Source organism: Haloarcula salina (genome assembly GCF_010119195.1).
GTDB classification, from domain to species: Archaea; Halobacteriota; Halobacteria; order Halobacteriales; family Haloarculaceae; genus Haloarcula; species Haloarcula salina.
In genome coordinates, this window is record NZ_WRXL01000001.1 from 326,013 (window position 1) to 380,492 (window position 54,480).

The 54,480-nt window shown below is 67.9% G+C and carries 59 protein-coding genes, 1 tRNA gene and 1 pseudogene (2 of these 61 running past the window's edge); 36 read left to right on the plus strand and 25 right to left on the minus strand.

The genetic code is table 11. The features are described 5' to 3' along the window. Both GM656_RS01775 and GM656_RS01780 read right to left on the minus strand, forming a co-directional pair. Positions 1–1,320: the 5' portion of an AMP-binding protein gene (locus GM656_RS01775; protein ID WP_162411934.1), read on the minus strand. 702 nt of this gene lie to the left of the window's left edge; 1,320 of the gene's 2,022 nt are visible here — the first part of the coding sequence; its start codon is at positions 1,318–1,320; the stop codon falls past the left edge of the window. A gap of 103 nt (positions 1,321–1,423) precedes the next feature. Beyond that, positions 1,424–2,293, minus strand: coding sequence for an SDR family oxidoreductase (locus tag GM656_RS01780; RefSeq protein ID WP_162411935.1), 870 nt, complete (start codon positions 2,291–2,293; stop codon positions 1,424–1,426). 235 nt (positions 2,294–2,528) lie between these two features. On the opposite strand from GM656_RS01780, the gene GM656_RS01785 reads away from it, so the two are divergent. The 5 genes from GM656_RS01785 to GM656_RS01805 are packed head-to-tail and all read left to right on the plus strand — an operon-like array spanning position 2,529 to position 7,471. Then, the gene (locus GM656_RS01785) at positions 2,529–3,887 is read left to right on the plus strand and encodes an ABC transporter substrate-binding protein (RefSeq protein ID WP_162411936.1); all 1,359 of its coding nucleotides are present in this window, start codon (positions 2,529–2,531) and stop codon (positions 3,885–3,887) included. Positions 3,888–3,896: 9 nt separating this feature from the next. Beyond that, positions 3,897–4,838 carry a branched-chain amino acid ABC transporter permease gene (locus GM656_RS01790; RefSeq protein ID WP_162411937.1) on the plus strand — a complete coding sequence of 314 codons (942 nt, stop codon included), beginning with the start codon at positions 3,897–3,899 and terminating at the stop codon, positions 4,836–4,838. Further along, the gene (locus GM656_RS01795; protein ID WP_162411938.1) at positions 4,838–5,986 is read left to right on the plus strand and encodes a branched-chain amino acid ABC transporter permease; all 1,149 of its coding nucleotides are present in this window, start codon (positions 4,838–4,840) and stop codon (positions 5,984–5,986) included. The genes GM656_RS01790 and GM656_RS01795 overlap by 1 nt, the downstream gene beginning before the upstream one ends. Position 5,987: 1 nt before the next feature. Then, entirely contained in the window at positions 5,988–6,737 is a 750-nt protein-coding gene (locus tag GM656_RS01800) for an ABC transporter ATP-binding protein (protein ID WP_162411939.1), read from the plus strand. Then, positions 6,734–7,471, plus strand: coding sequence for a branched-chain amino acid ABC transporter ATP-binding protein (locus GM656_RS01805; RefSeq protein WP_162411940.1), 738 nt, complete (start codon positions 6,734–6,736; stop codon positions 7,469–7,471). Before GM656_RS01800 ends, GM656_RS01805 begins: the two co-directional genes overlap by 4 nt. Before the next feature lie 69 nt (positions 7,472–7,540). Here the strand turns inward: GM656_RS01805 and GM656_RS01810 are convergent, their stop codons facing one another. Next, positions 7,541–8,245, minus strand: coding sequence for a helix-turn-helix domain-containing protein (locus tag GM656_RS01810; protein ID WP_162411941.1), 705 nt, complete (start codon positions 8,243–8,245; stop codon positions 7,541–7,543). A gap of 110 nt (positions 8,246–8,355) precedes the next feature. On the opposite strand from GM656_RS01810, the gene GM656_RS01815 reads away from it, so the two are divergent. Beyond that, on the plus strand, positions 8,356–8,943 hold the full coding sequence (locus GM656_RS01815) for a GNAT family N-acetyltransferase (RefSeq protein WP_162411942.1): 588 nt from the start codon (positions 8,356–8,358) through the stop codon (positions 8,941–8,943). Between the two features lie 19 nt (positions 8,944–8,962). On the opposite strand, the gene GM656_RS01820 is transcribed toward GM656_RS01815, so the two are convergent. Next, positions 8,963–9,436 (minus strand): FKBP-type peptidyl-prolyl cis-trans isomerase, encoded by a 474-nt coding sequence (locus tag GM656_RS01820; protein ID WP_162411943.1) that lies wholly within the window; start codon positions 9,434–9,436, stop codon positions 8,963–8,965. 174 nt (positions 9,437–9,610) lie between these two features. Between GM656_RS01820 and GM656_RS01825 the strand changes: the two genes are divergently transcribed. Together GM656_RS01825 and GM656_RS18980 are read left to right on the plus strand one after the other, a co-directional pair. Beyond that, positions 9,611–10,768, plus strand: a complete 1,158-nt coding sequence (locus GM656_RS01825) for a glutathione-independent formaldehyde dehydrogenase (RefSeq protein ID WP_162411944.1) — start codon at positions 9,611–9,613, stop codon at positions 10,766–10,768. A gap of 60 nt (positions 10,769–10,828) precedes the next feature. Then, complete coding sequence (locus GM656_RS18980) at positions 10,829–10,990, plus strand: hypothetical protein (RefSeq protein ID WP_174242917.1); 162 nt, start codon at positions 10,829–10,831, stop codon at positions 10,988–10,990. On the opposite strand, the gene GM656_RS01830 is transcribed toward GM656_RS18980, so the two are convergent. Then, a complete protein-coding gene (locus GM656_RS01830; RefSeq protein ID WP_162411945.1) occupies positions 10,991–12,100 on the minus strand; it encodes a CobW family GTP-binding protein in 1,110 nt (369 codons plus the stop codon). A 159-nt stretch (positions 12,101–12,259) separates the two neighbouring features. On the opposite strand from GM656_RS01830, the gene GM656_RS01835 reads away from it, so the two are divergent. The 3 genes from GM656_RS01835 (at position 12,260) to mce (ending at position 14,901) form a co-directional block, all read left to right on the plus strand. After that, entirely contained in the window at positions 12,260–13,942 is a 1,683-nt protein-coding gene (locus GM656_RS01835; protein WP_162411946.1) for an acyl-CoA mutase large subunit family protein, read from the plus strand. A 120-nt stretch (positions 13,943–14,062) separates the two neighbouring features. Further along, positions 14,063–14,455, plus strand: a complete 393-nt coding sequence (locus GM656_RS01840) for an SHOCT domain-containing protein (RefSeq protein WP_162411947.1) — start codon at positions 14,063–14,065, stop codon at positions 14,453–14,455. A gap of 56 nt (positions 14,456–14,511) precedes the next feature. Next, complete coding sequence (gene mce / locus GM656_RS01845; protein ID WP_162411948.1) at positions 14,512–14,901, plus strand: methylmalonyl-CoA epimerase; 390 nt, start codon at positions 14,512–14,514, stop codon at positions 14,899–14,901. A 26-nt stretch (positions 14,902–14,927) separates the two neighbouring features. Here mce and GM656_RS01850 read toward each other — a convergent pair whose 3' ends face one another. After that, positions 14,928–15,590: an NUDIX domain-containing protein gene (locus GM656_RS01850; RefSeq protein WP_162411949.1), complete on the minus strand. Its 663-nt coding sequence runs from the start codon at positions 15,588–15,590 to the stop codon at positions 14,928–14,930. An 86-nt stretch (positions 15,591–15,676) separates the two neighbouring features. On the opposite strand from GM656_RS01850, the gene GM656_RS01855 reads away from it, so the two are divergent. Beyond that, on the plus strand, positions 15,677–16,645 hold the full coding sequence (locus GM656_RS01855; RefSeq protein ID WP_162411950.1) for a sugar phosphate nucleotidyltransferase: 969 nt from the start codon (positions 15,677–15,679) through the stop codon (positions 16,643–16,645). Positions 16,646–16,684: 39 nt separating this feature from the next. On the opposite strand, the pseudogene GM656_RS01860 reads toward GM656_RS01855, so the two are convergent. Further along, a pseudogene (locus tag GM656_RS01860) lies at positions 16,685–16,810 on the minus strand (Dph6-related ATP pyrophosphatase); the annotation flags it as partial. 246 nt (positions 16,811–17,056) lie between these two features. Here GM656_RS01860 and GM656_RS01865 point away from each other — a divergent pair. Continuing rightward, positions 17,057–17,242: a hypothetical protein gene (locus GM656_RS01865; protein ID WP_162411951.1), complete on the plus strand. Its 186-nt coding sequence runs from the start codon at positions 17,057–17,059 to the stop codon at positions 17,240–17,242. Between the two features lie 56 nt (positions 17,243–17,298). Here the strand turns inward: GM656_RS01865 and GM656_RS01870 are convergent, their stop codons facing one another. From GM656_RS01870 to GM656_RS01885, 4 genes are read right to left on the minus strand one after another with little or no spacing between them, the layout of a single operon-like run. Beyond that, positions 17,299–18,018: a diphthine--ammonia ligase gene (locus GM656_RS01870; protein WP_162411952.1), complete on the minus strand. Its 720-nt coding sequence runs from the start codon at positions 18,016–18,018 to the stop codon at positions 17,299–17,301. Positions 18,019–18,053: 35 nt separating this feature from the next. Continuing rightward, a complete protein-coding gene (locus GM656_RS01875) occupies positions 18,054–19,175 on the minus strand; it encodes a DUF373 family protein (protein WP_162411953.1) in 1,122 nt (373 codons plus the stop codon). 44 nt (positions 19,176–19,219) lie between these two features. Continuing rightward, entirely contained in the window at positions 19,220–20,215 is a 996-nt protein-coding gene (gene sppA / locus GM656_RS01880) for a signal peptide peptidase SppA (RefSeq protein ID WP_162411954.1), read from the minus strand. Then, positions 20,215–20,952: a proteasome assembly chaperone family protein gene (locus tag GM656_RS01885; protein WP_162411955.1), complete on the minus strand. Its 738-nt coding sequence runs from the start codon at positions 20,950–20,952 to the stop codon at positions 20,215–20,217. Before GM656_RS01885 ends, sppA begins: the two co-directional genes overlap by 1 nt. 86 nt (positions 20,953–21,038) lie before the next feature. Here GM656_RS01885 and GM656_RS01890 point away from each other — a divergent pair, with 86 nt between their 5' ends. From GM656_RS01890 to GM656_RS01900, 3 genes are all read left to right on the plus strand, one after another. Continuing rightward, entirely contained in the window at positions 21,039–21,950 is a 912-nt protein-coding gene (locus GM656_RS01890) for an RsmB/NOP family class I SAM-dependent RNA methyltransferase (RefSeq protein ID WP_162411956.1), read from the plus strand. Then, positions 21,947–22,447: a DUF7122 family protein gene (locus GM656_RS01895; protein WP_162411957.1), complete on the plus strand. Its 501-nt coding sequence runs from the start codon at positions 21,947–21,949 to the stop codon at positions 22,445–22,447. Before GM656_RS01890 ends, GM656_RS01895 begins: the two co-directional genes overlap by 4 nt. Before the next feature lie 98 nt (positions 22,448–22,545). Continuing rightward, positions 22,546–23,217, plus strand: a complete 672-nt coding sequence (locus tag GM656_RS01900) for a hypothetical protein (protein ID WP_162411958.1) — start codon at positions 22,546–22,548, stop codon at positions 23,215–23,217. A 53-nt stretch (positions 23,218–23,270) separates the two neighbouring features. Here GM656_RS01900 and GM656_RS01905 read toward each other — a convergent pair whose 3' ends face one another. Beyond that, positions 23,271–25,073, minus strand: a complete 1,803-nt coding sequence (locus tag GM656_RS01905) for an ABC transporter ATP-binding protein (protein ID WP_206673689.1) — start codon at positions 25,071–25,073, stop codon at positions 23,271–23,273. 116 nt (positions 25,074–25,189) lie between these two features. Between GM656_RS01905 and GM656_RS01910 the strand changes: the two genes are divergently transcribed. The 4 genes from GM656_RS01910 to GM656_RS01925 all read left to right on the plus strand — a co-directional run bounded on the left by GM656_RS01910 (position 25,190) and on the right by GM656_RS01925 (position 28,573). Beyond that, a complete protein-coding gene (locus GM656_RS01910) occupies positions 25,190–25,486 on the plus strand; it encodes a PqqD family protein (RefSeq protein ID WP_162411959.1) in 297 nt (98 codons plus the stop codon). Then, complete coding sequence (locus GM656_RS01915; protein ID WP_162411960.1) at positions 25,467–25,907, plus strand: lasso peptide biosynthesis B2 protein; 441 nt, start codon at positions 25,467–25,469, stop codon at positions 25,905–25,907. The genes GM656_RS01910 and GM656_RS01915 overlap by 20 nt, the downstream gene beginning before the upstream one ends. A gap of 534 nt (positions 25,908–26,441) precedes the next feature. Next, positions 26,442–27,356, plus strand: a complete 915-nt coding sequence (locus tag GM656_RS01920; RefSeq protein ID WP_162411961.1) for a phosphoenolpyruvate carboxykinase (ATP) — start codon at positions 26,442–26,444, stop codon at positions 27,354–27,356. Continuing rightward, entirely contained in the window at positions 27,350–28,573 is a 1,224-nt protein-coding gene (locus tag GM656_RS01925) for a nucleotidyltransferase domain-containing protein (RefSeq protein ID WP_162411962.1), read from the plus strand. The genes GM656_RS01920 and GM656_RS01925 overlap by 7 nt, the downstream gene beginning before the upstream one ends. A gap of 10 nt (positions 28,574–28,583) precedes the next feature. Here the strand turns inward: GM656_RS01925 and GM656_RS01930 are convergent, their stop codons facing one another. The 3 genes from GM656_RS01930 to GM656_RS01940 form a co-directional block, all read right to left on the minus strand. Further along, positions 28,584–30,158, minus strand: coding sequence for a DUF790 family protein (locus tag GM656_RS01930; RefSeq protein WP_162411963.1), 1,575 nt, complete (start codon positions 30,156–30,158; stop codon positions 28,584–28,586). A 75-nt stretch (positions 30,159–30,233) separates the two neighbouring features. After that, on the minus strand, positions 30,234–31,508 hold the full coding sequence (locus GM656_RS01935; protein WP_162411964.1) for a TIGR00341 family protein: 1,275 nt from the start codon (positions 31,506–31,508) through the stop codon (positions 30,234–30,236). Positions 31,509–31,637: 129 nt separating this feature from the next. Beyond that, positions 31,638–32,972, minus strand: a complete 1,335-nt coding sequence (locus tag GM656_RS01940; protein ID WP_162411965.1) for a DEAD/DEAH box helicase family protein — start codon at positions 32,970–32,972, stop codon at positions 31,638–31,640. A gap of 145 nt (positions 32,973–33,117) precedes the next feature. Between GM656_RS01940 and GM656_RS01945 the strand changes: the two genes are divergently transcribed. The 3 genes from GM656_RS01945 (at position 33,118) to GM656_RS01955 (ending at position 34,816) form a co-directional block, all read left to right on the plus strand. Further along, positions 33,118–34,218: a right-handed parallel beta-helix repeat-containing protein gene (locus GM656_RS01945; protein ID WP_162411966.1), complete on the plus strand. Its 1,101-nt coding sequence runs from the start codon at positions 33,118–33,120 to the stop codon at positions 34,216–34,218. A gap of 84 nt (positions 34,219–34,302) precedes the next feature. Further along, positions 34,303–34,373: transfer RNA gene (locus GM656_RS01950), tRNA-Pro, on the plus strand. A 257-nt stretch (positions 34,374–34,630) separates the two neighbouring features. Beyond that, positions 34,631–34,816: a hypothetical protein gene (locus GM656_RS01955; protein WP_162411967.1), complete on the plus strand. Its 186-nt coding sequence runs from the start codon at positions 34,631–34,633 to the stop codon at positions 34,814–34,816. Positions 34,817–34,970: 154 nt separating this feature from the next. Here GM656_RS01955 and GM656_RS01960 read toward each other — a convergent pair whose 3' ends face one another. Together GM656_RS01960 and GM656_RS01965 are read right to left on the minus strand one after the other, a co-directional pair. After that, positions 34,971–35,360 (minus strand): DUF7344 domain-containing protein, encoded by a 390-nt coding sequence (locus GM656_RS01960; RefSeq protein ID WP_162411968.1) that lies wholly within the window; start codon positions 35,358–35,360, stop codon positions 34,971–34,973. A gap of 170 nt (positions 35,361–35,530) precedes the next feature. Then, positions 35,531–36,007, minus strand: coding sequence for a YbaK/EbsC family protein (locus GM656_RS01965; protein ID WP_162411969.1), 477 nt, complete (start codon positions 36,005–36,007; stop codon positions 35,531–35,533). Positions 36,008–36,091: 84 nt separating this feature from the next. On the opposite strand from GM656_RS01965, the gene GM656_RS01970 reads away from it, so the two are divergent. Next, positions 36,092–36,334, plus strand: coding sequence for a hypothetical protein (locus GM656_RS01970; protein ID WP_162411970.1), 243 nt, complete (start codon positions 36,092–36,094; stop codon positions 36,332–36,334). 294 nt (positions 36,335–36,628) lie between these two features. Here GM656_RS01970 and ilvD read toward each other — a convergent pair whose 3' ends face one another. Further along, complete coding sequence (gene ilvD, locus GM656_RS01975; RefSeq protein WP_162411971.1) at positions 36,629–38,371, minus strand: dihydroxy-acid dehydratase; 1,743 nt, start codon at positions 38,369–38,371, stop codon at positions 36,629–36,631. Between the two features lie 119 nt (positions 38,372–38,490). Between ilvD and GM656_RS01980 the strand changes: the two genes are divergently transcribed. From GM656_RS01980 to GM656_RS02000, 5 genes are all read left to right on the plus strand, one after another. Next, positions 38,491–39,456: a beta-ribofuranosylaminobenzene 5'-phosphate synthase family protein gene (locus GM656_RS01980; protein WP_162411972.1), complete on the plus strand. Its 966-nt coding sequence runs from the start codon at positions 38,491–38,493 to the stop codon at positions 39,454–39,456. Positions 39,457–39,502: 46 nt separating this feature from the next. Then, a complete protein-coding gene (locus tag GM656_RS01985; RefSeq protein WP_162411973.1) occupies positions 39,503–40,339 on the plus strand; it encodes an RAD55 family ATPase in 837 nt (278 codons plus the stop codon). A 131-nt stretch (positions 40,340–40,470) separates the two neighbouring features. Then, positions 40,471–41,340 carry a hypothetical protein gene (locus GM656_RS01990; protein ID WP_162411974.1) on the plus strand — a complete coding sequence of 290 codons (870 nt, stop codon included), beginning with the start codon at positions 40,471–40,473 and terminating at the stop codon, positions 41,338–41,340. Then, positions 41,333–41,944 (plus strand): hypothetical protein, encoded by a 612-nt coding sequence (locus tag GM656_RS01995; protein ID WP_162411975.1) that lies wholly within the window; start codon positions 41,333–41,335, stop codon positions 41,942–41,944. Before GM656_RS01990 ends, GM656_RS01995 begins: the two co-directional genes overlap by 8 nt. 32 nt (positions 41,945–41,976) lie before the next feature. Further along, entirely contained in the window at positions 41,977–42,300 is a 324-nt protein-coding gene (locus GM656_RS02000) for a transcription factor S (RefSeq protein ID WP_162411976.1), read from the plus strand. Here GM656_RS02000 and GM656_RS02005 read toward each other — a convergent pair. Continuing rightward, the gene (locus GM656_RS02005) at positions 42,297–43,106 is read right to left on the minus strand and encodes a MarR family transcriptional regulator (protein ID WP_162411977.1); all 810 of its coding nucleotides are present in this window, start codon (positions 43,104–43,106) and stop codon (positions 42,297–42,299) included. The genes GM656_RS02000 and GM656_RS02005 overlap by 4 nt on opposite strands. 477 nt (positions 43,107–43,583) lie before the next feature. On the opposite strand from GM656_RS02005, the gene GM656_RS02010 reads away from it, so the two are divergent. Continuing rightward, positions 43,584–44,492 carry a hypothetical protein gene (locus GM656_RS02010; RefSeq protein WP_194242946.1) on the plus strand — a complete coding sequence of 303 codons (909 nt, stop codon included), beginning with the start codon at positions 43,584–43,586 and terminating at the stop codon, positions 44,490–44,492. A 36-nt stretch (positions 44,493–44,528) separates the two neighbouring features. Beyond that, positions 44,529–45,041: a hypothetical protein gene (locus GM656_RS02015; protein WP_162411978.1), complete on the plus strand. Its 513-nt coding sequence runs from the start codon at positions 44,529–44,531 to the stop codon at positions 45,039–45,041. Between the two features lie 83 nt (positions 45,042–45,124). Here GM656_RS02015 and GM656_RS02020 read toward each other — a convergent pair whose 3' ends face one another. Beyond that, the gene (locus GM656_RS02020) at positions 45,125–45,397 is read right to left on the minus strand and encodes a DUF7553 family protein (protein ID WP_162411979.1); all 273 of its coding nucleotides are present in this window, start codon (positions 45,395–45,397) and stop codon (positions 45,125–45,127) included. Between the two features lie 104 nt (positions 45,398–45,501). Here GM656_RS02020 and GM656_RS02025 point away from each other — a divergent pair, with 104 nt between their 5' ends. The 3 genes from GM656_RS02025 (at position 45,502) to GM656_RS02035 (ending at position 48,275) form a co-directional block, all read left to right on the plus strand. Continuing rightward, positions 45,502–46,809 (plus strand): phosphoribosylglycinamide synthetase C domain-containing protein, encoded by a 1,308-nt coding sequence (locus tag GM656_RS02025; protein ID WP_162411980.1) that lies wholly within the window; start codon positions 45,502–45,504, stop codon positions 46,807–46,809. A 91-nt stretch (positions 46,810–46,900) separates the two neighbouring features. Then, positions 46,901–47,152, plus strand: coding sequence for a DUF7127 family protein (locus GM656_RS02030; RefSeq protein WP_162411981.1), 252 nt, complete (start codon positions 46,901–46,903; stop codon positions 47,150–47,152). Between the two features lie 109 nt (positions 47,153–47,261). Then, on the plus strand, positions 47,262–48,275 hold the full coding sequence (locus GM656_RS02035; RefSeq protein WP_162411982.1) for a DUF368 domain-containing protein: 1,014 nt from the start codon (positions 47,262–47,264) through the stop codon (positions 48,273–48,275). A 4-nt stretch (positions 48,276–48,279) separates the two neighbouring features. On the opposite strand, the gene GM656_RS02040 is transcribed toward GM656_RS02035, so the two are convergent. From GM656_RS02040 to crtD, 4 genes are all read right to left on the minus strand, one after another. After that, positions 48,280–49,383 (minus strand): NADH:flavin oxidoreductase/NADH oxidase, encoded by a 1,104-nt coding sequence (locus tag GM656_RS02040; RefSeq protein WP_162411983.1) that lies wholly within the window; start codon positions 49,381–49,383, stop codon positions 48,280–48,282. A gap of 96 nt (positions 49,384–49,479) precedes the next feature. Continuing rightward, the gene (cruF, locus tag GM656_RS02045) at positions 49,480–50,361 is read right to left on the minus strand and encodes a bisanhydrobacterioruberin hydratase (protein WP_241692683.1); all 882 of its coding nucleotides are present in this window, start codon (positions 50,359–50,361) and stop codon (positions 49,480–49,482) included. Further along, complete coding sequence (locus GM656_RS02050) at positions 50,354–51,238, minus strand: prenyltransferase (protein ID WP_162411984.1); 885 nt, start codon at positions 51,236–51,238, stop codon at positions 50,354–50,356. Before GM656_RS02050 ends, cruF begins: the two co-directional genes overlap by 8 nt. 1 nt (position 51,239) lies before the next feature. Next, entirely contained in the window at positions 51,240–52,727 is a 1,488-nt protein-coding gene (crtD, locus tag GM656_RS02055; RefSeq protein ID WP_162411985.1) for a carotenoid 3,4-desaturase, read from the minus strand. Positions 52,728–52,853: 126 nt separating this feature from the next. Here crtD and GM656_RS02060 point away from each other — a divergent pair, with 126 nt between their 5' ends. Beyond that, the gene (locus tag GM656_RS02060) at positions 52,854–53,555 is read left to right on the plus strand and encodes an SDR family NAD(P)-dependent oxidoreductase (protein ID WP_162411986.1); all 702 of its coding nucleotides are present in this window, start codon (positions 52,854–52,856) and stop codon (positions 53,553–53,555) included. A 38-nt stretch (positions 53,556–53,593) separates the two neighbouring features. Here the strand turns inward: GM656_RS02060 and GM656_RS02065 are convergent, their stop codons facing one another. After that, positions 53,594–53,893: a hypothetical protein gene (locus tag GM656_RS02065; protein WP_162411987.1), complete on the minus strand. Its 300-nt coding sequence runs from the start codon at positions 53,891–53,893 to the stop codon at positions 53,594–53,596. Between the two features lie 203 nt (positions 53,894–54,096). Here GM656_RS02065 and GM656_RS02070 point away from each other — a divergent pair, with 203 nt between their 5' ends. Continuing rightward, positions 54,097–54,480, plus strand: partial view of a ZIP family metal transporter gene (locus GM656_RS02070; RefSeq protein ID WP_162411988.1) — the beginning only. 483 nt of this gene lie beyond the right edge of the window; 384 of the gene's 867 nt are visible here — the first part of the coding sequence; the start codon lies at positions 54,097–54,099; its stop codon lies off the right edge, out of view.

Here is a 54,480-nt window from a genome sequence, read left to right on the forward strand (position 1 = left end):
GACGATCGGGCACTCGCCGCCCCCGACGTGCTCGTAGAACCACATCCAGCTCTCGGGATCCCAGGGCTCGCCGGTCGATCCGAGCAGGCGGAGACTGGAGAGGTCGTGGCCGTCGAGCCACTCGTCTCCCTTCTTGCGCAGCGCCCGAATCGCGGTCGGTGAGACGCCGAACGTCGTGATGTCGTGACGGTCGATCATCGACCAGAAGCGGTCCGGGTCGGGGTGGTCCGGCGCGCCCTCGTACATGAACACCGTGCCGCCGAAGGCGTGGTTCCCGAGCAGGGTCCACGGGCCCATCATCCAGCCGATGTCGCTCACCCAGAAGAAGCGGTCGCCGGGCTTGTGATCGAAGCCGAAGTGGATCTCCTTCGCCGCCTGCAGCAGCGACCCGGCGTGCGTGTGGACGATGCCTTTCGGTTTCCCCGTCGTCCCCGACGAGTACAGCAGCATCGACTCCTGGTCGCTGGGGAGTTCCTTCGCGGCGTACTCGTCGTCGGCCTCGCCGACGGTCTCGTCCCACCAGTCGTCGCGGCGCGTCCAGCGGATGGACTCGTCGGGGTCGTCAGCCAGTCCGAGGCGGTCGTAGACGACGGTGTGTTCGACCGGGACCTCGCCGAGTTCCTCGCCGGCCTGCTCGATGGCCTCGTCCGCGGTGCCTTTGAGGTGGACGCCGGACCCGCGCCGATAGAAGCCGTCGCCCGTGAACAGCACGGAGCACTCGGCGTCGGCGATGCGCGTCGCCGTCGCGTCCACGCCGAACCCGGAGAAGATGGGGACCGCGATCGCGCCGACCTTGAGACAGCCGTACAGTATCGACGCCACCTCGGGGACCATCGGCATGTAGAGGCCGACGGTGTCGCCGGTGTCGACGCCGACCGACTCCAGGTAGTTCGCCACCCGACTGGCCTGCCGGTCGAGGTCGTGATACGTGATCTGGCGCACGTCGCCGGGCTCGCCCTCCCAGATGAGCGCGACCGCGTTCCGGGTCCCGCTGTCGCGGCGCGCGTGGCGGTCGAGGACGTTGTGCGCGGCGTTGATCGTCCCGCCGGGGTACCAGTCGGTGAACTGCGGGCCCCGGCTGTCATCTCGAACGCGGTCGTACTCCTCGAAGAACTCGACGCCGAGGTACTCCGGCAGCAGGTCCCAGAACCACTCGACGCCGGAGGCCGGTTCGCCCGGCACGTCCGTCGTCGTCCGTTCGATCAGTTCCTCGTAGTCGTCGATGTCGTAGTCCTGCATGAACGCCCAGACGTTCGTGGACTCGACGAACTCCCGGGACGGTTCGTGGACGACGGTGTCCGCGTACTCGTGGTCGCTCATGGCCGCCCCTCCGCGTGGATTCGTGGGCACCTATCGCCGCATCTCCGCAGAGCGGTCGCGACTGGCCGGCCGCGTCTGTCAGCGTTGTCCATGTGTGTTCTTCTCACGCGTAGGTCTTTGTCATTCCGCCGTCGAACAGGAGGTCGCCGCCGTTGAGGTGACGGGCGTGTCGGGAGAACCCGAGGACGAAGAGGTTCGCCACGTCGATCGGGTCCATCATCTCCTTGACGCGGGACTGGCCGAGCATCACGTCGTCGATGACCTCGTCGACGCTGATGCCGCGCTGGTCGGCGGTGTCCGGAATCTGGTCGACGACGAGTGGCGTCTTGACGTAGCCGGTGCTGATCGAGAACGACCGGAGGCCGTCCCCACCCTCGGCGGCGATGGACTGCGTCAGGCCGCGCAGGCCGAATTTCGAGACGTTATATGCGACCTTGTCGGAGGTGACGTAGTGGCCGTGGACCGACGCCATGTTGCCGATCGCGCCGACGCCGTCGTCCGTCCCGCGGATATGCGGGATGACCCGCTTCGAGAGGGCGAGCGGGGCGCGGAGCATCACGTCGTGCATCTGGTCGTATTTCTCCATCGGGAAGTCCTCGATGGCGTCGATGTGCTGGAGACCGGCGACGTTCGCGAGATAGCGGACCGTGCCGTGGGAGGCGGCGACCTCGACGACGTCGTCGAGGTCCGCGTCGCTCGCGAGGTCGCCCGTCACCGTCTCGACCGCGCCGTCGAGACCGAGGTCGGCCGCGCGGTCCGCGACTTCGGCCAGTCCGTCTTCGTCGATGTCCGTCGCGACGGCCGTGGCCCCGTTTGCCGCCATCGCGAGCGCCGTCGCCCGACCGATGCCCGACGCGCCACCGGTCACGAGGCAGACGGTCTCGGTCGCGTAGTGGTCGTCCTCGACGAACAGGATCGACTCCTCGTCGACGGGCGGCACTTCGAGCCGTTCGTGGGAGTTACTGGATGCCATTCGGTACCACGTTGTGCGTACACACCCGAATAGCGTCGGGTTGACATGTATACCAAGCCCCCGCCTTGGCCGGCCTCCGTGCGCACCGCCCGGTCGAGTAGCAACGCCGGGTTCGCGACTGGTTTACGTGTAAACCTCTCGTTATTCCCCGGGTTGGACGGTAGCTTCACTCATCCCTGTCAACGCGACGCACGCCGCGACGCGGAGCGTCCGAGCGACGGGAGCGGAGATACCTATGAAACGAACGGAGCCAACGGAGCGCGACACTGGTGGAATCGGCAGACGGCGACTGCTCTCGGCGATCGGCGGCTCGGCCGTCGCCGCGGCCCTCGCGGGCTGTTCGACGCTGTTGAGCGACGGCGGCGGCCAGCAGTCCGGCGACGGCGGCGACTCCGGTGGTTCGATCCCCGAGGAGCCGATCCAGGCCGGGCTGTTGACCTTCACGAAAGGTGCCCCTGGGGTCCTCGGCATCCAGGCCCAGCGCGGGGCCGAACTGGCCGTCCAGCGGATCAACGAGGCCGGCGGGATCGGCGGGCAGCGCCGGATCGAACTCGACGTAGTCGACGAGGGATCGAACCCGCTCGACAGCTACAACCAGTTCATCGAGGAGGGCAAGGAGGTCACCTTCGGTCCCATCTCCAGCGGCACGCACAGCCAGATCGCGCCGGAGGTCGAGAAGAACGAGGTCGTCAACGTCGGGACGGACGGGACGGTGACGACGCTGTACGAGGAGACGGTCCCCGACCCGACGTACTCGTTTCGCTTCCAGAACTACGACATCATGGAGGTGGTGACGATGGCCCGGGAGGCCGTCGAGCGCATCGGCGCGGACGAGATCGAGACGGTGGCCGGCGTCAACCCCGGGTACTCCTTCGGCGAGGACGAGATGCGCGTGTTCAAGCAGGCGATCACCAAGCTGACCGGGGCGGAGGTCGTCTACGAGGGGTTCCCCGAACTCGGGGCCAGCGACATGTCGAACCACATCACGTCGATCAACAGCGAGCAGCCGGACGTGACCTTCTCCAGTCTGTGGGGCGGCGACGTGACCACGTTCGTCCGCCAGGCCAGCGCAAACGACATGTTCGACAACACGACCGTCTTCGGGACGACGCTGTACAGCGCCGCCGGCGACGTGCCCGCCGACGCGCTGGCCGGCACGGACATCTACTCCGGGTCGCGCAACTACTACTGGGGCCACCCCGCGCTGGGGAACTGGCAGCCCGGCCGCGAACTGTTCGACGCCGCGACCGCACAGGACGGCGTGACCGTCCCGACGGCCCACTACATGAGCGGCTACGGGGCGGTGACGGCCTGGGCGACCGCCGTCGAGAAGGCCATCGACCTCCTCGGGACCTACCCCAGCCAGGGTCAGATCGCACAGATGCTGGAGGGTCACGGCTTCTTCACGCCGGCCGGCTACCACAACATGGCCGAGGACCACCAGGGGTCGTCGAACTCCTTCGCCGGGGCGATGGTGTACGACGACGACCTCGGCGCGGCCAGGCTCGACGACGTGAACATCTATTCGGCGGCGGAGACCGCGCCCCCGCCCGGCGTCGCCGGCAGCGCGTGGTTAGACAGCTGGAGCAGCTGAAACCCACCAATGGCAGGCACACTTGAAACCGCGCTGGTCCAGACGCTCAACGGCGTCCAGTTCGGGTTCATCCTGTTCATGATCGCCTCGGGGCTGACCGTCATCCTCGGCATCCTCGACGTGCTGAACCTGGCCCACGGGGAGCTGTTCTCCATCGGCGCGTACGCCGGCATCGGCGTGTTCGGCTTCGTCATCGGCGTCGTCGGCCCGCCCAGCGGCGTCCTCGGCGGGGTCGTGTTCGTCCTCGCGGTCCTCGTCTCGGTGCTGCTGACCGCGGCCCTCCTGTTGCCCGTCGGCACGGTGTTCGAGGCGCTGTTCCTCCGGGCGATCTACGACCGCGACCAGGTGTACCAACTGGTGTTGACCTTCGCGCTGCTGTTGATCCTGCTCGACGTGAAGAAGTTCGTCTGGGGGAACACCTCCCTGCGGACCGACGCCGTCTACAGCGCCATCAACAGCATCCCGACGAGCGAACTGGTCGGGCTGAACTACCCGACGTACAACGTCTTCGTCATCCTCGTCGGCATCGCCGTCGTCGCCGGCCTGTTCTGGTTCTTCGACCGCACGAAGACCGGGCGCATCGTCCGGGCGACGGCCATCGACCGCGAGATGGCGACGGCCATCGGCGTCAGCACCGACCGGGTGTTCACGCTCGTGTTCGCGCTCGGGGCCTTCCTCGCGGGCTTCGCCGGCGCGATGGCCGTCCCGCCGACGGCGGCCACGCTCGGCATGGGGACCAACCCGCTCGTCCTCTCGTTCGTCGTCATCGTCATCGGCGGCCTCGGCAGCCTCCGCGGGGCGTTCGTCGGCGCGCTGCTCGTCGGCGTCATCCGGTCGTGGATGATCACGCTGTACCCGCCCGGCGAGATCGCGGCCCCGTTCGCCATCATGGCGCTCATCCTGCTCGTCAAGCCCGAGGGCCTGTTCGGAACGTGGGGTGAGACGGCGTGATGCCCGAACGCGTCGAGACGGACGGGGAGACCCGCTACCGCTTCCTCGGCGTCGAAGCGACCCGCCGGGAGGCGGTCGCGCTGGCGCTCGGCGTCGTCGCGCTGTTCGCGATTCCGGACGTGACGAGGCTCTCCGACAGCCTCCAACTCAGCGTCATCCATCAGGGGCTGCTCTTCGGCTTCGCGGCGGTCGGGCTGAACCTGCTCCTCCGCCACACGAAGCTCACGTCGTTCGGGCACGCGGCGTTCTTCGGGACCGGGGCGTACGCGACGGCGGTGCTCGCGAAGTACGCAGGCCTCCAGAGCGTCGGCCTCCTGTTGCTCGGTGCCATCGCCGCGGCGACGGTGATGGCGGCGCTCGTCGGCGCGCTGTCGCTTCGCCACACCGGTCTGTACTTCGCCCTGCTGACGCTCGCGTTCGGCCAACTGCTGTACGCCATCGCGCTCGGGCAGAGCGCCCTCGGCGGTAGCGACGGGATGCCGATTCGGCCGGGTCCGGCGAACCAGCCGCTCCTGCTCGGCACGACCTTCGAGCCGGCGGTGTACCAGATACTGACGTACTACCTGACCGTCGTGGTCATCCTCGTCGGGCTGTTCGTGATGTACCGCATCACCCAGTCGCCGTTCCGGAACGCGCTCGACGCCATCGGGCAGGAGCGGACCCGAGCGCGGTTCATCGGCCTGCCGGTCCGCCGGTACGTCTGGGCGGCGTTCGTCATCTCCGGCGTCTACGGTGGCGTCGCGGGCGGCCTGTACGCCGTCGTCCGCCAGTACGTCCGCCCGGAGGGGACGCTGTTCTTCCTCCGATCCGGTGACATCCTGTTCATGGCGATCCTGGGCGGCTTCCGGACGCTGGTCGGGCCGCTCATCGGCGGTGTCGTCCTGATCTTCCTGCAGGACGTGGGCCAGGACGTGACCCAGTACTACGAGTTCCTGACCGGCGTCGTCCTGCTGGTCCTCGTCTACGGGTTCCCGCGGGGCATCGTCGGCTCGCTCAGGTCGGGCGGCGTCGTCAGCACCCGGCTGAGACAGCTCCGTCGGGAGCCCTCGGCCGTCGCCGACTGGGCGCGGTCCGCGGGACGGACGGCGGAACGGAAGGCGGTCGAATCGCTGTCGAGTCTGCGAATCATCCTCTTCGGAGTGGACTGACATGCTCGAAGCACGCAATTTGCACAAGTCGTTCGGCGAACTGGTCGCGACAGACGACGTGAGCCTGGAGTTCGGGCAGGAAGACGGCGAACTCGTCTTCATCGTCGGTCCGAACGGGGCGGGCAAGACGACGTTCATCAATCTCCTGACCGGCTTCCTCTCGCCGGACGAGGGCTCCATCGTCCTCGACGGCGACGACATCACGGCGATGTCGGCCGACGAACGGGTCGACGCCGGCATCGCCCGGAGCTTCCAGGTCGTCAAGGTGTTCGAGGAGATGACCGTCCGCGAGAACCTCCGGACGGTGGTGCTCACCGAGCGGGGCAAGACGTGGAGCCTCTTCTCGATGGCCGACGGCCACGCCGACGTGGAGCGGACCGTCGACGACCTGCTGTCGAAGTTCCGCCTGGACGACGCCGCCAACACCGTCGCCGAGGAACTGCCCCACGGCGACCGGAAACTGCTCGACGTGGCGATGTCGTTCGGGCTCGACCCCGACTACCTCCTGCTCGACGAGCCCACCTCGGGCGTCTCGACCCGCGAGAAGGAGTACGTCATCGAGACGGTCGTCGAGGTCGGACGGGAGGCGGGCGTCACGACGGTCACCATCGAGCACGACATGGACATCGTCACCGAGTACGCCGACCGCGTCGTCGCCCTCCATCAGGGGGCCGTCCACGGCGTCGGCCCGCCGACGATGCTCGAGACCGACGACGAACTCAGACGGCTCCTCCTCGGGGTGGGCGAATGAGCGCCGACACCCTGCTGTCGGTCCGCGGGCTGAACGCCGCCGTCGAGGGGTTCCGGGTGACCGAGGACGTCGACCTCGACGTGAACGCCGGCGAGGCGGTCGGCCTGGTCGGCCGCAACGGGGCCGGCAAGACGACCACCTTCCGGGGGATCATGGGCCTGACGCCCGTCTGGAGCGGCTCGGTCCGCTTCCGCGGCGAGGAACTGACCGACATCCGCTCGGAGCTCGTCCCGAAGCGCGGCATCGGCTACCAGCCCGAAGACCGGAAGCTCTTCACCGGCATGACCGTCGACGAGAACTTCCGGCTCCCAATCTGGACGAGCGGGTCCGCCCGCGGCATCGACGACGAGGACGGCGTGATCGAACAGGTCTACGACGTGCTGACCGAACTCGACGACCGCCGCGACGCCAAGGTCCAGAACCTGAGCGGGGGGCAGGCGAAGATGGTCGCCATCGGTCGAGCGCTGGCGCTCCAGCCCGACCTGCTCATCCTCGACGAACCGCTGGAGGGGCTGGCTCCCGTCGTCGTCGAGAACCTCAAGCGACACATCGAGGCGATCAACGACCGCGGAATCGCGGTGCTGATCGCGGAGTCGAACGTCACGCACGTCCCCGACGTGGTCGACCGGCTCTACGTCATCGAGCGCGGCGACGTGGTCGCGAGCGGCGACCCCGACGACCTGGCGTCGGACGAGGAGATACAGAAGCTGATGCAGGGGAGCGGGACGGAGTGACCGCGGCAGAGAAGTGCGGGAAGCCGGCAGCGAGAAGACAGTAGACGGCAGTGAGGAACCGACTGGCGCTCACTCGGTGACCTCGTTCATCGCCGTCGTGACGCGGTCGAGAATCTTCCGCTGCCCGCGCCGGAGATTCTTCGAGATGGCCATCTTCGAGACGTCGAACTCATCGGCCAGCGACGAGAGCGTGGCGTCCCGCGGCGTGTCGAAGTAGCCGCCCTCGACGGCGCGTTCCAGCGTCGCCCGTTCCACGTCCGAGAGCTCCCGACAGCCGTCGACCAGCCGCTTGGCCGAGTCGATGTTCTGCAGGAGGTCGTAGTAGTCCTCCAGGTCGACCGACTCGCGCGAGCGGACGGTGTAGTCGTTGTTGCGCTCCAGTTCCGAGAGCGTCCCCTCGGCGATCCGTTCTGTGTCGAACCCGACGTGCCATATCTCCGAGCCGTCGCGGATCCTGAACGGGCCGGTGATGTAGCCGCTGTTGTCGCGGATGACGTTCATCGCGTTCGTCTCCGCGATGCGCGACCGTATCAGCGCCATGTCGCCCTTCCGGCGGAGAAGCCGGTAGGACGCCATGTTGTCGTGGGCCGACAGCGCCTCCAGGCCGCAGTCGAGGGCCTCGCGGTCCGCGCCGCTGACCATGATGCGCGTCTCCAACTCCCGCTCGTCGGGGTAGAAGTCCCACTGCTTGGCGAGGAACGACACCTCGTGGTCCCGCGTCGTGTCGATGTACGGGCAGTCGTACTGTACCATGTCCATCTCGACAGATAACATGGCAAAACGTTCATGATGAATTGTAATAGCTATTTTCACTACGATGACTGATAGGTCCCCGCTGGGGCGACCAGCAAACCCTTTTGACCGGGGCCGGCCAACTTCAGGCCATGTACGTCCGGGATGCGAAAAACCGCGAGGAGGTCTGGCTGCTTGACCGCATCGAGGAGATGGGGCTCGACGAGACGGCCTTCAGGTCCCGGGACTACGTCGTCGCCATCGACGAGGAGAGCCACGAGAAGGCCGGATTCGGCCGCATCCGGATTCACAAGGGTGAGGACGAGACGGTCTGTGAGCTGACGAGCATCGGCGTTCTGCCCGAGTGGCGCGGCCAGGGCGTCGGCGCGCACGTCATCGAGCGACTGGTCGAGTACGCGGGCGACGAGGGGTTCGACGTCGTCTACTCGCTGACCAACGCCGCCGACTACCTCTCGCAGTTCGGCTTCGAGCGCATCGAGCCGGCACAGCTCCCCGAGGCGCTCCGGGACCGACTCGCGACCAAACAGGAGAACATCCAGCCGGACGCGGTCCCGCTCCGGGTGGCGGTCGACCGCTTCCGGGTGCCGACGCGGCACCGGAGGCGGTTCAAACGGGCCGCCGCCGAGGACGAGGAGGGCGAGCCCGAACCCGAGGAAGGCCCCGAGGACTTCGGTATCGACCCCGACGAGGCCACCTACAAGTACGACACCGGCGGCTGAGCGGCGGCGGGCAGTCCGGTCACCGGGCGTCGACGATCTCGACCTCGAACACCAGCGTCTTGCCGGACAGTTCGTGGTTGAAGTCCACCTCGACGGCGTCGTCGCTGACGGCGGTCACGTCGCCGTGGAGGCCGTTTTGCGCCTCGACGTGGAGGCCGACCTCGGGCGGCTTCCCCACCATTCCCTCGAACGTCTCCGGGTCGTACTCGCGGACGCGCTCGGGTTCGACCGCGCCGTAGGCCTTCTCTGGCGGGACCGTCACGGTGGCCTCCTCGCCGGCGTCCATGCCGACGACGGCCTCGTCGAGGCCCTCGATTATCTCGCCCGCTCCGACGGTGAACGACAGCGGCGCGTAGTCGGCCGCCTCGACGCCCTGTGCCTCCATCAGCCCGTGCTCTCGGGCCACCTCGGGCCGAGAAGTATCGAAGACGGACCCGTCCTCGAAGCGCCCGACGTACTCGATGGTGACGTCGTCGCCCGGTTCGATCGGCATACCCGAGTGTTCGCAGCCTGCCGTATAAACCCCGGTATCCGCGCGGAACGATCGCGACTGCGCGCGGCAGTGACGGGCCCTGCCGTCGATCCGCCCCGTCGTTCATTATAAATATCCAACAATTATAAGTGGCGACGGTCCGAGAGTGATTACGGAGTTGTCAATTATATGTCCATGGACGCTGTCGTGTACAAGGGACCGCACGAAGTGGCCGTCGAGGAAGTCGACGAACCGGAGATAGAGCATCCGAACGACGTGATAATCGACATCACGACGTCGTGCATCTGCGGCTCCGACCTCCACATGTACGAGGGACGGACGGCCGCCGAGCCGGGGATCGTATTCGGACACGAAAATATGGGGATCGTTACCGAGGTCGGCGATGCGGTCAGTGACCTCGAAGAGGGAGACCGCGTCGTCGCGCCGTTCAACGTGGCCTGTGGGTTCTGCGAGAACTGCGAGGACGGATACACAGGATTCTGTACGAACGTCAACCCGGGGTTCGCCGGCGGCGCGTACGGCTACGTCGCGATGGGACCGTACACCGGCGGGCAGGCGGAGCAGCTCCGCATCCCGTACGCGGACTTCAACGCGCTCAAACTTCCCGAGGGCGACGAGCACGAGGACGCTTTCGCCCTGCTCGCGGACATCTTCCCGACGGGGTGGCACGGCACGGAACTCGCGAACCTCGAAGCCGGTGACTCGGTCGCTATCTACGGGGCCGGTCCGGTCGGGCTGATGGCCGCCTACAGCGCGAAGATCAAGGGCGCGGCCGAGATCTACTCCATCGACCGGGTGCCGAGTCGACTGGACTTGGCCGAACAGCACTGCGACGCGACGCCGATCAACTTCGAGGAGGCTGATCCGGTCGAGCAGATCAAAGACGAGCACGGCGGCGGCGTCGACAAGGGCGTCGACGCGGTGGGCTACCAGGCCATCGACCCGGAGAAGGAGGCCGACGAGGCCTACGACCCGGCCCGCGAGAACCCCGCCGTGGTCCTCAACAACCTCATTCGGACGGTCAAGCCGACCGGGGAACTCGGGATTCCGGGGCTGTACGTCCCCGAAGACCCCGGCGCGCCAGACGAGATAGCGGCACAGGGACGGCTGGGTATCGACTTCGGACTCCTCTTCGAGAAGGGCCAGAAGCTCGGTACCGGCCAGTGTAACGTCAAGTCCTACAACCGCGAGCTCCGCGACCTCATCATCGAGGGACGGGCCGACCCGAGCTGGGTCGTCTCGCACCGCGTCTCACTGGAGGAGGCCCCGGAGATGTATCAGAAGTTCGACAACCGCGAGGAGGGCGTGACGAAGGTGCTCTTAGAGCCCTGACCGCGTCCCGCAAATTTTTTCGGCGGTAGCTATACCACCGCACCCGTCGTATCCCCGGGCATGTGCCAGTACTGTAGCTACCGGTTCCACGACGGGTGGGCGCAACTGCTGGAGTACGACGAGGTGTACCAGTCGACGACGGTGGGGGAGTCGGCGTCGACCTACGGCTTTCACGAGGACTGGGACGACCTGCGCGACGAGGTCGGCTACGGCGCGGACTGATCAGGCCTCACGGGGGAAGGGGTCCTCTTTGGCCGGGGGGTGCTCGTCGCCGTCGGTCGCCAGACAGTCGTCGAGTTCGGCGACGATTGCCTCGCGGTCCATCGACCGTCCGATGAAGACGAGGCGGGTCGAGGGCTCGTCTGAACCCCACTCGCCGATTGGACCGGCCTGGACGGCCGGGCCCGCCTGACTCACCCCGAGGACCTGGTCGGGGCGACTCGTCACCCACGCGAACCCCTTCGCTCGGACGACCGAGCCGCGCCAGTCGTCGAGCCAGGCGTCGAACCGGCCGGGATCGAAGGGGGCGTCGCGGCGGTAGACGAACGACTCGACGCCGTGTGCGGCCGCCGCACCCTGTTCGTGATCGTCGTGCTCGTGGTCGCCGTCAGCGGATCCCGCCAGCGTTCGCTTCCATCCTTGCTGTCGTTTCGCCGTCTCGAAGTCGAACAGCCCGGTTCCGAGGACCTCGTCGGGGTCGACCTCACTGTAGGTGGTCCGGTGGATTCGCGCCCGCGGCTGGAGTTCCCGAATCGCGGCCTCGACCGCACTCAGCGCCTCGTCGGGGACCATGTCGCACTTGTTCAACAGGAGCACGTCGCAGAACTCGATCTGGTCCACCAGCACCGACGTGAGCGGCCGCTCGGGGTCCGGTGCGGCATCGGGCAGCGACGTCTCGGGGTCGAAGGCCTTCCAGAAGCCGTAGGCGTCGACCACGGACACCGTCGTATCCAGCCTGAAGCGGTCGGGGAGGGTCCCGGCGTCCGTCCCCTCCGTGAGCGTGCGGGCGATGGGGATCGGTTCGCTGATCCCCGACGCCTCGACGACGAGGTAGTCGAACGACCGCTCCGCGGCGAGGCGTGTCAGTTCCGTGACGAGGTCGTCCTGGAGCCGACAGCAGATGCACCCGTTCGAGAGGTCCACGACGCCCTCCTCGCTCTCTTCCGCGAGCAGTTCCGCGTCGACGTTGATCTCCCCCATATCGTTGACGACGACGGCGATTCGCCTGTCGCCGGGGTCCTCGAGGAGTCGGTTGACGAGCGTGGTCTTGCCTGCGCCGAGGGGCCCGCTGACGACGGTTATCGGAACGTCGGTCCGTGACTCAGCTGACATTTGTATGCTACCACGGCACACGACACCATCAAACTACGTGGAGATCGGCGCCCACACGTCGCGACGACACGGTCCTCTGAACGCCGCCCTACCGCGCCGTGATTAACAACCGTGAAGGATTTGCGAACGCTTAAGCCACCGCCCTCCGACGGTTCCCCCATGTTCGACCCCGACGAGCTGGACCAAATTCGCGAGGGGAAGGCTCAGTGGGAGGAAGAGGACGTCCAGCCGACCGTCGACCGCTTCGGCGAGCGCAAGGAAACGTTCACGACGGATACGGAAGGCCACGAGGTAGACCGCCTGTACACGCCCGCCGACGTGTCGGACCTCGATTACGAGGAGGATCTTGGGTTCCCCGGCCAGGAGCCCTACACCCGCGGCGTGTATCCGACGGGCTACCGCGGCCGCCTCTGGACGATGCGCCAGTACGCCGGGATGGGGACCGCCGAGGAGACCAACGAGCGGTTCAATTACCTGCTCGACCAGGGTCAGACCGGGCTCTCGATGGCGTTCGACCTCCCGACGCAGATGGGCTACGACTCCGACCACGCGATGGCCGCCGGCGAGGTCGGCAAGACCGGCGTCGCCATCGACTCGCTGGACGACATGGAGACGGTCTTCGACGGCATCCCGCTGGACGAAGTCTCGACGAGCATGACCATCAACGCGCCCGCCTCCGTCCTGCTCGCGATGTACATCGCCGTCGGCGACCGGCAGGGCGTCGACCGCGAGGAACTGCGCGGGACCATCCAGAACGACGTGCTCAAGGAGTACATCGCACGCAACACGTTCATCTACCCGCCGGAGCCGTCGATGCGACTCATCACCGACATCTTCGAGTTCTGCGCCGCCGAGACGCCGAAGTTCAACACCATCTCCATCTCGGGCTATCACATCCGCGAGGCCGGGTCGACCGCCGCCCAGGAGATCGCGTTCACGCTCGGCGACGGTATCGAGTACGTCCAGGCGGCCATCGAGGCGGGGCTGGACGTGGACGAGTTCGCGCCGCAGCTCTCCTTCTTCTTCGCCTCCTACAACAACATCCTCGAAGAGGTGGCGAAGTTCCGGGCGGCGCGCCGCCTCTGGGCGAAGATCATGGAGGAGCGCTTCGACGCCGAGAACCCCAAGTCCAAGCAACTGAAGTTCCACACCCAGACCGCCGGGTCGACGCTGACCGCCCAGCAGATCGAGAACAACGTCGTCCGCGTCGCCTATCAGGCGCTCGCGGCCGTCCTCGGGGGAACCCAGAGCCTCCACACCAACGGGAAAGACGAGGCCATCGGCCTGCCGACCGAGGAGTCCGTGCGGACGGCCCTGCGGACCCAGCAGATCCTCGCCCACGAGTCCGGCGCGGCGGACACGATCGATCCGCTGGCCGGGAGCTACTACGTCGAGTCGCTGACCGACGAACTCGAAGCCGAGGCCCGCTCGCTCATCGAGGAGGTCGACGAGCGCGGCGGAATGCGCCGGTCGATCGAGGAACAGTGGGTCCAGCGTCAGATCCAGGACGTTGCCTTCGAGCGCCAGCGCGAGCAGGAGGCGGGCGAGCGCGTCATCGTCGGCGTCAACGAGTACCAGGTCGAAGAGGAGGGCGAACAGGACATCGAGGAGGTCGACGAGGCCGTCGAGCAGGCCCAGCAGGAGAACGTCGCGGCCGTCCGCGAGGACCGCGACGACGAGGAAGTCGAGGCGAAACTCGACGCGCTCCGCCGCGCCGCCGAGCGCGACGAGAACGTCATGCCCTACATCATCGACGCCGTCAAGGTCTACGCGACCACCGGTGAGGTCTGTGACGTCTTCCGGGACGTGTTCGGCGAGTACCAGCCCGGCTCGTCGCTGTGAGGCCGCTTTCGAATCCGAAGTGAGACGCCGTTCTGGCCTTCGTTTCCCAGTGACAATCGGCATGAACGATGGACGAGTAGTTTCGAGTATGGTTCGCTACCGTGACCGGGAGGGGTCGTCGTGAGCGCACAGTCGTCCGACCGCCGGCTCGTCGTGGTCCTGCTCGCACTCCTCGGCGCGCTCGTCGTGCTGCCGCTCCTCGCGATGGGACTCGGCATGCTGGGCGGTGGGATGTACGGCGGGGGCATGTGGGGCGGCGGCCACATGTGGGACGGCCAGATGGGGCCCGGCGGCGGGACCGCTTCGGGCTGGATGTTCCTGGTCGGCGTCCTGATGCAGGTGCTGTTCCTCGCCGTCCTCGTCGGCGTGGGATACCTCCTCTACAGAGGCGTGACCGGGGCCGCGAACGGCGGCCGCGACGACGCGATCGCGGAATTGCGTCGGGCCTACGCGAGAGGGGAACTAGACGACGAGGAGTTCGAGCGGCGGCGCGAGCGACTGGAGCGAGAGTAGGGACCACCACCGACGCTGTCACAGAGTTATATACCGCACGGTCGAAGCCTCCCGATATGCGCTTCGACCACGCCGGCATCGCCACCGACGACGCCGATCCGCTCGCGGAACTGTTCGCCGAAGCCTTCGGGACCCCGGTCGCCCACGAGGAGACCTTCGACGGCCTCCGGGTGACGTTTCTGGACATGGGGAACGGCTACTTCGAACTGCTGGAGCCCGTGCCAGATGCGGAGGGAGCCATCCCCCGCTACCTCGATTCGAACGGCCCCGGCATCCACCACGTCGCACTAGAGACCGACGACATCGAACGGGCGCTAGAGACCGTCAGGGACTGTGGCATCGATCTGATCGACGAGGAACCGCGCCCCGGCGCGTGGGGCCACGACGTGGCGTTCCTCCATCCGAAGTCGACCGGCGGCGTGCTCGTCGAACTGGTCGAGCACTGACGGAGGAGTCGGACACTCGCGCCCGCTCAGTCGTCTGAAGACTCGTCCAGGAACGCCTCGAACACCTTCTCCGCGCCCTCGGTGAGCCGCTCGGGCGGCTCGGCGAACCACGCCGCGCCGGTGAGTTCCGACTCGTCGATGTCGATGGAGCCCTTCGCGTACTCCCCGCGGAAGTACACGTCGAGCGTGTGGACCGAGCCCTCGGCGTCGGTGTCGGGGTAGTACTTGCTGTGGACGACCTCGGCGACGCCGCTGATCGTGCTACGGACCCCCGTCTGTTCGTTGAGGCGTCGGAGCGCCGTCCCCTGCATGGACTCGAACTCGACCCCCTGCCCGCCGCCGGGCAGCGCCCAGAGGTCGGCCCCGCGGCCGAGCACCAGCAGCGCTCGGTCCCGGGCGTCGGCCGCCGCCTGCTCGGGCAGGTTCTCGCTGATCTCGGGAAACTCGTCGGCAGACCTGACGGGGAAGACGACGCTGTTCTCGGCGAAGCCGGTCCCCTGCGTGGCCGCGAACACGTCGGTGTACTCCTCCGCCGAGAGGTGGAACGTCCGCTCCGTGACCGGGACCTCGTCGAAGGCGGCTTCGAGGTCGGCGATCCGCCGTTCGACGGAGGTCTGGTTGACCATCTCGATGTAGTTCTCCGCCGGCACGGTCGACTCGTCGCTCTCCGGTGCGTCCTCCTCAGTCATACAGGAACGTTCACGGGGGAACCGATAAATGGCGCGATGGCGAGGGCATGAAAAAGAACTTGTATTCCGCTTGTCTCTAATCGAACATGAAAGCGATCGTTCTCGCGGGAGGGTACGCGACGCGGCTCTGGCCCGTCACCAAGCACCGACCGAAGATGCTGCTTCCGGTGGGCGACACGACGGTCATCGACCGCGTCCTCGGCGAACTGGAGGCCGACGACCGGATCTCGGACGTGTTCGTCAGCACGAACCAGCGCTTCGCCGACGACTTCCGCGAGCACATCGCTGCCAGCAGCTTCGAGAAACCGATCCTCACCGTCGAGGAGACCGCCGAGGAGGACGAGAAGTTCGGCGTCGTCGGCGCGCTGGCCCAGCTCGTCGACCGCGAGGACCTCGGCGACGAGGACCTGCTCGTCGTCGCCGGCGACAACCTCATCAGTTTCGACATCGCCGAGTTCATCGACTACTTCGAGCAGTACGACGACCCGACGCTCGCCGCCTACGACGTGGGCTCTCGCGAGAAGGCGAAGTCCTACGGCCTCATCGAACTGGACGGCGACGAGGTCGTCGACTTCCAGGAGAAGCCCGAGGACCCCAACAGCACGCTCGTCTCCATCGCCTGCTACGCCTTCCCGGCCGATTCGATCCGCTTCGACGAGTACCTCGAGGCCGGGAACAACCCCGACGAGCCCGGCTGGTTCATCCAGTGGCTCGTCGACGACGGTCCCGTCCGCGCCTTTACCTTCGACGACGCGTGGTACGACATCGGCACGCCCGAGAGCTACCTCGAAGCCGTCGCCTGGGAACTCGACGGCGACAACGTCGTCGCCGAGGACGCAACCATCGAGAACACCACCCTCGGCGAGAACGTCCACGTCCTCCCGGGGAGCGAGATCGTCAACTCAAGCCTCGACCGGACCATCGTCTTCCCGGACACGACCATCGTCGACTCGGACATCCGTCAGTCGATCATCGACCGCGACACGCAGGTCGAGAGCCTCGACCTGGCCGGCGCGCTCATCGGCGCGCACACGCAACTGACCAACGGGAACTGACGGCAGACCGCGTCTTCGGAATCCGTTTTGTTCTCTGTCTCAGGCCAGCCAGGCGTCCTCGACGCGGATCGTGCCCCGAGTCCCGTCCCACTCCGTCTCGTACGCCAGTTCGATCCGGCGGTCCATGTGCGGCCCGTCGGTCACCAGCGTCTCGAATTCCCCGCCGTACCTTTTTCATCGTCGGGTTTCCTCGCGCCGTTGGCGCTGCGGGAATCACTCGATGTAAAATCTACGCTAAAAAGCCCGCCCTCACTTCGTTCGGCCGGGTGAATCGGCTCGCCGCGCTCGCCGAATGCGATCAGTCGTTGTGAATACGGTTTTTATTCATCAGAGGAGTGAAATGACTGCTCGGTAAGTGTGCTTATTTACTGAATCAGAAGTTTATAATGGAATGAAATGATCATATTGTGTATGGATAGAACCGATTGGTTCCTCGCATTCATCACTTTTTTATTGGCTGTAATCACTCTTGAAACCGTCTCAAATGCTACGAACGAACTCTTTCGAGAGATTGGAGGTGGTGCCTCAATAGTGGTAATCTACTTCTTGCCACTCTATCTTCTTGGCCACGCTGTGATGAACCGAAGTGATGATTGAATCTCCTGTACTGACCACTACGATCGTGTATAGATTCGCTGTATTCACAACAACTGCTATGCCAGCCACGCGTCGGTGACGCGGATCGTGCCCCGAGTCCCGTCCCACTCCGTCTCGTACGCCAGTTCGATCCGGCGGTCCATGTGCGGCCCGTCGGTCACCAGCGTCTCGAATTCCCCGCCTTCGCCGAGGATGTGAACCCCGTACTCATCGTGGAGGGCTTCGAGTTCGTCGAGGGCGTCGGCGTCCAGCGTCCGGCCGAGCCAGGACTCGTCGAGGCCGTAGGCGGCGACGCGGACGATGCGGATCTCGAACCCGGCGTCGAGCATCGCGTCGGCGAGGTCGCGGGGGTTCTCCTGCCAGAGCGGGGCGAAGACGTTCGCTTCGAGGCGCTCGGCCATCGCCTCGATGCGGGTCGTCTGGTACTCGCTCTCGACCGCGCCGGCGGTGACGCCGCCGATGCCGCCGTCCAGTTCCGCATCGAGGTCCCGCAGCGCGGCCTCCAGCGGTTCGAGTTCGGCGTCGCCCTGCGCACCCGAATCGGGCACGTCGTCGGCGTCGAAGTCGTCGGGTTCGACCTCGACGAGCGGGACGCCGACGCTCTCGGCGGCGAGCGAGGCCAGCCGCGTCGCCGGGACGTGGTACATGTAGGAGTCGCCGTCGGGGTGGACCGTCACCAGCCGCTCGACCGGATAGCCGCGTTCGAGGGCCCGGTACAGCGCCCACGAGGAGTCTTTCCCCCCGGAGAACAGCGAGACCCACGCGCCGTCTGTCATGCGCGCCGGTAGCCGCCGGCCGCCTAAATCGCTGTCTATTCCACCAGTTCTTCCTCGATGTCGGTGTGGCTGACGTACGTCGCGACGCGGACGCCGACGAGGCTGATGAGGATGCCGGCGAGGATGAACAGCGCGAGACGCGTCCCGGGATCGAGGGAGAACCCCTGAATCTGAACGACACCGAGGTCCGTCGGGGTGACGCGAAACGGGGCGAAGACGCCGCCGCGTTCGAGGAAGTACGCCGAGAAGCCGCGGACGACGAGGCCGACGGCGACCGCACCGAAAGGGAGGTTCACGTACGCGCTCCGAACGCCCTCCCGCTTGAGGAGTTCGTCGAGGAGGCGGCCGAGCGAGGCGACGAGCGCCGCCCCGGTCAGCCACGGGACCGAGCCGAAGGCGAATCGGTTCGCCAGCAGGAACGGGCTGATGTCGCCCGTCGCCGAGACGCCGAGGACGCCGGCGAAGATTCCCACCAGCGAGAGGCCGGCCGCGACGACGTAGGTCACGAGCGACACCTGCCCGGAGTACAGCGCCTCGCGGATCTGTCCGGGGAGCCGGGAGAGGTACGTGTCGATCCCGAGGCCCTTGTAGATGAGGAACACGCCGATGGCGGCCGCGATCGCGCCGACGGCCAGCGTCAGGCTGGTGACGACGAGGAGGATCGGGAACGCGAGCATGACGATTCCGACGGGGACCAGCACGGTCTTTCGGAGTTCCTCGTCGGCGAGGAACTGCTTCAGCAGGTAGTACGTGGACTCGATGTCGCGGGCCTGGCGCACGACGACGCGGTCGACGGCGTCAACGTCGACGCGGCTCTCGACGATGGGGACGAGCCGCTCGTCTTCGGCGCTGTCGACGACGACGACGGCCGAGTCGGGATCGTACTCCGCCACGAGCGCGTCGATCTGGGCCGCGATCTCCCGGTCAGAGCCGACGCTGTCGCTGCCGCCGCCGACGACAGCGACGACCGGTTCGGACCCGTCGTCGTCGAGTTCCGCGGCGACGCTGAGCCCCTCGAGGAGGCAGTTGACCCGGCTGTCTTCCGGGTCGACGACGCCGGTCCGGGTGATGAGCGACTCGACGTCGCTGCGGCCGACGACCGGGTACCCGGAGGTATCCGGCCCGTCCCTGTCGATACACACCACCAGCGTGGACACACGTTCGGGAAGGCGGTCCCCGAATAAAAAACCTCCCGAGGCGGTCACCGACGGAAGGAGAGGCCGTCGATGTCGCCGTCGAAGGCACTGGCGACCCCCGCGCCGAACGCGAAGGCGACGCGCTGTGCGCTGCCACGGAGCTTGCCCGCGAGGCCGCGACTCGCCTCGTACTCCTGGATTCTGACCGGCTCACCGAGGCGCTGTTCCAGGCTCGTCTCCAGGTCCTCGCGCGTCCCGAGTTCGTCGACGAGTCCCTTCTCGGCGGCCGTCTCGCCCAGGTAGATCCGTGCCTCGGTCTCGCGGAGCGCCTCGGCGTCCATCTCGCGGCCCTCGGCGACCGTCTCGACGAACTGGTCGTAGTACTCGTCGACGATGCCCTGGAGGTACTCGCGCTCGTCCTCGCGCATCTCCTTCAACGGCACGCCGGCGTCCTTGTACTCACCGGCGGTGAACTGCTCGTAGGAGAGCCCCAGCCGGTCGGCGAGCTCCTCGGCGTTGACGCGCGAGCCGATGACGCCGATGGAGCCGACGATGGACCCCTCGCGGGCCCACAGTTCGTCACAGCCCGCGGCGATGTCGTAGCCGCCGCTCGCGCACACGTCCGTGGCGTAGGCGATCGTCGGGCCGTCGAAGCGCTCGGCGGCCAGCCGGATGTCTTCGCTGGGGACGATCTCGCCGCCGGGCGTGTTCAGTTTCAGCAGGAGCGCCCGGGAGCCGCGGTCCTCGTCGGCGCGCTCGATCTGCTCGACGATGTCGTCGGCCTGCGCGCCGACCGGCGGACTCGTCAGGCCCCCGCCGCCGTCCCGCGTGATCGGTCCCTCGACGGCGACCTCCGCGACGTTGTGCGCGGGGAACAGCGAGCCGGCGACTCGCCCGCCGACCCGCACCGCACCGACAACGACGGCGAGCACCAGCAGGACGCCGAGCAGTCCGGCGAGGTCAGTCGGGACGCGAACGAACAGGATCCAGCCGACGACTGCGGCCACGAGCGCGATCCCCACCACCAGGAGACCGCGAACGACGTCGTCTGCGTCGACCATTATTGGTACATGCCGAGCGGCCGGGCGCTCGTGCTGTCGTCCTGGTCTTCCTGCAACTGCTGGGCGAGGCGCTCTTTGGCCTTGCCGATCTCCTCGGCCTGTTCGACCAGCGCCTCGGTGTCGACCTCGAAGTCGGCCAGCGGGCCGATCGCCGTCTGTAAGAGCGCCCGCGCCGCCTCCGGGTCGGGGAACTGCCGGTCGGCCTCGACGACGAGGCCGACGCCGGTCAGTCCGACGCGCTGTGACTCGTGGATGAGCGCCCCCGTGGGACCGGTGATCGCCCCCATCTCCGACGGCGGGTCGATGTCGGCCTCCTCGAGCATCGAGGCCCCGTCGCCGGTCGAGACGCCGTAGACCGCCGGGACGCCCTCCTTCTCCGCCGGCCGCCCGCTGAGGAAGACCGGCGTCACGTCGTGGTCACGGAACCAGCCGACCATACACCCGGCGAACTCCTTGGCGGCCGAAGGCGACACCGGTGCGTCGCTCTGCAGGACGAGCAGGTCCCGCTCCGCGTCCGCGTAGAACCGCACCGGCGGCCGGACCTCCGGGTCGTCGGCCCCGTAGACCGCGATCTCCGGCAGTCCCTCGCAGTGTGCGGACGCGTAGTACTCCATGTCGTACGCGTCGATGAGGTGATCCGCGGCGATCTTCCCGACGAGGCCGACGCCGGGGAGTCCCTCGACCAGTGTGGGCGACTCGAGCGAGATGTCGTCGCGATGGATCTGTACGTGTGCCATGTCCGTATTTCGCTCGCGAGTGGCTTGAAGGTCGGGGGACGCCGGCGTTCGAAACGCACAAGCGCGCCGCCGGCCAACGCCGGACAATGGAACCACTCGAGCGCTATCGGCCCATCGTCGACGACTTCGAGGCGTTCCGGGCGGCGTGCGAGCGCCCGCTGCCGTCGGCCGTCCGGGTCAACACGATCAAGGCCACCGCCGAGCGCGTTCGCCGAGCCCTCGACGAGGCGGACATCGCGTACGACCCCGTCGACTGGCACGACGGCCTGTTCGTCCTGCCCGAGGACTCGCCCGGCGCGAACTGGCCGTACTTCCACGGCTGGATCCACGGCCAGGAGGAGGTCTCTGCCGTTCCGGCAACCGTCCTCGACCCCCAACCCGGCGAGCGCGTCTGGGACGCCTGCGCCGCGCCGGGCAGCAAGACGACCCAACTGGCCGCGCTGATGGACGACGACGGCGAGATCGTAGCGACCGACAACAACCTCGGGCGCATCTCCGCGCTGCGGACCAACACGGAGCGGCTGGGCGCGACGAGCATCGCCGTCACCCACGAAGACGCCCGCAACCACTCGCTCAAGCCCTTCGGTGGCGAGAGTTACGACCGCGCGCTCGTGGACGTACCCTGCTCCTGTGAGGGGACGATCCGGAAGAATCCCGACACCTTCGAGGATTGGACGCTCTCGCACGTCGAGGGCATCGCCGGCGTCCAGAAGGGAGTTCTCAAGCGCGCCGTCGAGGCCACGGCCCCCGGCGGGACCGTCGTCTACTCGACCTGCACCTTCGCCCCCGAGGAGAACGAGGCCGTGCTTGACTTCGCCCTCGACGAAGCGGCCTGTGAACTGGTCGAGTACGACCTCCCGCTCGCCCACCGGCCGGGCGTCACCGAGTGGCAGGACGAGACGTTCGACCCGAGCGTCCGGACGGCAAAGCGAATCTACCCGCACCACAACGACACGGGCGGGTTCTTCTGTGCGAAACTGGAGGTGACCGGCGAATGACCGACGAGAGCACGACGTTCACCCGACTGCCCGCGACAGCCGACGAGCGCGAGGACCCCGAGCGGGCGACCCGCGCCGAGGTGCTCGATTTCTGGGACGAGCGCTTCGGCGTCGCCCCCGAGACGTTCGCTGACTACACGTTCTGGGAGCGCGGCGCGGGCAAACTGTGGCTCTACCGCGGCGACCCGCCCTCGCCCGTGGACGTCGAGGGGCTGGGGATGACGTTCCTCCGCACGCGCCAGGAACACTGGAAGCCGACGCTGGAGGCCGCCCAGCGCTTCGGAGCGCACGCCACGGAGAACGTGATCCACCTCGACGACGAGGCGGCGCGCGCGTTCGTCGCCGGCGAGGACCGGGAGCGCGACTGGGACGGCGACTGGGGCTACTTGATCGTCACCCACGACATCGCCGGCGCGGTCGAACCGGTCGGCGTCGGGCTGTACGTCTACGGCGAACTCCGCTCACAGGTCCCGAAAGGGCGTCGCCGCGAGGTCTGAAGCCGACACCTCGCCTCGGACGAGTGTTTATTTTACAAACAGAATCACTACAGAATAGTTATAATCAAGCTAAGTAGTGCGATTACGGTTCGTGAAGTATGCAAGGAGGCGTCTGTGGGATCGTCGACGGGACGTTCGACGTTGTGGGGCCCTACACCGAGACGGAAACGGAGCGGGAACACGAGCTTTCGCGATCGGTCCAGGTCGACCGCGTTTTCTCGCTCCCCTCGGGGAAACCCGGCTTCGAGGGCCACGCGGCCGCCGAACGGCTCGTGACCAGGAGCGACACCGAGATACGGGACGGCGAGATCCGGGTCACCGAGTCGACGGTCAAGGAGACGGTCCGGACGGCGTTTGCCGGCGTGCCCGGTGAGGTCGTCGTCGCCGAGAGCGGCGGCGGGGAGTTCGCGTTCGACCTGATCGGTGCCGAAACCGACACGGCGATAGAGCGGGGAGCGTTCGACCTCAGCGGGTTCCTCGACGCGCACCGGAGCGGATCACCGTGGAAAGCCGGGTTCTACGACGCGGACGGACACGCACAGAAGGGGACGGTCTACGGTGACGACCTCCTGCGAGACGACGCGTTCGAGCCGGTGTTAGATACCGCGTCGCTCAATCAGCTGGGAATCGATTACGAGTACCGAGGTCGGACGGTGAAGGTGGACCTCACCGAGTCGGGGTTCGTCACGGTCCACCGGCCGAGCGGGATGGACACCGCGGCCTTTCTCGAATTTCTGATTGCGGACGTGCTTCCCCACAGTACCGGCTGAGGCGAGACGGCACCCGATCGCGCTCCGAACCCGACCAGCCGTACGGGGACAGTTCAGGACTCGACCCGTTCCGAGCGTTGCATCGCGTATAGCTCCGCGTAGGTCCCGTCCCGAGCCGTCAGCGACGAGTGCGTCCCGGTCTCCGAGACCCGTCCGTCCTCGACCGTGTATATCCGGTCGGCGTTCGCCACCGTCGAGAGGCGGTGAGCGATTGCGACCACGGTCCGGTCGCCGTCGAGCGTCTCGACCGCCCGGTGGACCCGCCGTTCGAGCGCCGTATCGAGGTCGCTCGTGGCCTCGTCGAGGACGAGCACCGGGGCGTCCGTCAGCAACGCCCTGGCGAGGGCGACGCGCTGGCGCTGCCCGCCCGAGAGCTTCACGCCGTCGTCCCCGAGCACGGTGTCGAATCCCCGCGGTAGGTCGTCGAGGAACTCCGTGACGAGGGCGGTCTCGGCGGCGTCGCGGAGGTCGCGCTCCGAGACCGACCGCCCCGCGGTGAGGTTGTACCGGAGCGTGTCGTCGAAGATGTGCGGGTCCTGCCGCACCATCGCGACCGTCTCGCGCCACGCCCGCAGGTCGTACGTCTGTATCGACTCGCCGTTCGCCAGGATCGCGCCGTCGTCCGGCCCGTAGAGGCGGGCCAGCAGCGAGACGACCGTCGACTTCCCCCCGCCGGAGGGGCCCACGACGCCGACGAACTCGCCGCCCTCGATCTCCATCGAGAGATCGTCGAGGACCCGCTCGTCGTCGTAGGCGAACGAGACGTTCTCGAACCGAATCTCGTCGATCCGCTCGGGCACCGCAGCGCCCGCAGTCTCCTCCTGGCGGTCGGCCAGTTGGTCGATGAACCGATGGGTCCGAACGAGGTGGGGAAGCTCCCCCTCGATGGCGTAGACGGTGGCGTTGAGCGAACTGAGCCGCGGCGCGAGCCGGAACATGGCGAACAGGAAGACCCCCAGCGCGGACACGGAGAGCGCCCGATAGCGGATCGCGACGTAGACGAGCCCGAACAGCGCCAGCGAGACGGCGAGCTGGTAGAAGCTCTGGATCGCGACCTCGTTGCGACGGACCGCGACGCTGGTCGTCGCGTAGCGGTCGAGCGTGGCGCGGAACTCCGACAACAGGTCCGAGCGCATCCCGAACAGCTTCACGTCGCGGACCCCTTGCGTTCCGGCCTGTGCGGTCTCCTGGAGTTGCTCGTTCGCGGTGGCGACGCGGTCCCCCACGGCGTAGCCGGGCTCGATACCGTATCTGAACAGGACGGTGAGCCCGCCCAGGGCCACGGCGGCCGCCATCGTCAGCAGGGGCGCGATGGCCAGCGCGATCGCGGCGTAGGCGACACAGAGGAGTCCCTGCTGGAAGAACTGGACGATTCGGCCGATGACGCGGCCGGCGTACCGGGTCTGCGTGAGGACGGCGTTGAGTACGTCGTCGGAGCCCTCCTCGTCGTAGTACGCGACCGACGCGCCGAGCGCCAGTTCGTAGGCCCGGTCTTTGAGGGCCCGTTCGTAGCCCTTCGTGAGCTTCGCCGCGAGCCACTTGACCGCGAACGCGGACGCGTACCGACAGGTCATCACGCACCCGAGGCCGAGGAGCAGGAATTCGAGCGTGAGTGGCAGCCCGACGGCGGCGTAGACCGACAGGAGCCGCCCGGCGATCCCGCCCTCGGCGGTCGAGAGCGCGCCGCCGGTCTGTGCGGCCTCGATGACCGGAAACAGGAACGAGAGGCCGATGCCCTCGAGCGCCATCGCGACGAGGCTCGTGGCGACGATGCCACTGGTCAGGAGGGGGCGATGCAGCGCCACCCGGCGGAGCGATCGGTACCGCTCGCCGCGGGGGAGTTCCAACTCGGCCATCGTGTTGATCACGGCCCCTTCGAGCAATAGTTACCGCCTCACTACGGTCCCCTGTACCCGGTTCCACGGCGGAATACGGGGCATAACAATGCTGACCCACCGCCGTTCCCACGGGTATGGTAACGATAGAGACAGGCACGACTGTCGTCGCGACGGACGACTGCGTCGCCACGGCGGTCGACGACGAAGTGATCGTTCTCAACAGCGAGACGGGTATGTATCAGGGCCTCACCGGCGTCGGACCGGACATCTGGCGACTGGTGCAGGAACCGACCGAGTTCGACGAGATCGTCTCGGCGCTGGTCGCGGAGTACGACGTGGACAGAGCACGCTGTGCGAGCGACGTGTCCGACTTCCTCGAGACGCTCGCGACCTCGCGACTCGTCGAGACCGATGCGAACGCTGCTCGGTGAGGTCCTGTCGCAGTCCAGTTCGCGCCGGCGGCTGCTCTGTGGAACCGCGATGCTCATCGTATCGAGCAAGGTGCTGCTGGCCCTCGTCGGTCTCGACCGTTCGGTCCGCTGGGTCGGGTATCTCGGGCGCGTGTCCCCGCCGTACCGCCCGGTCGAGTCGGTGGAACAGATCCCGTGGTCGATCGACACCGTCGCCGCGCGCCTCCCGGGCGAGTTCGACTGCCTCGACCGGGCGGTGGCCGGGAACGCACTCCTCGCGGCCAGTGGCTACCGGGGTCGAATTCGTCTCGGCGTCGACAAGCGAGACGACGCGTTCGAGGCCCACGCCTGGATCGAGTGGAACGACGAGGTGTTGATCGGGGACCTCGACGACCTCGATCGGTTCCGAACGCTCCCGGAGTCGGAAGTAGCCCCGTTTTAACGCCGCATCCCGCTAAGCTTTCGCCAGTAATTGTCGTTATAACAAATACAGGTACGATTGGATACTGGGGTGGGTACAAACCCATGAACTACGAAGAACCCTCCGTGGAGACGTACGGAACCGTTGAAGAGAAGACGAACTGGTGGCACGACGACGGCTACGGTAAGTGGGACTGAGACGGACTGCTGTACCTGTGTACTGCGACGACCGCGTGACTGGGTGGGGTTGAGACGGAATCGAGGTACGGCAGTTCGGACGTGACGGGACACCTCCCGTTCCGGTATTTTTCACACGAGATGTCTCCGTGAGACGGCTCTGGTCGTTCGCGGCGTGACACGACGCGACTTCGAGATGGACTGTGCCACGCAGTGCCCGGCTCGGATGCGTTCGACCGCCGGTATAGAGCCCATTCTTAATCGCCCCATGACCGAATCGGGTTCGTATGCACCAGGGGCGTAGCAGCCGATTCCGACATCGAGAGACGGCGAGGACCGGGTGCGAGCCGACGCTCGCACGCGGGGGGCGGTGAGGACCGTGGCCGTCGCGACGACCGAGACGTACGAGGCGTTCGGCCTGACCGTCCGGTCGGAGATCGACCTCCCCGAGCTGTCGACCGCCGACCCGGGCGGTCCCACGGACCCCGACGTCACCGTCACCGTGCGCACGCTGACGCGACCACCTGCTCTCACGTCCGAGACGAGCTTCCACGCGGCGGGTCAGCGCGACTACTACCTCCAGTACGACGCGGCGACCGTCCGCGTTCGGGACGGGACCCGTATCGCCGTCGATCCGGCCCGTGGAGTCCCACACGAGGTCCTCCGACACGTGATCGTCGGTCCGGCGCTCAACCACCTGCTTCACCAGCGCGGCTACTTCGTCCTCCACGCCAGCACCGTCTCGATCGACGGAGCCGCGGTGGCGTTCGTCGGCGAGTCGGGCCAGGGCAAGACGACGACCGCGATGGCCTGTCTGACCGAGGGACACCACGTGCTGAGCGACGACGTGGCCGCGATCACGCTCGACGGCGGCACCCCCGTGGTCAGGAGCGGCTATCCCGCGGTGAAGCTCTCTACCGAGGCCGTCGAGACGTTCGATCCGCCGGTCGAACCCCCGGTACGGACCTGCGACGGGCGGCCGCGACACTTCCACCGTCTCAGACACGACCAGCCGGCCAGTCCAGTCCCGTTAGCCGGCGTCTACCTGCTGGAAGACGGTCCGGAGATCGAAGTCGAGTCGCTCTCTGGCGGCGAACGGATCATGTCGCTGGTGGACAACACGTACGCGATCGGGACGCTCGGGTCCGACGGACAGGCCGCCACCAACGTCGGCGTCTGCGGTGAAATCGCCGGTGCGACGTCGGTCAAGCGCCTGCGGCGACCCCGAGACCTCGACCGCCTCCCGGAGGTGATCGACCGCGTGCGGGCCGATATCGCGGGCGAGCGATGCTGAGCGACGCCGAGCCGGAACTGCGGCTCGTCATCGAATGCGTGCGCGCGGCCGTCGACCCCGGTGCAGATCCCGACATCGAACCGCTCGTGTCGTCCGACCTCGACTGGGACCGCGTCCTCGATCTGGCCCGGTACCACGGCGTCCTCCAGTTGCTCCAGCAGGGGCTGGCGTCGACGTACCGAGAGGTCAAACAGGAGCGCGGCGTGCCCCCGTCGGTCAGTTCGCGCCTCGACGGGACGGTCCAGCGGCGGACGATGCGGAACCTCGCGGCCACGGACGAACTTCGCGGCATCCTCGACGACTTCGACGACGCCAACGTGCGCGCCCTTCCGTTCAAGGGACCGGTGTTGTCCGCGTTCGCCTACGACAGCGTGACCGTCCGCGAGTACAACGACCTCGACTTCCTCGTCCACCCCGAAGACGTGTCGACCGCCGCCGACGTCCTCGAAGAACGGGGCTACGAGTGGCGCGACGGCGCGCCGCGCCTCGACGACGCGGCGCTGCTCGGCGGATCCGCGACGAAGGCGATCGTCCACGAGTACGCGATGACTGGCTCGGACATCGACGTGGAACTTCGCTGGCGCGTCGGCGACGCGGAGCGCCCGTTCTCGCCGGACGTAACGGCGCTGTGGGACCACCGCGAGCAGGTCGACGTGGGCGGGGCCTCGGTGCCAGCACTCGCCCCGGAGGACCGCCTCCTCGTACTCGCGTTCCACGGGACGAAACACCGCTGGTACCTCCTGAAGTGGCTCTGTGACTTCGTTGCTGCGATGGACGCGACGACGGCCGACTGGGACCGGGTGCTCGCCCGTGCACGCGACCACGGCGTCGAGCGTCCGTTCCTGGTCGGTGCGGCGCTCGCCGGGTCCGTCTTCGAGTACGGGCTTCCCGAACCCGTCGCCACGCGAGTGAGCGAGGCGAGCGGCGTCACTGGCCTGGCCGATCGAGTGAGACGGTCGCTGGCGTCCGGTTCGATGTCCGCGCCGGGCCGCATCGAGTCCGCCCGGTTCTTCGCGGCCGCGAGCGAATCGCCGACGGCGCTACTCCGACTCGTCGCCCTGCACTCGGCGCTTCACCCGACCTACGCGGACTACCGGTTTCACCCTCTTCCAGGCCACCTGCATCCGCTCTACTACGTCGTCTGGCCGCTCAGGCTACTGGCCGGGTTACTGCCGGACCGAACGGAGACCGACCCTCCGACCGAGGAACCGACCTGACGGCCGGCGCTCAGTCCCGCGGCTGGATCGTTCCACCGCCCAGTCCCTCCCAGGCGACTCGGTATCCGAGGCGCGAGAGGGCGGCGCTGTCGTCGGCGATGCCGTAATCGGCCAGTCGGTCGGCGGCCGTTTCGTAGGCCATCCCCGCTTCGATGTCATCGGCCAGTTCGTCCAGAACGCTCGGGCGAACCAGCGTGCGCCCGACGCGCTCGTGGTCGGGGAACGCAGCGTCGGCGAGCGCGTCCTCGCTGACGCCGTAGTCCGCGGCGAGGTCGGCGAGCGAGACGACGGCCGCGTCGGGCCGCACCTCGTCGGGGATGGCGGCGGCGCTCTCGCTGACGAGTCGGTCCTCGTAGGGGCGCAGGGCGTCGCGCACGTCCTTCACGCGGACCGTCCCTGAGTACGGGATGGCCCGATTGTCGGTCGCCTCGACTGCGTCGCCCACGCCGAGGGACTCGTCGACGGCGACGAGCATCGCCACGTCCTCAAGGTCCCCGAGGCGGTCGAGTTTCTTCGCGACGTACTCCGGCGTCCAGAACCCCATGATCTCGAAGAAGACGCGAAAGGGCGGGTCGTCGGGGCCGTCGCCGGCCGCTCGCTCGCCGGCGTCCCTGAACGTCTCCCGAACGCCCCCGTCTGTTCCGGGCCGCCACTCGAAGGCGAAGTCGGGGATGACGACGTGTTCGCCGGCGGCCAGCGGCTCGGGTTCGCGGATCAGGTCCCAGTCCAGGTCGAGCGCGGCGAACCGCGCGGCGAAGTCCGCCTCGACGCCGCTGTCGTAACTGACCTCGGTGACGGGGTCGACGCCGGGTACGGACACGTCGGCGTCGGAAAGCGTGAGTTCCCGCTCCGTCCCCCGGTCGTCGATCGTCGCCACCAGGTCCCACTCGTCGGCGGCCGCGACGGTCCGCAGGAGGCGAGCGAAGCGCGTCCCGTACCGGCGCGTGTTCGAAAACAGCGCGTCGGGGCCGGTGACGACGACCTCGCGACCGCGATCGGTCCGTCGGATCTCGTACATGAGCCGGAGGCGCTTGACCGCCGAGACGAGCGCCTTCGGGTCGGAAGAGCGGACCCGGACCTCCGTCGCGTCGAACAGCGCCGTCTGGGCCAGCGAGAGGTCGTACTGGGTCCGAAGTTCGGCGGGTCCCCACCGCGAGTCGACGGCGGTGAGGACCTGCTTGGACTCCCGGTCGGCGTACAGCGCGTCGGCGAGCGTCGACGCGTCCGTTCCGAAGTGGTCCGCGGCGTCGGCGACCGCCCGGTCGCGCTCGGCCTCGCTGACGACGCCGACGCGCTCCGCGGCCTCGAACACGCGGCGGCGCGCCCGCTCGGGGTCGACCGGGGCTCGCGTCTCGAAGGTGGCCTCCCGCTCGACGAGCTTGGCGAAGCCGCGGACCAGCTTGAAGTCGTCGGCCTCGCGTTCCAGGTCCGCGAGCGCGGCCTGGAGGTCCGCGCGCGACTCGCCCACGTGGCCCTGATACACGCCGAGGACGCGGGCTGCGAGTCGCTCCGCGTCGTCGTCGGCAAACCGGAGGTGGTAGCCGCCGCCCGCCCGCGAGACGCGCAGGAGGTCCTTCGTGAGCACGTTCGAGCGTGCGACGCGCAGCGACAAAAACGCAGGGAGTCGGCGTGACGGTGGCGAGAGCGCCGGCGGGTCAGATCACCGCGGTGTCGACGCCCGGTCCTCGAACGTGACAGTCACGGCGACCTCGTCCTCGATCGACCGACCGATGGCTCGCTCGAGGTCGCCGACGAGTCCCGGATATCCGCGTTCGGCCGGCCGACTGACCGCGACTGACACCTCCCGATCCAGTCGGTAGACCGTGACGCCGCCGAAGCGGGTCTGCACCGAGAGCAGTCGGAGTTCCGCATAGGCGTCGTCCGACAGCGTCTCGGTGACGGCGGCGTTGACGGCGGTCTCGACCTGCATCTGCTGGGCGGTGACCGTCCCCGCGCCGGCGAACGCGACCAGGAGCAATAGCACGGCGATGGCCGTCGGCGCGTGGGCGCGAACGGCCTCGGCCGGAGACGCGTCTGCCTCCCAGTCGAGCGGGCGGAACCCCAGCCACCAGAGCACCAGGAACCCGGTGAGATTGATCGACGTGACGTTGACGACCAGCAGGATACCCGCACCGAGCGCGACGGCGGGCAGGCCCCAGGCGATGCCGACGCCGACCGCGGCGGCGGCGGGGATCAGCGCGGCGGCGATCATCACGCCGACCAGCGAGACGGGGAGCGCCGTCGCCAGGCCGAAGGCACCGGCGGCACCGGCACAGAGACCGACGGCCATCGAGAGAAAGCCCGGGGAGATTCGCTGGGCGATCTGCTGGACCGTCGTGACCCGGAGGCGCGCGGGGACGAACCCGCTGTATCGGATGAACAGGCCGAACACCGCCGCGCTCGCGACCGCGACGACGAGGCCGAGCAACTGGTCGCGAACCCCCTCGACGATGAGCTCGCGGTCGCTGAGCGCCGTCCCGACGCTGGCGATGAGCGCCGACCCCACCTGTGGGGCGATGACCATCGACCCGACGACGACGGCCGGCGAGTCGAGCAACAGCCCCGCCGTGGCGACGATGGCGCTCAGGATCGTCATGCCGTAGTAGGTCGCCTTCCCGGGATTCATTCCCCGAGCCCGACCGCGGAGTTCGTCGTGCGAGATGCGGTCGTCGTAGTTCCGAGCGGAGTTCGACTGGTCCGGTCTGGCGGTCTCGGCCGTGCCGACGACCGCGTACCGATCGGTGTCGAGACCCGCCGCCTCCATCTCTGCGAGCACCTCGTCGATCGCCTCCGGCGGGAGCGGAAACTGGAGCAGGAACGCAGTCTCGTCGGCGCTCTCCTCGACCGTCCGAACGAAGCTGATGTCGCGGTCGTCGAGGACGGCCCGGACGTCGTCCAGTTCGTCCTCGGTGACTCGAATGTGTATCAGCCGCACTACTCGCTCCTCCCCCACCGCCGCTCGCGAAGTCGTGCGCCGAGCATCTACCCGGCCATCATGGGTTTCACGCTTACTTATACAGGTAGTAACCCAGGCGACCGCACAAGGCGACGGTCCGGCGGCGCGCTATCGCCGCCGCCTGGCGACCCGTTCCTCGGCCGTCTCCTCGGTGACGAGTTCGTACAGCAGGGCCCGCGAGCCGTCGTCTTTCGGACGCAGGATGCGACCGAGCCGCTGCGTGAACTCGCGCTCGGAGCCGCTGCCCGAGAGGACGACGGCCACGTTCGCGTCGGGCACGTCGACCCCCTCGTCGAGGACGTTCGCCGTCACGACCCGCGAGTAGGACCCGTCGCGGAACCGCTCCAGTATCTCGCGGCGCTCGCTCGCGCCGGTCTCGTGGGTGATCGCCGGGACCAGGAATCGCTCAGAGAGCCGGTAGACGAGGTCCGTGAAGGCGGTGAATACGATGACTCGGTCCCCGCGGTGGCGGTCCAGGATCTCCGCCAGTCGGTCGACCTTCCGCTCGGCGTTCATCATCACCTCGCGGGCGCGCTGTTTCGCCAGCAGGGCCTCGCGCGCCGCCGGATCCGTCCCCGAGCGCTTGACCAGTTCCTGGTAGTCGCTCCCAGAGCGGAGCTGGATGTTCGAGCGCTGCAGGTAGTCCGTGAACGTTCCCTGTTCGTCCTCGTATCGCTCGCGCTCTTCGGGGGTGAGCGATACCTCGATGCGCTTGATGTCGTAGTCCGCGAGGTGCTCGCCCGCGAGATCGTCGACCCCGACCCGCTGGACGAGCGGCCCGACGAGGCCCTCGATGACGTCGTGCGCGCCGTCCGGCCGCTCGAACGTCGCCGTGAGCCCCAGTCGGGCCGGAGCCGCGAGCAGGCGGGCGATGTCGCGGTACCCCTCGCCGCCGAGGTGGTGGACCTCGTCGAAGACGACGAGCCCGAAACGGTCGCCGAGCTCGTCGGCGCGGAGGTACGCCGAGTCGTAGGTGGAGACGGTCACGTCCTCGACGCGCTGCTCGCCCCCGCCCATGCGACCGACGGGCCGGTCGAACTCCCGTTCGAGTTCCCGCTGCCACTGTTCCAGCAGGTCGATCGTCGGGACGACCACCAAGGTGGGCGTCCCGAGCGCGACCATCGCGGCGATGCCGATGACGGTCTTCCCGCTCCCCGTCGGCAGTTCCAGACAGCCCCGGTCGCCGGCGGCGCGCCACGCGTCCAGCGCCGATTGCTGATACTCCCGGAGGTCGTACGTCGTCGAAAGCGATACCGGAGGCAGCGGGCCGACGCGGTCCGCGTACGCGACGCCGCGCTCGTCGAGCGCGGTCACCAGGTCGGCGTACCGGTACGCCGGCGCTCTGGCGGATTGGCTCCGCTCGTCGCGCTCGACCCCGGGCAGGTCGGTCGGCGGCGACCCGCTCACGCGAATCGTCCCCGACTCGAACGTCAGTTCCAGCACGGCCGACGGTTCGCCGCTCCCGCCGATAACGCTTTCGCGGCGGCTGCCGACCGGGCACGCGTCCGCCGCGGAGCCCTCCGGGCACCGTCGTTTCGCACTGACTCCGGGAGCACAGTTTACGTCCGTCCAGACCGAACAGTCCCCCATGACACCGACTCGCTCGACGCTGCTCGCCCTCCTGGTGTCGCTGTCGCTCGTGCTTGCGACCGTGCCGGCCGGTGTGACGGCGATACAGATGACCGACACACAGACGGCCACGGACACGCTGACCGTCGATCGCGACGGCTCCGCCGACTACCGGTCGATCCAGGCTGCCGTCGACGCCGCCGACAGCGGCGACACCGTCGCAGTCCGACCCGGCGTGTACTACGAACAGATCACCGTGGCCGAGAACGTCACGCTGGTCGCACCCGACCGGGCGATACTCGACGGCTCGCGGTTCGTCAACGGCACCGCGCTGCGCGTGACCGGCGCGGCCGCCCCGAACGTCACCGGCTTTACGATGCGTAACTACCGCCTCGGCGTCGTCGCGAACGACACCACCGGCGACTGGACGCTTCGTGACTCGACCGTCATCCGCGCCAGCGTCGGCGTCTACGCGCCCAACGCCAGCGGGAACTGGACGATCGCGGACTCGGCCGTCTCCAGCACGACCTACAGCGGCGTCTTCGCCCGCGCGACGACCGGCGAGTGGACGATCCGCGACACCCGCTTCGTCGAAGTCGGCGGCGACGGCGTCGACGTCCGCCGCTCGACGGGCGACTGGACGGTATCGGACATCGTCGTCGACCGCTCCGGCGCGGACGGCGTCGACGCGTCCGGGACCACCGGCGACTGGACCGTACGGAACACGACGGTCCGCCGCAGCGACACCGGCGTCAAAGCCATCGCCAGCCGCGGCGATTGGACCGTGACCGACCTGACCGTCCAGCGCAGCGACACCGGCCTCGTCACGGCGTCGACGAGCGGCGATTGGACGGTTTCTGATGCCACTGTTACCACTCGCGAGATCGGCGTCTTCACCGCCCGAACCACCGGCGCGTGGACGATTCGGAACAGCACCATCGATAGTCGGTTCCAAGGGATTCACGCCGCCGGGACGAACGGGTCCTGGACCGTCAGCGACTCGTCGATCACCGTCTCCGGGAATGCGGACGCGATCGGCGTCGACGCCCGCGACGCCGCCGAGGGCTGGTCGCTCGATTCTGTCGACATTCAGAGCACCGGCGTCGACGTTGCCGAGTGACCGCAGGACGCGACTCCAAACGGTCCGGCGCCGTCGTCCGGAAAACGAAGCCCTTAATTAAAGCACCCCCCTCTCCCCGAGTGCGGGACCGTGGGGTAGCGGTATCCTCGGCGCATGGGGTGCGTCGGACCTGAGTTCGAATCTCGGCGGTCCCACTTCAACTTCTACCAGATGCCGACACCTGTACGCTTAGGTAACCGAGGGTCCAAATTCCTTCGTCTATCCCCTAGAATTTAGTCGCTCTTTAAATACCTCTGAGAGACGACCGGTCACCCACCGACGCGCTGTCCGAGACTACTTTCACTTTCACTCCGGACATGGCTGATGTCCTTTATCCTGCAAACAGGAACGGCTCACATGAACAGCACCGGCGATGCCGATCGGGTCGGACAGAGATGCCTGGGGGACGGGCATGAGTAGATCCGTCAGCGAGAAACTCGGCGAAGGGTGGCGGATGATGTGCCCTGAGAACCATCACACATTGGAGGATCAGGTCGGACCGACGGTCTACTGTGAACAGTGTAACTGCGCCTATCGGTACGACGACCTCATCGACAAGGCGGAACTGGGCAGTGGAAAGCGGGGCTATCGACACTAGTGTCCAGCTCACAGACCTCGCAAAAGAGATGGTAGCGATTCAGGCACCGCATTCGTCTTCGAGTCCCACCCTGTGCCTGATGTGGACGCAAACGGTCGGCCGGGGACACCGAGAACCACCGGTCGGGACCAGCGCCGTCGCGCCGGCGACGCAGTTACCGTCCGTTCGGGAACAGTCTAGACAGGAGTCCGCCGCGTGACGAGGGATCGAAGTGGCAGTAGGCGAGGAGGAGCACCGCGCGGTCCGTGAGCGCGACGCGTTTGGTCTGTTCGTCGTATTCGACGACGCCGGCGTCGGCCAGTTTCGGGAGGTGCGTCTGGTGTAAGGAGACGTAGACGTTCTTGCGCTGGCTCGCGGAGACGTCGGCGCCGCCGTACTCGGACTGGGCGAGGTGGTCGGTGATCGCTGGGACGGCCGATTCACCGCCGACGGACTCGACGAACCGGAGGAGATCGCGCCGGCGGCGGTTGGAGAGGAGCGAAAAGATCTGGTCCTCGGTGAGTCGGTTCGTCTCGCTCGCCTCTGCTCGTCGATTACTGGCCATTCGGGACACCGGATACGATGGGTAAGGTCTCTGTCGGATATATCCGTTCGTACCACATTGCCGTGGGTACGAGCGAGTTACACCATCGGAGTGAGAGCCGTCGGTGCGGCTACGGATGACGAATCGGCGTCGGCATTCGGTCGCAATCGAAAGTGGGACGACGGGCTACCTCAGTCTGCGACCGACGTGACGGTCGGGTCGGCGACGTCGACCAGCCGGCCCGGTGCGATGGGGAAGACCGCCTCCGGCGTCCCCGCGGCCGCCCAGACCGTCTCGAAGGTTGTCAGATCGGCATCGAGATACGTGGGGACGGAGCGCTCGTGACAGAGCGGCGGGACGCCGCCGATCGACCAGCCGAGCGTGGCCTTGATCTCGTCGGCGTCGGCCATCTCGACGGCGTCCGCGTCAGCGCCCTCCAAGTCAGCGATGCGGGACTCGCTGACGCGGTTCGCACCGCTGGTCACGACGACCACGAGGTCGTCACCGGCCCGGAGGGCGATCGAACTGGCGATCTGGGCCACGTCGCAGCCGACGGCGGCCGCCGCGTCCGCGGCCGTCTTCGTCCCCGCGGCGAACTCGTGGATTTCGATTTCGAGGCCGTGGGCGTCCCGAACCCGCTGTTGGAAGCGCTCTGCGCTGGGATGCATAGTCGGTCGGTCGAGTGGACCACACCTATCGGTTTCGACGCGTCGAGCGCAACTTCCGAGTAGACGGACCACGTACGGAGGCGTGTGTCCGAAACGTACGTGTGCGCCCAGTGCCAGGCGACCGTCGACCGGAGTTTCGAAGTGAAGTCGATCATCCGCACCTGCGCCGAGTGCGGGACGAACGGTCGGTTCCTGCATCGCTCGTTCGTGGACTCGCTGTCGGAGATCGCGGTGGGGAACCGCCCGGACGGGTGGGAGGAGATGGCACTGGACGAGCGGTTCGAAGCGGCCCTTCGGCAGGGTCTCATCACGTTTCGGAGAGAGTGAACCGGACACGCTCGCTCGGCTCGCGTCCCGGGAAACCGCACCTCGTGTCACTCGGCGCGGGACGCGCTCAGTAGCGTCGACTCAGTCCCACTTCGCCCCGGGGTTCGTCACCGCGCCGTTGGCCGCCGACCCGAACGCCTGCTCGTCCACCTTTTTCTCGTCGCCTCCTCCGTTCGCGTCGCTCACTCGGGAGACTCCTCGAAAAACCTGGGCCAAAAACGGGACGCTCGCTCGGCTCGCGTCCCGGGAAACCGCACCTCGTGTCACTCGGCGCGGTATCTTGTCGGCGCGGGCTCAGTCCCACTTCGCCCCGGGGTTCGTCACCGCGCCGTTGGCCGCCGACCCGAACGCCTGCTCGTACTTCGCCAGCACACCGTTCGTGTACGGCGGTTCGGGCTCGTCGCGGGCGTCGAGGCGCTCCTCGATCTCCTCGTCGGAGAGGTCGACTTCGAGCGTCCGCTCGGGGATGTCGACGCGGATGTGGTCGCCGTCTTCGAGCGCGCCGATGGGGCCGCCGACGTAGGCCTCGGGCGCGACGTGCCCGATCATCGGGCCGCGCGTGCCGCCGGAGAAGCGGCCGTCGGTCAGGAGCGCCACGTCGTCCTCGTGGCCGGCCCCGACGACGGCGGCGGTGACGCCGAGCATCTCGCGCATCCCGGGGCCGCCGCGCGGTCCCTCGTTGCGGATGACGATGGCGTCGCCCGAGGAGATCTGTCCGGTCTGGACGTACTCCATGGCGTCCTCCTCGTTCTCGAAGACGCGTGCGGGACCCTCGTGGTGGAATTCGTCGTCGCCGGTGACCTTCAGGACCGCGCCGTCGGGCGCGAGGTTCCCCGTGAGAACCCGGATGGCTCCCTCCTCCTGGTACGGGTCGTCGACCGGGTAGAAGAACTCCGCGTCGATCTCGTCGTCGTCCGGAATCGCGCCCTGCTCTTCGAGGTGAGCGAGTTCCTCGGCGATGGTTCGGCCGGTCATCGTCATCGCGTCCCCGTGGATCAGGCCCGCGTCGAGCAGGCGGCGGATGACGACGGGGACGCCGCCGATCTCGAAGAGGTCGTTCATGACGCGCTGGCCGCCGGGCTGGAGGTTCGCGATCTTGGGCGTCCGCCGAGAGATCTCGTCGAACTCGTCGATGGTGAGGTCGATGTCGGCCTCGGCCGCGAGCGCGAGCAGGTGGAGGACGGCGTTCGTCGACCCGCCGGTCGCCACCTGGAGCGTGATGGCGTTCTCGAACGACTCCTTCGTCAGGATGTCGGACGGCCGGCGGTCGTTCTCGACGGCATCGAGGACGAGCTCGCCGGCGTCCTCGGCGATGTCGTAGCGGTCCTCGTGTTCGGCCGGGGCGGCGGCCGACCCGAGCGGGGCGAGACCGAGCGCCTCGGAGATGGAGGCCATCGTGTTCGCGGTGAACATCCCGCCACAGGAGCCGGCCCCGGGGCAGGCGTGGCGCTCCATCTCGTCGAGTTCGTCCTCGGTCATGTCGCCCTCGGCGACCGCGCCGACGCCCTCGAAGACGTTCTGGATGGTGACCTCGCGGCCGTCGTGCTCACCGGGCATGATGGAGCCGCCGTAGAGGAAGACGCTCGGCAGGTCCGTCCGGATGGCCGCCATCATCATGCCGGGCATGTTCTTGTCGCAGCCGCCGATGGTGACGATGCCGTCCATGCGCTCGCCGAAGGTGACCAGTTCCACGGAGTCGGCGATCATCTCGCGGGAGATGAGCGACGCCTTCATCCCCTCGGTCCCCATCGAGATGGCGTCCGAGATGGTGATGGTCCCGAACTCGATTGGCATCCCGCCGGAGTCGTCGATGCCGTCGTAGGCGGCATCGGCCACGTCGTCTAAGTGAACGTTACACGGCGTGATGTCGGCGGCGGGGTTCGCGATGCCGACCATCGGCGAGGCGAGGTCCTCGTCGTCGTAGCCCATCGCACGGAACATCGCGCGGTGGGGTGCCTTCTCGACGCCCTCCGTGACTTCGTTGCTGCGCAGGTCCGGGTCCTTTTCCGGACGCTCACGGCGTTCCTGCTTGCTCATAATTCACCGTCGCCGCGGGCGACCTTAAATAACTTGTAGTCGCGATACCGTCCCGCATGGACGGCCGGGGAATCTCCGGTGACAGTAGCTTCTTTCCGGGGCGGTGTCAACCCCCGCCCATGCCGACGGTCACGACCGCCGCGCGACTCCACTTCGGCTTTCAGAACCTCTCGCTGGCCCACGAACGCCTCTACGGGGGCGTCGGCCTCGCGCTCGACGAGCCGCGGCTCGCGGTCCACGCCGAGCGCGCGGACGAGCTCCGCTGTGACGACGGGGCCGCCGAGCCGTACGTCCGACGCGTGGTCGACGCGCTCGACGTGCCCGGTGCGGCGGTCACAATCGAGGAGCGGTTCCCGCGCCACGTCGGCCTCGGGAGCGGCACCCAGCTCGCGCTCGCGACGCTCGTGGCCGTCGTCCGCGCCTACGACCGGACCGCGGACGCGCGGACGTACGCCCCGCGACTGGGGCGGGGCGGCCGCAGCGGCGTCGGCGTCGCTACCTTCGAGGACGGCGGCTTCGTCGTCGACGGCGGCCACCCGACCGAGCGCTTCACCGCGGAGCCGCCCGCCGAGGGCGACTGGGACGTGCCGCCGGTGCTCGCCCGCCACGACGTGCCGGCCCACTGGCGCTTCGTCGTCGTCGTGCCGGACTCCGATCCCGGACAGAGCGGGTCGGAGGAGGACCGGAGCATGCGACAGGCCGTCGAGCGGGCCGACCCCGGCATCGCCGACGAGATATCGACGCTGCTGACCCGGCGACTGCTCCCGGCGATCGCCACCAGAGACCGCCGCGACTTCGGGCAGGCCGCGGCTCGGCTGGGCCGGCTGAACGGCGCGTGGTACGCAGACGAGCAGGGCGGCGTCTACCGGCCGCCGGCGGGGTCGATCGTCGATGCACTGTCGCGCGCGCCGTCGGTGTCCGGGGCCGGCCAGAGCTCGTGGGGCCCGACCGTCTGGGGGCTGACGACCGAGGAGTACGCGTCGGAAGCCAGCGAAGCCGGCGCGCTGGCGCTCGACGAGGCCGGCGTCGAGGGGAGCGTCCGCGTCGTCGCTCCGCGCAACGTCGGGGCCTCGTTATCAGAATGACGAACCCCGGCCAAGCGTTTAAGCGACCCCGTGGGTGAGAGGAGGTATGGAGCGCATTCCGTTCGGAATCCGGCAGCTGGACTCCATCATCAACGGCGGCGCGCCGGTCGGGAGCGTCGTCCTGCTCTCGGGGGAGGCCGGGGCCGGCTCCCGGGAGTTCATGCACACGAGCGCGCTCGTCAACGGCCTCCAGCAGGTCGACGCGGAGAGCCACGACCTCTACTACGGCGACCTCTCCGCCGACGCCGTCGCCCCTGAGGAGGTCCACTACATCTCCTTTACCGCGAGCGAGTCACAGCTCGTCTCGGAGATGCGGCTGGCGATGGCCGACGAGGTGGTCGAGAAGGGCAGCGAGGCCGTGCAGTTCCACGACCTCTCTGAGCGGTACTTCCACATCAGCCCGGTCCCGCGGAGCTGGTACGCGAGCGAATCAGCGTCGATCACCGACCTCCGGGCCCGCCACGAGCGGGAGGAGCTGCTCGGAACGCTCGGGATGACGCTCAACGAGGTCGCCCCCGGGAACCTCGTCGTGATCGACTCGCTGTCGGACCTCGTCAGTTCGATCGGCGACGAGATCAGCTGGTCCGACATCAGTTCGCTGGTCGCCGGCATCCAGAAAGCCGCCCACGAGTGGGGCGGACTCATCCTGTTGCACATCAACCACGAGACGCTCTCGGACGTCCGTCACGGGCAGCTCGTCGACTCCTCGCACGGGACGATGGAGTTCGCCTGGGAGACCGGCGGCTCGTCGCGGGCGCGGACGCTCGTCGTCCGGCAGTTCCGCGGCGTCCTCTCGCAGATCGAGGCGGAGGACATCGTCCAGTTCGAGACGGAACTCGGCGACGCCGGCTTCGACATCAGCGACGTGCGGAAAATCCGATAATCGCACGACGCCACTCACGGTATGGGCCACCTACACCGTCGCTGGCAGTGATTCGACCAGTACGGCCGCCTCTCTCGATTTCTGAAATGGGCGGTAAACCCTTATCAGTGTCGTTCATTAAGGGTAGCGTAATGTCCTCCGAGTCGACGGATGACGGAGGCGTGCGCGTCGAGCTAGCCGCGGATATGGACGAGTGGCTGACCGAGCGAGCGGAGGCACTCGGCGTCCCCCGCGAGGCCGTCGTCGAACAGCTACTGGCCTCGTACAAGGCGACGGCGGACTTCGACGACGAGACGGCGGCGGTCGGCGTCTCTCGCGACGAGCTCGACGCGGTCGTCGCCGCGACCGTCGACGAGAAGCTGAACGGCGAACTCGACTCGGCGGCCGACGACGCCTTGCAATCTCGGCTCCCCGACATCGTCGACGGCGTCGAGGAACGCCTCGACGACCGGATCGACGACCTCCAGGCCGACTTCCAGGGGAAGATCGAGGACGTCCGCGAGCGGGTCGTCCAGGTGAAACGCGAGACGGACGGGAAAGCGCCGGCCGACCACAACCACGAGGAATTTGACCGGCTCGACGCGCTCGGGCAGGAGGTCGACGGGCTCGACCGAGAACTGGCCGAGCTGCGGTCCGACCTCACCGTCGGTCTCGAAACGCAGGAGGCCGCGGTCGAGGACGTCGACGAGCGGCTGAGCGACCTCCAGGACAAGCTCACCCGGGTCGCGTGGGTCGTCAGCGACCTCCGGGAAGACCAGGGCGGCCGCGACGCGGCTCAGCGGGCGGTCGACCGCCTGAAGCGGGCGGCGGCACAGGAAGGGATCTCTGCGGCCCGCTGTGAGGGTTGCGACGAACAGGTCCAGATCGGCTTGTTGACCGAACCGAACTGTCCGCACTGCAACGCGACCGTCTCGGACGTGCGCCCGGAGGGCGGCATCTTCCGGACGAAAGCGCGGCTGGTGACCGCCGCGCAACTCGAATCGGGGGCGACCGATGACTGACGACGAGGACCCCTTCGAGCGACTCGACCCGGTCGACGACCGCGATGGGGACCCCTTCGAACAGCTCGACCCGGCAGACGACGGCGAGGAGACGACCGGCGACGACGGAGGGTCCAACGGGGACGGTACAAACGACACGTCCCCCGCCGGAACCGAATCGACGACTGGTTCGGGCGGGCACGGCCAGTCGGCGGACGACCCGGATCCGACGATAGACGACGACCTCCTGTCGGCGGTCGACGTCGAGGAGTTTCGCACCGAGACGGACGCCGACGACCCGTTCGCGGACTTCGAAGACGCCCGCGACGATCCGTTCGGGGACACCGAGGGCGCGTTCGAGCGCGTCGACGTCGACCACCTCGACGCCGACAAGGTGTGGGCCGAGATCACCGGCGACGGCGAGGACGCCGACGCCTCCGAGGACCGCTACGCCGAGGTGTCGAAACACCGCTACTGCGAGCAGTGCGAGCACTTTTCGGAACCGCCGAACGCCCGCTGTACGAACGAGGGAACGGAACTCGTCGAGTTCCTCGACATGGAGACGGTCCGCCTCCGGGACTGTCCGGTCGTCGCCGAGCAACACGACCTCGAGAGCGAGCAGTAACGGCTTTCCGACTCGGTGTCCGAACGGTCGGTATGCAGTTCTGCGACGACTGCGGCTCGATGATGCACGCCGACGGTGACGAGATGGTCTGTCAGTCCTGCGGGGCCCGCGTCGCCAAGGACGAGGAGCGCGCGGCCGAGTTCGTCACCACGGACGAACAGAGCGGCGACGAACTGATCGAGACCGAGGAGGGAGCGAACTTCGAGGGCAAGCCGACCGCCGACGACGTGACCTGCGACGAGTGCGGCCACGGCAAGGCCTGGTACACGATCAAACAGACCGGTTCGGCCGACGAGCCGCCGACGCGCTTCTTTAAGTGCCAGGAGTGTGGCCACCGCTGGCGCGAGTACAACTAGAGCAGCGACTTCAGGATCCGCAGTTCCTCGTCTTCGCTGATGTTCTCGGAGTCCATGCAGGCGTGGACCACTTTGTGAACGAGCTCGGGGTCGTCGAACACGCGCGCCTGGGCCTGTGTCGCGCCGCTGCCGTCCGTGACGGTCTCCATCCGGCCTTCGAGGTCTTCGATCTGCGTCGAGAGCTGGTCGACGGTCGACTGGACGGTCTCGACCGTGTCGACCACCTCGGGCGACGACTGTCGCGAATCGGTCGTCGACGGGCCGGCCGCCGTCGGTTCCTCGCCGTCGAGGACGGCGTGAGCGAACGATTCGCGCTCCGACCAGTCGAAGCCGTCGATACTGTTGACGCGGTTGCTGATCGTCGAAGCGGTCACGTCGAGCACTTCGGCGAGGTCGCGCTGGGACGCCGTCGGGTGCTCGGTGATCGCCCGGAGCGTCTCGCGTTGCGTCGGTGAGAGGTCTGCCGGGGCCGGATACGACGGCGAGTCTGTCTGATTCGTGACGGGCGCTGTGGCGCCGTCTTCCGTCGTGGGCGCTGAGGTATCGGTATCCATTGTCGCGGTGGGGTCGTCGTCCGCAGACGGTGTCCGGTCGGCGGCATCAGTGTCAACGATGTCGTCGTCCGCAGACGGCACGTGGTTGGCGGCATCGGTATCCACGACGTCGTCTTCGCTCGCCGGGTCGCCGTGCTTTTCGAGCACCCGCTCGACGAGGTCCGGCGTCGCGCTCGGAACCTCGGCGGCGAGGTCTTCGATCGACGCTTCGGGGTTGTCTGCCGCTACGTCCAGGATTTGCTTGTGACGCATCGATTTCGGGGCCGTTCGGCCCTCACTTGATTTGCTCATTCCTAACACCACAGGGGAGAGGGGCGGCGACCGCTGTGCCCCTACAGGTTATCTAATTGAACAGTTTCAGTGGTATTATCAAAAAGTTTTGGTTTGCATCAAGTATCGGATGTTTCCCTCGATTCGGAAGTAAAGATGCCGTTAAACGAAGCGGCTTCCGTCTCTTGATTCCGTGCGCTATACTTGCGGTTGCAAGCCGGCATCTGACTGTGATTCGGATCGACATCAATAGTAATAATTTTTATAAATATATGTCTGACGGGACGTAGATAACCCGGTATATTCATGGACTGATGGTTCTGCCGGACCGAGAATCCCGCTCGCAACGTCGTTCGTCGCGGGCCGTCGGGAGCGCTTCGGCGTAGAGTCCGATAGGACGGTCAAAGCCGAATCGAAGCCACCTGAAGGCACTTATTCGGACCGACGGAAGCCACGGCCATGCGACGACGACGCCTGTTGACACTCTTCGGGACCCTCTTGGCCGGATCCGGCTGCCAACGTCTGGGCGAGGACACCCAGACGGTGACGCCGGTCCCTTCGCCGGGGGAGCGCCGAACCGCCACCGACACCGATGTGTCGGCCGGCCTCGACGTCAGGAACCCGACCGTCCAGCCCGGTTACGTGGCGAGGAATTTCCCGGATTCAATCGCTGTGTACGACGATGCCGACCAGTACCTCACCGTCGAAGTCCGGACCGTCGACGGGACACCGCCTGACCGGTCGGCGTTCCGCCTCGGTTTCGACGGGACAGACTACCAGCCCGTGGAGCGACGGACGAGCGAGGCAATGTTTCGGGACGGCGAGTCGGGTGCCGGATACGCCGACGGCGGCGGCGTCTTGGTGTTCGGACTGCCGGAAGCCGGCGACGCGAGCGGCACGAAACTTACGTGGCCGGGCGGGGAGCGCCGATTCACCAAGGAGGTGGAACAGCGACTGGCTGCACCGTTGCCCTCGTTCGACGTGACGCTCTCGGGCCCCGACGTCGCCACCGACGGCGATCCGACCATCGAATTCGCAGTGACGAACACAGGGGACGTGGCCGGCCGATACCTGCTCGCGCTCAACCGGGCCGGACCGCGTGTCGCTTCCGTACCCGTGCGGCGCATCAGCGGCGTCCTCGATGCCGGCAAATCTCGCACTGTCGTCCACGACGCCAGAAGCCCAGTTCCCAGAACGGGTGACCCGAACGACGTGACGTACATCCTCGACGCGCCGGGCGAGCGAAACGACGCGACTCACCAGATCGCACCCGCCGCAGTGAAATCGGAGACGACGACCGAATCCGAGGCGAACCGCTCCGTCACGACCGACGTGAACACGCCTCGGGCAACCGAGACGCGGTCGTAGCGCCGTCCTTTTGCCCGCCGGAACCCAAGCGGGGGTGTGACGACCGACCCCGCCCGACGCGTCGAGGTCTACCCCGGTAAGGAGGCCGTGGTCGACTTCGACCCGGCGCTCACCTTCGAGTGCGTCGAGGAGTGCACGTGGTGCTGTCAGCACGGCGTCCTCCTCTACGAGAAGGACCTGCTGGAACTGGCCAGTCGGGCGAGTCTGAGCGAGGCGACGACGCAGTTCCGCGGGCAGGACTTCGTCCGGCAGGAGGAGAAAACCCGGGACGACCACGTCGACGAGGACGGACAGGCCTGTTACTTCCTGCGTGACGACGGTCTCTGCGCGTTGCACGCCGAACACGACTGGAAGCCGACGCGCTGTTCGGTGTTCCCGCTCCAGGTCACCGTCGAAGACGGCGAGATCCACGCCGGCATCCGCGACGAGGCCCACGAGCACTGCGAGGGACTGGACGTGTCCGAGCGGCGCGTCGTCGATCACCTCGACGCCTTCCTGCCGGAACTGCTCTGGGACTTAGACGACCCGGAGACCAAGCGCGCGCTGTGACGGCGGGTGAGACGACGCGGCCGCTCGGTGTGGCGAGACGGCGCGGCCGCTCAGTGGAGAGAGAGATCGGGTGAGAAGCGCCTTCAGACCCCTTCGAGGTCGGAGCGGTACTCGTTGATGTGGTCGTCGGCCTCGTCGATGGCGGCCTCCACGTCGCTTCCGTCGCCGCTCGCGAGGTCGTTGAGCGCGGACTGAATGCGGGCGAGGCGACCGTGGTCGGGCCCCGTCTCGGCGGTCGCGAGCGTGTCGAGCTGCCCGGCGAGGTCCGCGAGGCGCTCGCTCGCGTCGTCGCTTGCGGTGTCTTCGGCGGCCGATTCGAGCCGGTCACTCGCCGCTGCGAGTTCGTCGCGTGTCATGGCTGGCGCTTCTCGGATGAGGGATAAAACGGTTCGCCTGGTGGGGAATCCTGCAGGTGTCGCGGACGGCCAACGGTTATCCCGCTCCCGCGCCCAGCAGCCCCATGGCAACGTTCCTGTTCGTCTCCGCCGACGCCGCGCTGATCACCGACCTCGCGTGGCAAGTCCATCGAGAAGGCCACGACGTGAAGTACTACATCGAGGCCGAATCGGACAGAGAGATCGGCGACGGCTTCGTCCCCAAGACCGACGACTGGGGGGCCGAGGTCGACTGGGCTGACGTGATCGTCTTCGACGACATCTGGGTCGGCTCTGACGTCGGGACCGGTGCACTGGCTCAGGACCTCCGCGAGCGGGGGAAGGCCGTCGTCGGCGGTACGCCGAACACCGACCGGCTGGAGGAAGACCGCGGCTACGCGATGGACGTGCTCGAAGCGAACGGGGTCAACACGGTCGAACACCACGTCTTTCGCGACTTCGACGCGGGGATCACACACGTCCAGGAGAACCCGGCACCGTACGTCATCAAGCCGCTCGGCGAGGTCCAGAACGTCAAGCGACTGCTGTACGTCGGCAACGAGGACGACGGCAGCGACGTGGCGGAGGTCTTGCGGGCGTACGAGAAGGCGTGGGGCCACCGCATGAAGGGGTTCCAGCTCCAGCGGAAGGTCGAGGGAGTCGAGATCGCGATCTGCGGGTTCTTCGACGGCGAGCGGTTCATCGACCGGGTCAATTTCAACTTCGAGCACAAGAAGCTGTTCCCGGGGAACATCGGCCCCTCGACCGGCGAGATGGGGACCTCGATGTTCTGGGGCGGGCACAATCGGCTGTTCGAGGAGACGCTCGGACGGCTGGAAGGGTGGCTCGCCGAGGAGGGCTACGTCGGGAGCATCGACCTGAACTGCATCGTCAACGACAGCGGCATATATCCCCTCGAATTCACGCCGCGCTTCGGCTATCCGACCATCGCGCTCCAGGAGGAGTCCTTCGAGTCCGAGACCGGGCAGTTCTTCTTCGACCTCGCCCGCGGGAACGACCCCGACCTCGACGTGCACGGCGGCTACCAGATCGGCGTCCGCGTCGTCCTGCCGCCGTTCCCCTTCGACGACGAGAAAACCTACGACGAGAGTTCGCGCAACGCGGCGGTCGTCTTCGAGACCGAGAGCCGGGCCGGGATCCACCTCGAAGACGCGAAGCACGTCGACGGCCAGTGGCGCGTCGCGGGCGACAACGGGATGCCCCTCGTCGTCACCGGGACCGGCGAGACGATGCAGGCCGCCCGCGAGCAGGCCTACGACCGCATCGACGACATCGTGATTCCGAACATGTACTACCGGGACGACATCGGGGAGCGCTGGATCGACGGCGACGGGGACCGCCTGCAAGCGTGGGGCTATCTCGGCCCGGCCTGACAGGGCATGGCACATGCCTGTTTCGGTTCCGGCGATTGGCACGTGCCAAACCCCCACCTATATGTGTGCGAGTCGTACCCACAGCCGTCGAATGGACGCACTAACCGAACGGTCACCGCTTCACGTCTCACGTACTGAACAGGACGACGACTGGACGGTCGTCGTCGACTTCAGCTCGCTGCCGGCCACAGCCGACCACGTGACAGTCGAACTCGTCGGGTCGGAGGCCGTCGTCGCCGTCGACGCCCCCGGCCGGCAGACGGAGTTCGACGTCGACCTCCCGAGTCCCGGCGCGGTCGAGACGCGTCGGAACGGTGTCGTCACGATCACGGGCGGGAACTGAGCGAGCGGTCGCCTTCCGGGTCGGACCGCGCTCGCCGTCGGACATATCAAGCGTCCGAGGCGACGCCACTCCACAAGGGATTTCAGCGTGATACTGGAATCGTCCAGTGATGACCACCCTTTCCGACCGGGACCAGCGCGACCTGCCGACGCTCCGCGGTTCGATACCGCCGCTGCGCGCGTGGCTCAAGACCTTTCTCATCGGCCTCTGCATGGGGAGCGCGGACGGCGTCCCCGGCGTCTCCGGCGGTACCATCGCCCTCATCGCCGGCGTCTACGAGCGCCTCATCGCCGCCATCACGGCGGTCACGCCAGCCCGAATCGTCCGGCTCCTCCGGGCGCTGACGCCCCTCGACGGCGGGTTCGCGCCGCGGCGCGCGCTCGCCGAACTGCTCGAAATCGACGTGTGGTTCCTGCTCTCGTTGGTCGCCGGCGTGGGCGTGGCGGTCGTCGTCGTGACGCGCATCGTCCACGTCGCCAGCCAGGAGACCCCCGCGCTGCTCTTTGGCTTCTTCTTCGGTCTCATCGCCGCCTCCGCGCTCGTCCTGCTACGCGGCCTCTCGGTCGAGACGCCGTTTCAGGCCGCGGCCGGCGTCGTCGGCTTCCTCGTCGCCTTCCTGGTGTCGGGCGTCTCGACGGGCGGGGACGGCACCGGCGGGAGCCTGCTCGTCGTCTTCGTCGCCGGGATGATCGGCGTCAGCGCGATGATCCTCCCCGGCATCTCCGGGTCGCTGCTGCTCATCATCCTCGGCCAGTACACCCGGATGTCGACGGCCCTGAGCGAGTTCGTCGACGCGCTCATCGCGCTCGCGACCGGCGGGTCGGTCGACGACGTGACCGCGACGGGCGTCCCCGTCGTGACCTTCATCGTGGGCGGCCTTGTCGGCCTGTTCACCATCGCCCGCGTGGTCCGCCGCGCGCTCGACTACAACCGCCGGGCGACGCTCGCCTTCCTCGTCGCGCTGGTCGTCGGCGCGCTGCGCGCGCCGGTCGTCGAAGTCCGGAGAGAGGTCGGCTTCTCGACCGACGTGGTCGTCGCGTTCGCCGCCGCCGCCGTGGTCGGCGCGGCCATCCTGCTCGCGCTGGACTGGTACGCCGTCGACCTCGACCTTGACAAGGTCTGATCTCTCAGAAGCCCCAGGCGCGGCGGTACTGCGGCGGCCCCTCGATCTGCTCGGTCGCACCGAGTTCTTTCGCCGCAGTCAGCGCGAAGTACGGGTCACGGAGGTGTTCGCGGCCGACGATGGCCAGGTCGGCGCGGTCGTTGGCGACGACGGCCTCGGCCTGCTGGGGCGTCGTGATACCGCCGACCGCACCGACGGCGATGTCCGACGCAGTCTCCTCGCGGATTCGCTCGGCGTAGCGGAGCTGGTAGTTCGGCCCGGCGTAGTCCGGCCGCGACTCGGGGTGGATGCCGCCGCCGCTCACGTCGATCAGGTCCGCGCCGACCTCGGCCAGCCGGTCGGCCAGTCGAACGGAGTCGTCGACGGTCCAGGACTCGCGGTCGGGGAGCCAGTCCGTCGCGGAGATGCGGATGAACACCGGTTTCTCGTCGGGCCAGACCTCGCGGACGGCGGCCGTCACCTCGCGGACCAGCCGCGTCCGGCCCTCGAAGTCGCCGCCGTAGTCGTCCTCCCGGCTGTTCGTCACGGGCGAGAGGAACTCGTGGAGGAGGTAGCCGTGGGCGGCGTGGACCTCGGCGACCTCGAAGCCGGCGTCGAGCGCGCGCTCGGCGGCCGCGCGGAAGGCGTCGATGACGCCCTCGATGCCGTCCTGGTTGAGGCGCTCCGTCGGCGGGGCGTCGCCCTCCTCGTACGGCCAGGGGTCGCCGGTCGGTGCGGCGACCGCCCAGCCGCCCTCGTCGGGCTGGAGCGGGTCGTGGCCCTCCCAGGGGCGCGACGTGGCGGCCTTCCGACCGGCGTGGGCCAGCTGGATTGCCGGCACGCTCCCCTGTGCCCGGACGAACTCGGTGATCGGTTCGAGCGCCGCCGCGTGCTCGTCGCTCCAGATACCGAGGTCCTCCGGCGAGATTCGCCCGCGAGGTTCGACGGCCGTCGCCTCGCTCATCACCAGCCCCGCGCCGCCGACGGCCCGCGAGCCGAGGTGGACGCGGTGCCAGTCGGTCGCGAGGCCGTCGCGGTCCTCACAGGAGTACTGGCACATCGGGGAGACCATCACGCGGTTCGGAATCGTCGTGTCGCGGAGTTCGAGCGGCGAGAACAGTTCCGTCATCGGCGAGGGTTCGCCGGGGACACTGAAAACCGCAGTGGCGACTGCAGACCGCGCCGGAATCGAAGGCCGATTCGGCGTCGCCCCGACCGCGGTCCGTCAGCGCCAGACGGCGCTCCCGAACCGGGTCTCCGAGAGGTCGAAGTCGAAGCGGTCGGTCCAGAGGAGGCCCGCGCCCAGCAGCGCGGCCAGCCCCACCGGGACCCAGTTCGCGTAGAACAGATTGACGCCGCCCCACAGCAGGACGAAGCTCACGAGGTCGTCGAGCATGAACTCACAGGAGTCGAGGCGGCGGCGCAGGCCGGCGCGGTCGAACCCCCGGTCGAACACCAGGACGGCGACCGACCCGGACAGCAGCCAGCCCGCGTAGTTCGTCCACGGGACGCCGTAGAACTGCGCGTCCTGGTACGCCCAGAAGCCGATGGCGACCGCACCCGGATCCAGCACGAGGTCGACGAGCACGACCGTCGCGAGCGTCGCCAGCAGGCGCAGCGGCGTCGACTCGGCCCGGCGACCGAGCAATAACAGGACGAGCAGGTAGGCGTTGAGCACCAGCGGGAAGAAAAAGGCCGGCAGCCCGAGCGGGACCTCCCCGAACAGCATCGGCCCGAGGTCGACGCCGTAGGCGAACTCGCCGTAGGGCCACCCGGTTCGGACGCCGAGCAGTTCGATACCGTAGGAGTAGGCCGCGAGCGCTATGAGCGCCAGACCCGCCCGGCGGTCGACGAGCGGGAAGACCCCGGCGACCAGCGGCAGCCGCATCACGAGCGTCCCGAACAGGACGAAGTAGGGGTTGAACGCGAGCGGGTCGGGCAACAGCCCCTCGGCGCTGGCCAGCAGCGTGACCGCGCCGACCAGCGGGAAGACGACGGCGATGGTGAAGCGGTTCTCGGTGACGAACCGGTCGAGCCGAGCGGTCGCCGCTCGGCGGGACTCGGGGACCGCCAAGTCCATCGAGGTGCCGTCGGATTCGCTACCCATACAGCATCACCCACAGCGCGATGAGCGTGAACGCGGTCCCGACGACCGTGTTGATGGCCGGGTACCACCAGTACGCCTCGTCGATGTCGACGCCGACGGCGAGGATACCGAAGACGAGCACGGGGTAGACGAGCAGGAGCGCGCCGAACACCCAGTGCGTGAGCGTGAACACGAACGCGGCCAGCAGCCAGCACGCCACGCAGTAGTAGTAGGTATTGGACTCGCCGAGGAACGTCGCCGTCGTCCGGATACCGGCCTCGCGGTCGGGTTCGATGTCGGGGATGGCCGAGAAGGTGTGCATCCCCATCGCCCAGAGCCACGCGCCGGCGACGGCCGAGGCCGGCGGAGCGACGCCCTCGACAGCGGCGTAGGCGACGACCCCCGGCAGGACGTACAGCCCGTTCGAGAGCGAGTCGAGGAACGGCGTCGTCTTGAACCGCAGCGGCGGCGCGGAGTACTCGACCGAGAGCGCGAGCCACGCGAGCAGGGCCGCCACGCCCAGCGCGGGGAGGGCGAGGGCGAAGGGGAGCGCGGCGAGCGCGCAGGCGGCGACGACCCACGCGACGGCGCCGTCGCCGCGGTAGCTGACCTCGCGTCCCTCGTCTTTCTTCGGGTTGTGCGCGTCCACGTCGGCATCGAAGATGTCGTTGACGCCGTAGAGGAAGACGTTCGCGGGCAGCGTGAAGTACAGGAACAGCGCGACGGCGAGCGGCGAGAACAGCTCGCCGGGGCCGTCGGCCGCGTAGCTGACGCCGACGATGACCGGCCCGCCGAGGTAGAGCCAGAAGCGCGGGCGCGAGAGCCGCAGGAGGTACCCGACCAGCGACTCCTCCGGCGGGACGACGGCCGCGAGCCGGTCGGTCGGGAGTTCGGGCATCTCAGACGAAGTCCTCGATGAGCGCTTTGGCGGTGTGCTCGCCGCTGATGAGACACATCGGGACGCCGATGCCGGGCGTCGTGAACGAGCCCGTGAAGTAGAGCCCGTCGACGGCGGACGAGCGGTTGTTCGGGCGCAGCAGCGCGGTCTGACGGAGCGTGTGAGCCAGCCCGAGCGCGGTCCCCTCGGTCGCGTTGTACCGCTCGCCGAAGTCCGAGACGGCGAACTGCTTCTCGTAGACGATGCGGTCGCGCAGGTCGACGCCGGTGTGCTCGGCGATGTCGGCGAGGATCTTCTCGCGGTACTCCTCGCGGATCGCGTCCTCGTCGTGCAGGCCCGGCGCGATGGGCACGAGGGCGAACAGATTCGAGTGGCCCTCCGGGGCGACGCTCTCGTCGGTCTTCGAGGGGACACAGAGGTAGTACGCCGGGTCGTCGGGCCACTCGGGGTCCTCGAAGATGTCGTCGAAGTGCGGTTCCCAGTCGGTGGGCAGGACGAGCGTGTGGTGTTCCAGCGGCTCCACGTCGCCCTCGACGCCCAGGTACATGAGGAACGCCGAGGGCGCGTAGGTGCGCTCGTCCCAGTACTCGTCGTCGTACTGGCGCTCGTGCTCGGGCAGGAGCTCCCGCTCGGCGTGGGCGTAGTCGGCGTTGACGACGACGGCGTCGGGGTGGGACACGTCGCCGTGGACCGTCTCGACGAGGAACCCCTCCTTCCGGCGGGCGATCTCCTCGACCTCGGCGTCGGTCTCGTAGGTGACGCCCAGTTCCTCGCCGAGTTCGACGAGGCCGTCGACGACCGCGCCGAGGCCGCCGTCGGGGTAGTAGACGCCGAGGTTGAAGTCGACGTGGCTCATCATGTTGTAGAGCGCGGGCGTCGTCTTCGGCGAGCCGCCGAGGAAGACCAGCGTGTACTGCATGATCTGCTGGAGCTTCGGGTGCTCGAAGTACTCCTCGACGTGGCCCTGCATCGAGCCGATCAGCTGGAGGCCGACGGGCGTGGCCGTCAGCACGTCGAGGTCGACCCAGTCCCGCGGCCGCGAGCGGTCCTCGTAGACGAACTTCTCCATCGCCGTCTCGTAGTGGCGCTCGCTCGTCGCGAGGTACTCCTCGAAGGCCTCGCCCGCGCCCGGCTCGTAGTCCTCGAATTTCTCGCGCATCTCGTCGTTGTTCCCCGTCACGTCGAGGCGGTCCCCGTCCTTGAAGAAGACGCGGTAGTGGGGGTCCAGGCGCTGGAGGTCGTAGTAGTCGCTCGGCTCGCGGCCGAAGTACGCGAAGAAGCGCTCGAAGACGTCGGGCATCAGGTACCACGACGGCCCCATGTCGAACCGGAACCCCTCGGCCTCCAGGCGCGAGGCGCGGCCGCCGAGCTGGTCGTTCTTCTCCAGCAGCGAGACGTCGGCGTCCGCGTCCGCGAGGTAGCACGCGGCGGAGAGCCCGCCGATGCCGCCGCCGACGACAGTCACGTCTTCACCGGACAAGTCGCTCATTACCAGTGAAAAAGGGCCGGACCGTCAATAAATGGGCGGCCAAACTGAATCGGTGTGCGCCGGGCCAGCACGAGACTGGGAGACAAGCGGGGTAATCGCCTTGTTCCTGGCCCGAGAAGCCCCCGCATGGCCGACACGATGGACGGCGCGACGGTCGTCGTCACCGGGGCGAGCAGGGGTATCGGCGAGCAGATCGCACGCGCGGTGGCCGGCGCCGGCGCGCACGCAGTCATCTGCGCACGCGACGCCGGCGACCTCGACGCGGTCGCGACCGACATCCGCGAGGCGGGCGGCTCCGTGACCGCCGTGCGGACGGACGTTCGCGACGAGTTCGACGTGGAGCGACTGGTCGAGGTCGCGACGCGAGAGGGCGGCGGCGCTATCGACTACGTCGTCGCCAACGCCGGCGTCTACCACGGCGAACCGGGCGAGACACCGCTCTCGGAGGAGTCCTACGCCGCCTTCGACGACCACCTCCGGACGAACGCCCGCGGCGTGTTCGCGACGGTTCGCGAGGCACTCCCGCACCTCGCAGGGGACGCGCGCATCGTCGTCCCGACCGGAGCGGTGGCGCGCGAGGGCTATCCGGGCTACGGGTCCTACGCCGTCTCGAAGGCCGCCGCCGAGGCCGTCGCCCGCGGGTTCGCGGCGGAACTGGACGTGCCCGTCGGTGCCGTCGATCCCGGCCAGGTCGAGACCGGCCTCTCGGGCGACGGCGGCCGCGACCCCGAAGAAGTGGCCGAGATGGTGCTCTGGGCGCTGCGGGACGCCGATTCCTCGGCGCTCGACGGCGGCGTCCTCGACTGGGCAGACTACCGACAGCGGTGAGCGAGCGCCAACGGGTCCCGACAGCGCCAGCGGGTCCCCTACGTCCCGAAGACAGCGTCCGGAGCGACGACGGTGAGGGCGAGGAGTACGAGCAAGAGGACGATGGCAGTGACGCGCAACGCCCCGGCGGTCCGTCGGCGGTCGGCGGGGAGTGACTCTGCAACCCCGGACAGTGCGAACCCGGCCGCCATCACGATGAGGTGGGGTGGCGCGGTGTCGGATAGGAGGGCGTAGTAGAGGTACCCGCTGGCCTGAACGAGTGCACCACCGAGCATCACGACCGTAATCGGCCTGCCTGACGGCTCACTGAACACGCTATCGCTGAGTCTGGAGGGCATCGCCTCGACGTGCCGCTCGGAGCGGGAAATAACTCCGGCAAAGCGGCGACAGGAACCGGCCGGGTTCGGCGGGCCCCGAGGGCTGCCGTCGCTGTCTCACCAGATCGCATCGCGCGTGGACTCGCCTCGTGCGTTCGCGCTACCGAAACGGGCCGGTGTCACCATCGACGGGTTTATGAACAACTATGCGCTGGTAATAGCCAATGACTATTAACTCAGAATCAGTATTTAATAACTCTGGGCGGGCGTCGCTCGTCGGCGTCGCGAGCGTCGTCGGCCTGCTCGTGCTGTCCGGCGTCGCCGTCACCGGAGGTGCGTCCAAAGTGCTGGTCATCTCCTGGGTCGCCTTCGCCGCGATGGCGCTCGGGGCGTGGCTCGGTGCGCGCGCCGACGAGACGAACCCGTACCGGCTGGTCTGGGGGTACGGGCTGGCGAGCGGCGCGATGGTGACCTCGGCGGCGATGTTCCTCGTCCCGCAGGCGATGGGACTGGGCGGACAGGCCGGCGCGGCCCGGATCGGCGGCGTCGGCATCGCGGCGGGCATCGTCGTCGGCTACGGGACCCACACCATCGGCCACCGGCTGACC

Bases quoted from the DNA above. Each gene is read 5' to 3' on its own strand.
- GM656_RS01780 (WP_162411935.1), bottom strand. From the start codon at position 2,293: ATGGCATCCAGTAACTCCCACGAACGGCTCGAAGTGCCGCCCGTCGAC.
- GM656_RS01785 (WP_162411936.1), top strand. From the start codon at position 2,529: ATGAAACGAACGGAGCCAACGGAGCGCGACACTGGTGGAATCGGCAGA.
- GM656_RS01790 (WP_162411937.1), top strand. From the start codon at position 3,897: ATGGCAGGCACACTTGAAACCGCGCTGGTCCAGACGCTCAACGGCGTC.
- GM656_RS01795 (WP_162411938.1), top strand. From the start codon at position 4,838: ATGCCCGAACGCGTCGAGACGGACGGGGAGACCCGCTACCGCTTCCTC.
- GM656_RS01800 (WP_162411939.1), top strand. From the start codon at position 5,988: ATGCTCGAAGCACGCAATTTGCACAAGTCGTTCGGCGAACTGGTCGCG.
- GM656_RS01805 (WP_162411940.1), top strand. From the start codon at position 6,734: ATGAGCGCCGACACCCTGCTGTCGGTCCGCGGGCTGAACGCCGCCGTC.
- GM656_RS01810 (WP_162411941.1), bottom strand. From the start codon at position 8,245: ATGTTATCTGTCGAGATGGACATGGTACAGTACGACTGCCCGTACATC.
- GM656_RS01815 (WP_162411942.1), top strand. From the start codon at position 8,356: ATGTACGTCCGGGATGCGAAAAACCGCGAGGAGGTCTGGCTGCTTGAC.
- GM656_RS01820 (WP_162411943.1), bottom strand. From the start codon at position 9,436: ATGCCGATCGAACCGGGCGACGACGTCACCATCGAGTACGTCGGGCGC.
- GM656_RS01825 (WP_162411944.1), top strand. From the start codon at position 9,611: ATGGACGCTGTCGTGTACAAGGGACCGCACGAAGTGGCCGTCGAGGAA.
- GM656_RS18980 (WP_174242917.1), top strand. From the start codon at position 10,829: ATGTGCCAGTACTGTAGCTACCGGTTCCACGACGGGTGGGCGCAACTG.
- GM656_RS01830 (WP_162411945.1), bottom strand. From the start codon at position 12,100: ATGTCAGCTGAGTCACGGACCGACGTTCCGATAACCGTCGTCAGCGGG.
- GM656_RS01835 (WP_162411946.1), top strand. From the start codon at position 12,260: ATGTTCGACCCCGACGAGCTGGACCAAATTCGCGAGGGGAAGGCTCAG.
- mce (WP_162411948.1), top strand. From the start codon at position 14,512: ATGCGCTTCGACCACGCCGGCATCGCCACCGACGACGCCGATCCGCTC.
- GM656_RS01850 (WP_162411949.1), bottom strand. From the start codon at position 15,590: ATGACTGAGGAGGACGCACCGGAGAGCGACGAGTCGACCGTGCCGGCG.
- GM656_RS01855 (WP_162411950.1), top strand. From the start codon at position 15,677: ATGAAAGCGATCGTTCTCGCGGGAGGGTACGCGACGCGGCTCTGGCCC.
- GM656_RS01865 (WP_162411951.1), top strand. From the start codon at position 17,057: ATGGATAGAACCGATTGGTTCCTCGCATTCATCACTTTTTTATTGGCT.
- GM656_RS01870 (WP_162411952.1), bottom strand. From the start codon at position 18,018: ATGACAGACGGCGCGTGGGTCTCGCTGTTCTCCGGGGGGAAAGACTCC.
- sppA (WP_162411954.1), bottom strand. From the start codon at position 20,215: ATGGTCGACGCAGACGACGTCGTTCGCGGTCTCCTGGTGGTGGGGATC.
- GM656_RS01885 (WP_162411955.1), bottom strand. From the start codon at position 20,952: ATGGCACACGTACAGATCCATCGCGACGACATCTCGCTCGAGTCGCCC.
- GM656_RS01890 (WP_162411956.1), top strand. From the start codon at position 21,039: ATGGAACCACTCGAGCGCTATCGGCCCATCGTCGACGACTTCGAGGCG.
- GM656_RS01895 (WP_162411957.1), top strand. From the start codon at position 21,947: ATGACCGACGAGAGCACGACGTTCACCCGACTGCCCGCGACAGCCGAC.
- GM656_RS01900 (WP_162411958.1), top strand. From the start codon at position 22,546: ATGCAAGGAGGCGTCTGTGGGATCGTCGACGGGACGTTCGACGTTGTG.
- GM656_RS01905 (WP_206673689.1), bottom strand. From the start codon at position 25,073: ATGGCCGAGTTGGAACTCCCCCGCGGCGAGCGGTACCGATCGCTCCGC.
- GM656_RS01910 (WP_162411959.1), top strand. From the start codon at position 25,190: ATGGTAACGATAGAGACAGGCACGACTGTCGTCGCGACGGACGACTGC.
- GM656_RS01915 (WP_162411960.1), top strand. From the start codon at position 25,467: ATGCGAACGCTGCTCGGTGAGGTCCTGTCGCAGTCCAGTTCGCGCCGG.
- GM656_RS01925 (WP_162411962.1), top strand. From the start codon at position 27,350: ATGCTGAGCGACGCCGAGCCGGAACTGCGGCTCGTCATCGAATGCGTG.
- GM656_RS01945 (WP_162411966.1), top strand. From the start codon at position 33,118: ATGACACCGACTCGCTCGACGCTGCTCGCCCTCCTGGTGTCGCTGTCG.
- GM656_RS01955 (WP_162411967.1), top strand. From the start codon at position 34,631: ATGAGTAGATCCGTCAGCGAGAAACTCGGCGAAGGGTGGCGGATGATG.
- GM656_RS01960 (WP_162411968.1), bottom strand. From the start codon at position 35,360: ATGGCCAGTAATCGACGAGCAGAGGCGAGCGAGACGAACCGACTCACC.
- GM656_RS01965 (WP_162411969.1), bottom strand. From the start codon at position 36,007: ATGCATCCCAGCGCAGAGCGCTTCCAACAGCGGGTTCGGGACGCCCAC.
- ilvD (WP_162411971.1), bottom strand. From the start codon at position 38,371: ATGAGCAAGCAGGAACGCCGTGAGCGTCCGGAAAAGGACCCGGACCTG.
- GM656_RS01980 (WP_162411972.1), top strand. From the start codon at position 38,491: ATGCCGACGGTCACGACCGCCGCGCGACTCCACTTCGGCTTTCAGAAC.
- GM656_RS01985 (WP_162411973.1), top strand. From the start codon at position 39,503: ATGGAGCGCATTCCGTTCGGAATCCGGCAGCTGGACTCCATCATCAAC.
- GM656_RS01990 (WP_162411974.1), top strand. From the start codon at position 40,471: ATGTCCTCCGAGTCGACGGATGACGGAGGCGTGCGCGTCGAGCTAGCC.
- GM656_RS01995 (WP_162411975.1), top strand. From the start codon at position 41,333: ATGACTGACGACGAGGACCCCTTCGAGCGACTCGACCCGGTCGACGAC.
- GM656_RS02000 (WP_162411976.1), top strand. From the start codon at position 41,977: ATGCAGTTCTGCGACGACTGCGGCTCGATGATGCACGCCGACGGTGAC.
- GM656_RS02005 (WP_162411977.1), bottom strand. From the start codon at position 43,106: ATGCGTCACAAGCAAATCCTGGACGTAGCGGCAGACAACCCCGAAGCG.
- GM656_RS02010 (WP_194242946.1), top strand. From the start codon at position 43,584: ATGCGACGACGACGCCTGTTGACACTCTTCGGGACCCTCTTGGCCGGA.
- GM656_RS02020 (WP_162411979.1), bottom strand. From the start codon at position 45,397: ATGACACGCGACGAACTCGCAGCGGCGAGTGACCGGCTCGAATCGGCC.
- GM656_RS02025 (WP_162411980.1), top strand. From the start codon at position 45,502: ATGGCAACGTTCCTGTTCGTCTCCGCCGACGCCGCGCTGATCACCGAC.
- GM656_RS02030 (WP_162411981.1), top strand. From the start codon at position 46,901: ATGGACGCACTAACCGAACGGTCACCGCTTCACGTCTCACGTACTGAA.
- GM656_RS02035 (WP_162411982.1), top strand. From the start codon at position 47,262: ATGACCACCCTTTCCGACCGGGACCAGCGCGACCTGCCGACGCTCCGC.
- GM656_RS02040 (WP_162411983.1), bottom strand. From the start codon at position 49,383: ATGACGGAACTGTTCTCGCCGCTCGAACTCCGCGACACGACGATTCCG.
- cruF (WP_241692683.1), bottom strand. From the start codon at position 50,361: ATGGGTAGCGAATCCGACGGCACCTCGATGGACTTGGCGGTCCCCGAG.
- GM656_RS02050 (WP_162411984.1), bottom strand. From the start codon at position 51,238: ATGCCCGAACTCCCGACCGACCGGCTCGCGGCCGTCGTCCCGCCGGAG.
- crtD (WP_162411985.1), bottom strand. From the start codon at position 52,727: ATGAGCGACTTGTCCGGTGAAGACGTGACTGTCGTCGGCGGCGGCATC.
- GM656_RS02060 (WP_162411986.1), top strand. From the start codon at position 52,854: ATGGCCGACACGATGGACGGCGCGACGGTCGTCGTCACCGGGGCGAGC.
- GM656_RS02065 (WP_162411987.1), bottom strand. From the start codon at position 53,893: ATGCCCTCCAGACTCAGCGATAGCGTGTTCAGTGAGCCGTCAGGCAGG.